Genomic DNA, 57,671 nt, shown 5'->3' on the forward strand with positions numbered 1-57,671 from the left:
TGGTTGCACAGGAGCCTTCCAAGCTCTTAGGGCGGGTTCGATTCCCGTCGCCCGCTCCATCGAAACGACGAGGGCCGCGACTGATGTCGCGGCCCTCGCTGCTTCCCTCGTGATTCGTCCCGTGTGGAGGTGCCCGCGTCCGCCCGGTTGCTGCGGACGCGGGGGTCTTGGCGGTTCCATCAGCCGTGACGGCGGACGGAAGCGATGGGGGTGGGGTCGATCATGCGGGTCTCCGATCAGGTCGGGTGATCAAGCGATGAACCGATCGTCGCATCAGTTCCTTGGGCGGAGCACGGGCGTACCTCTCGGGCTCCTAAGCATTCGCGAGCAACTGACTAATCCGGGTCTGGGAGTCACCGGAGCGGCCGACCGGCCGGAGTCGAGATGCCGAGCGGGAAGGGAGCACCCGTCCGCGGCCTCGCTCCGGTACTCTTCTCGGTCCTCGGGGAGTGGCGCAGTCTGGTAGCGCACCCGGCTGGGGGCCGGGCGGTCGCAGGTTCAAATCCTGTCTCCCCGATCGAGGACTGAAAGGCCCGCATTTGCGGGCCTTTCTCGTTCTCTAGGCCCGCTCGGATACCCGTCCAACGGCGTTTCTCGCGCAGTAGGGTCTTGCGTCTATGACGTCCTTCTCGCGAGCACTCGCTCGTCTAAGCGTGGTGGGTCTCGCTGCTGCCGTTCCCGCCGTCGCCTCCGCGCCAACCGACGCCGCTATCACCCGGTTGGGTCACGGACAGTGCTACTGCCAGGGCCTCGGGCTCGACGCCGCCGGCAACCTGTTGGTCTCCGACCCCAATTCCAACCGGCTGCTGAAGCTCGACCCGTCGGGAGGCCTCATGCAGGCCTTCTACGGCGGCAGCGGCTGGAGCTTCAACCTGCCGCACGACTCGGCGGCGCTGCCCGACGGCAACATCGTCGTGACGGACCGGTCCGACCGAACGCTCGTGATGACCCCCAGCGGCGGGCTCGTTCGCCGCTATGACTTCGGGTGGTACGCCGGCGGGGTCGCGGTCACGCCCCAGGGGCGCGTGTTCCTCGCGAACGAGGTCAACGTGGAGAACGCCGACCCGGACGGGTCGAACGCGACGACCTGGTTCGCGGACGACTACGGCTGGAAGAACGCCGGCGGGGTGGCGTACAACCCGGTCAACGACCACATCTACGTGGTCGACTCGCAGACCGCTCGCGTATTCGAGCTCACCCAGGCCGGCACGGTCGTCCGCACGTTCGGCAGCTTCGGCAACGGCTTCGGGGAGCTCAACCGTCCCAGCGGGATCGCGGCGGACGCCAACGGCGCCCTGTATGTCACGCAGCCCAACTTGTCCGGCACCAACGCGCGCACGCTGATCAAGAAGTTCTCGCCGCAGGGGATCGAGCTCGGCGTCTGGGACGCCCCTGCGTTCCAGCCCTACCGCCTGGCGATCCGGGGCAGCAAGCTCTACGCCACCGTCTTCGAAGGCGTCGTGGCGATCGACCTCGACCGTCCGATCGCGTCGTTGAAGGGTGACAAGCCGGTGAAGACCAGCCAGGAGCTGACCTTCGACGCCAGCGGCTCCTCGCAGCCGTTCGGGGCGGTCTCCCGCTACGAGTGGGACCTCGACGGCGACGGCAACTTCGAGACCGACACCGGCAGTTCGCCGCAGGCGTCGCGGCGGTTCGTCTCCGCGGGCACGCAGACGGTCCGGGTGCGCGTCTCCGGGTCGCTCGGCGGTACCGATACGGCGGAGGTGCAGGTCCCCGTGTCGCCGTCCGCGGCCGTGATCGCGGCGCCGGCCACGGCGTTGACCGGGACCCCCGTGACGTTGAACGCGGCCGCCTCCGCGCTGCCCGCCAGCGAGATCACGAACGTCGCCTGGGACCTCGACGGCAACGGGAGCTTCGAGGTCGATACCGGCACCACGACCTCGGCCGCGACGTCGTTCGCGGCCCTGGGCACGTTCGCGGTGGGGGTCCGCATCTCGCGCAGCGGCGGCGTGGTCGACGAGGCCCGGGCGAACGTCGCGACCCGCCCGGCGCCGCCGGCCGGCCGTGTCGGCGTCAGCATCAACGGGGGCGCGCTGTACACGAACACGCCGAAGGTGACGCTGGACGTCATCTGGCCCGCGTTCACGAGCTCCACGGTGATCGCCAACGACGGCGGGTTCCGGGGGGCGAGCGCGGTTCCGGTCGTCGAGCGGATCGCCTGGACGCTTAACAGCTCCGGCCCCGAGCGCCTGCCGAAGACGGTCTACCTCCGCTTCGACGGCGAGACGAAGACCTTCCAGGACGACATCATCCTCGACGAGACGCCGCCGACCCTGAACTCCGCCCAGCTGGTGCCGACCGGTGGCGTGGCCACGCCACGCGCGAAGAAGGCGACGAAGAAGCGCTCGTTCCGGGTCAAGGTCGCCGCGAAGGACAAGACCAGCGGCGTTGCGAAGGTCCAGCTGGCGGTCAAGAAGGGCAAGCCGCTGGCGGCCGTCAAGTACAAGAAGACGGTCTCGGTCAAGAGCGCCACGGCACCGAAGTACGTGCGCGTCCAGGACGGTGCCGGCAACTTCAGCACGTGGAGGACTCTCAAGGCGGGGAAGAAGCGCCGCCGCTAGCGGCGGCGCGTTGCTGCAGCCGCCGAAGGTGTCGGCGGTTGCAGCGGCACGAGGGACACCTGGACGCCTAGGTAAATATGTCGCATCGACTCTGGACGTTCAGGCAGTGCCGGCGTGCGAACGGCGTATGTGTCAGTAGGGTTCGGCGTCGTCTCGGGGTCCGGCGTGTGCTGCCAACGACCCGACCGCCCTTCGATCGAGTTGGCCTCCGTATGCACCGTCTAGCTTCGCGTCCCGCGCGCCGCCTCCCCGCCCTGCTCGCCTCCGTCGCCGCGATCTCCGCGTCGGCGATCATGCTCGGGGCCGCCGCTCCGGCCGCGCAGGCGACCGTGCCTCCAGCGACCTGCACCGCCCAACCAGCACTCGGCGCCGCCCAGGGCTGGACCGAGTTCGTGGCCGGGGACGGGCAGCGCGGATCGGAGTCCGAGGGCTCGATCGCCTACGGCGGATCGCTCGCCGCCTCCGGGATGACGGTCGGCACGCGGCTGACCGCGCCGACCACCACGACGGACACACCGACGCTCGTGGTCGCGGGCACGGCGCACTCGTTCAACCTCCAGCGCGGCAGCGCCTACGTCGGCAACCTGACCGGCTACATCAACTACAACGGCGGCGGCCGGCGCCTGACCACGTCGCCGCTCGACGTGGCCGGGGCGTTCCCGGACCTGCGCGCCCGCTCGACGGCGTGGGCGGCGGCGCCGGCCACGGCCACCGCGCGGGTGATCGAGTCCGGTACCGAGGGCACGATCGCGCTCGGGGGCCAGGTGCTGCTGCTGCGCGGGACCAACGCCCAGCGCAACGTCTTCAGCGTCACCCCGGCGCAGCTGCGCAACATCCGCGCGACGCTGATCGACGTGCCGGCCGGCTCGACGACCCTGATCAACGTCTCCGGTCGCGCCGTCCAGATCGACGGCGAGACCCGCTACCGGGTCGGCAACGACTACCGCCAGGCCGACGACGCGCCGGTCAACGACGCCGTCCGCCGGACGGTCTGGAACCTCTCGCTCGCCGAGACCGTGACTCTGAACTCGGGCTCGGCCTTCGGCGGCACCGTCTTCGCTCCGAGCGCCGCCGTCGGCGCGCTCAGCATCGGGCACTCCAACGGGCAGATCGTCGCGGCCTCGTTCCGCTCGAACTTCGAGACCCACCAGTACCTGCTGCCGGGCGACGCCTGCCTGCCGCCGGTCACCCCGCCGACCCCCGATCCGGAGCCGACCGGCACGGCCGAGCTGCACGTCGGCAAGAGCGTCGATCGGGCCGAGGTGCTCGGCGGCGAGCAGGTCAGCTTCACGCTGACCGCCGAGAACCGCGGCACCGCGGTAGCCGAGGACGTCGTCCTCAGCGACCTGCTGCCGGTCGGCCTGAGCTTCGTGTCCGCCGATCCCGGCTGCACCGTCACCGGCCAGGTCGTCCGCTGCGTCGTCGGCGCGATCCCGGCGGGCACCACGCGCAGCGTGCGGATCGTGGCCCGCGCCGCCGTCCTGCTCGCTCCGGCCGGTGGCAACGACCAGCTGCAGGTGGGCAAGGTCGAGGAGCAGCTGACCCTCCAGAAGGGCGAGATCGTCGCCAAGCGCCTGGTCTGCGCGAACGGCGGCATCCTGACCGACGGGGCGGTTCGCGTCGACCACGTCGACCAGGGCGAGGGCACGCTCGAGGACGTCGAGGTGCTGCGCCTGAACACGCTCGTGGACGGGAGCTACGAAGCGGTCGTCGCCAACCACTCGACCGGCCAGGCCCAGGCCAAGCTGTTCGGGACCTGCCTCTCGCCCGTGACGACCGAGGGCCACCCGCTGCTCGTCGGCGACCCGGTCACGAAGACCGTCACGCTCGGCCTCGGCCGGCATACGGCGAGCTTCGACTGCGGGGTCGGGCGGACGCCGATCGCGCCGAGCCTCGACGTGGCCCGCGGGCGCGCCCGCGTCGTGGGGTCGGTGCCGGTCGGTGACGGCGGTCGCCGGATCGTGCTCCAGGTCGACGTGGCCGACAGCGAGGTGACCGTCGGCGTGCGGTGCCTCTCGCAGCTGACCGGCGACGCCAATGGCACCACCACCGCGCTGCGCTGGAACACGATCTCGAAGCCGATCACGGTCGCGGCCGGCCAGATCGTCACCGAGTCGCTGATCTGCGGCGACCAGCAGAAGGGGATCGTCGCCGGCTACGAGCTCGACGGCGGCCTCGTCTCGCTCGGCAACGACCCGCAGCCGAAGAGCCGCGTCTTCCGGATCCACAACCCGACCGGCGCTCCGCTGAGCGGGACCCTCTACCTGCTCTGCATCGATGAGCGGACGACCAACCCGCAGGGCGTCTCCTCCGTCACCAACACCGTCACCGGCAGCTCGGCGAGCCCGCAGGCGACCGGAGCCGTGCTCTCGGCCAGCGCCGGCGTGCGGATCCAGGGCGCGGCCCCGCCGAGCGGCACGCCGTCGGTGCAGATCGACCCCCCGGCGATCGCTCCGCCGTCGCTCGCTCCGACGGTCGGGCCCGCTCCGACGGTCGCTCGCACCGCCACGGCCCGCACCGCGACCCTTCGCTCGTCGACCGTCGCCGTCGCCGTCCGTTGCGCCAGCGCAGCCTGCTCCGGCACCGTCGAGGTCCGGACGACCAAGCGTCTGCGGGTCGGCGGTCGCACGATCAAGGCCAAGGGCCTGCTCGCCCAGCGTCGCTTCCGGGTCACGCGGGGCCGGGACGGCACCGTCCGGGTCGTCCTGCCCAAGCGGGTCGCCGCCGCGCTGCGGGCCCAGAAGGTCCGGAGCGTGCGGGTGACCGTGCGCGACGGGGCCGGGCGCCGCACCAGCACCGTCCTGCGGCTCGGGCGCGGCTAGCCAGGCCGGACCCCGCCCGGTGCTCTAGCGAGTACCGGCGGGCTCGCCGGCAGCGGGCTCGGTCGGCGTCTCGGGCGCTGGGCGCTGGAGGTCCCGGTGGGGGCGGTGACCGGACCGCAGGATCGGGTCGTCACCGCTGCGACCGGAGAGCGGAACCCGGTGCGGACGTCGGTGGCGGTCACGGTGACCGCGCCGCGGACGAGGATGGCCGGCGTCGAGGACCGTGAGGTCGCGCAGCGATGGGCGTTTCATGAGAGCTCCTGGTGTCGGGACGGACGGGGCTGTCGACTGCTGTTGTCGATGTGCGCGAGCCTAACCGTGCCGGGGACCTCCATCCAGAGCCGATCGGACCGGCGACGCGGTCGGATCGCGGTTCTGTCAACGTAAGCGGGTCTGCGAGCGGCCGGAGCACCCACCGAGTGGGGCTCCTCCCGAGAGGCGCCCGAACGGGCGGGCCTCTCCGCAGGGGCTGTCCGCCGGCCCGTCCGTCGGCGCAGGCAGCCCGTGACATCACCCGCCGGGAAGCGTGACGTCGAGGCTGATCCGGTCCATCCGTGGATGCGGTCTGGTTCTGGAAGCGCGCCGCCGGTCAGGAGAGCCCCCGACGTACGACGTCGGGGACCGGACGCACCACGCACGCCGCCGGAACGGCTGCCGTTCCAGAACGAGGACCTGAGCATGAGCATGACCCCGACCGACGACGCCACTCCGCAGGCCGAGTCGCACCCGAGCGACGACACGGCGGCGCCCGAGGCGCCCGCCCCGACCGACGACGCGGCCCCGAGCGAGACGCCCGCCGTGGCCGACGAGCCGCAGGCGAACGACGAGTCGCAGGCCAGCGACGAGCCCAAGGCCGGCGACGAGCCCAAGGCCAAGGATGAGCCGAAGGCCAGCGACGAGCCCAAGGCCAAGGACGAACCCGTGCCCGCCGACGAGCCGGTGGCGGACGACGCCGGCCCCAGCTTCGCCGACCTCGAGCTGCGACCCGAGCTGCTGAAGACCCTGGTCGGGCTCGGGTACGAGGAGCCGACCCCGATCCAGCGCGAGACGATCCCGTCGCTGATCGCCGGCCGCGACCTGCTCGGCCAGGCGGCGACCGGGACCGGCAAGACCGCGGCGTTCGCGCTGCCGATGCTCCAGCGGCTGCCCAAGGGCGGGGACCGCACCGAGCCGTTCGCGCTGGTGCTGGTGCCGACCCGCGAGCTGGCCGTCCAGGTCTCCGAGGCCTCTCACCGCTTCGGCAGCGAGATGGGCGCCCGCGTGCTGCCGATCTACGGTGGCCAGCCGATGAGCCGGCAGCTGCGCGCGCTCCACCGCGGCGTCGACGTCGTGGTCGCCACCCCGGGCCGCGCGCTCGACCACATCCGTCGCGGCTCCCTGCGGCTCGCCAGCCTCGAGATGGTGATCCTCGACGAGGCCGACGAGATGCTCGACATGGGCTTCGCGGAGGACATCGAGGAGATCCTCAACGAGACCCCGGAGAACCGCCAGACGATCCTGTTCTCGGCGACGATGCCGCCGCGGATGGACAAGATGGCGCGCCGCCATCTGAAGAACCCCGTCCGGATCCAGATCGAACGGCCGACGGTCGCCGCCGGCGAGGCGCCGCGCGTCCGCCAGACGGCCTACATCGTCCCGCGCGCCCACAAGCCGGCCGCACTCGGTCGCGTGCTCGACGTCGAGATGCCGACCGCGGCGATCGTCTTCTGCCGCACCCGTGACCAGGTCGACGAGCTGACCGTCACGCTCAACGGCCGTGGGTTCCGGGCCGAGGCGCTCCACGGCGGCCTCAACCAGGAGCAGCGCGACCGCGTCATGGGTCGCCTGCGCAACGGCACCACCGAGCTGCTGATCGCCACCGACGTCGCCGCCCGTGGGCTCGACATCGACCAGCTGACGCACGTCGTCAACTACGACGTGCCGTCGGCGGCCGCCTCCTACGTCCACCGGATCGGCCGCGTCGGTCGTGCCGGCCGCGAGGGCGTGGCGATCACGCTCGCCGAGCCGCGCGAGCACCGGATGCTCAAGAACATCGAGCGCGTGACCGGCCAGACGATCAAGGTCGAGAAGGTCCCGACCGTCGCCGACATGCGCGCCCGTCGCCTGGAGCTGACGCGGGCCGCCGTCCACGAGCACCTGATCGCCGACGACCTCGATCACTTCCGGGTCGTCGTCGATGCGCTCTCCGACGAGTTCGACGTGATGCAGATCGCGCTGGCCGCGGTCAAGCTCGCCCACGAGGCCGGCGGCGACGCCTCCGACGAGCAGGACATCCCCGAGGTCGTCTCGCGCTCGGCCGGTCCGAACGGCAAGCGCGGCCAGGGTGGCGCGGGCCACGGCAAGCGCCCCGACCGCGGGCCCGCCGCCGACATGACCCGGATCTTCGTCGGCGCCGGTCGCAGCGGCGGCGTCCGCCCGCAGGACCTGGTCGGCGCGATCGCCGGCGAGTCCTCGCTCAGCGGCAAGGAGATCGGCGCGATCCAGATCACCGATCGCTTCGCGCTGGTCGAGGTGCCCAACCACGCTGCGGAAGAGGTCGTCCAGGCCCTGCGCGGCACCCGGATCAAGGGCAAGAAGGCCACGATCCGCCTCGATCGCGACCAGGCCTAGTCTGACGCCGCGGAGACGGGTGCCGGTGCGCCCGTCTCCGCGGCGAGACACCGGCCTCGTTCGCCGCCGCCGAGCAGCACGCGACCCCGGAGCAGATCAAGGCGCTGACCGAGTGCCTGTTCCACCCGATGGCCGATGACGCCGAGTTCGACGCGGTCTGGTCCGACGTCTTCCCGGTCTACTTCGCCGATCCCGAGCGGATCGACTTCTCGTCGCTCGACGCGGGTGGGGGCAACGCGGCGGCGTTCAACGCCTCGCTGCGGATCCTGCCCAACGTGAACGTGCTCGAGCGGCTCGGGGAGCTGACGATGCCGACGCTGGTGCTCGGGGCGACGAAGGACTGGACGTTCCCGCCGCCGGTCGGCGCCCGCCGGATCCACTCGCGGATCCCCGGGGGCGGAGTACGTCGAGTTCGCCGACTCCGGCCACTACCCGTTCATCGAGGAGTCCGAGGCCTTCGTGGGAGCGGTCGGCGACTGGCTGGCCCGAACCCCGTCGGGGTCGGCCGTCGTGCGCTGAGCGGCGGGGCGGCGGCGACCGCGGCGGTTCGGACGGCCCGCCGCCGTCCGGGCTCAGCCGCTGGTCGAGTCGCTCAGGTGGCGGCCGACCGGGCCGACGTAGATCCCGCGGGGGAGGCCGGCCAGATCGGCCTCGCCGCCCTTGACGAGGGCGAGGTAGACGCGGCAGGTCCGCTGGAGGCCGCGGCCGGTGGCCACGCGGACGTGCGGCCCGGCCCAGAGCTGCCGGCCCTGGTGGGTGAAGAGGTACTCGCGGGCGTTCTGGCCGCGGGCGCTGACGCTGACGTCGTCGGCCCAGTCGAGCTGCTCGGAGAGGGCGACGTCGCGGATCGGCCGTCCGATCCCCTCCGGGACCGCCCAGGCCGCCGCGACCCGGTCGAGCGCGACGAGGTCGCGCAGCAGCTTGCGCGGCTCGTCGTAGGGGGCGGTGCGCGCGGTCTCGAAGGCCCGGTCGGTGTAGACCAGGTGCTCGGCGTGGGCGGCGGCCAGCTCGACCGCTTCGAGCACGGTCCGGACCTCGGGCAGGTCGTCGACGTGGAGCGGCGCACCGTCCTCCGGGTCGACGAGGTCGACCGTCGCGGCGCCGGCCTCGACCGCCAGCCGTCGCAGCCGGCGGGCGCTCGCGCGCAGTCGGTCGCGGTCGGCCTCGGCCGCCTCCCGCAGATCGGTCAGCTCCTCGAGCGCCTGGCCCCGCGCCTCGAGCTGGGCCTCGAGGTCGGTGACCCGGGCGACGAGGCCAGTCACCTCGGCGTCGCTGCGGTCGGCGGAGGGGCCGTCGCCGCCGGGACCGGTGCTCGCCCGGTCGTACAGCTCGCGCAGGTGGTCGCGTTCGGCGACGGCCTGGGCCAGCCGCGCGTGGGCCCGCTCCAACTCGCCGGCGAGCAGCTGCCGCTCGCCCTGCTCGCGGCCGGCCTTCGCCCGCTGTCGGGTCTCGCGCTCCTGCGCCCGGGCGACCTGGCTGGCGGCCCGCTGGGCGTCGAGGCTCCGACGCTTGGCCGCCGTCTCGGCGGCCCGGCGAGCGTCGGCGGTCTGCTCACGCGCCCGCTGGAGCAGGCGAGCGGCGGTCGCGAACGAGGCCGGGAGGACGTTCGGCGCGCCCGGCGCGGGCAGCTGGTGGTCCGTGAGCGTCGCGGCTTCGTCGGCATCGAGCCGGAGCAGTCCGCTGATCGCAGCCGCGGTCGTGCCGGGAGCCGGACCGTCGTTCGAATCCGGGGGCGTGTCCTTGGCGCTCTTGCGGGCCTTGGCGTGGCGCCCGCTGCGGCTGCCCGTGCCCTTGGGCGCCCGCCATCCACGTCGTGACCCGTAGCCTCGGGGTTCGTCGTCGGGGTTGGCGGACATGCTCCCCGATCATCGCACTGCTCTACGGCGTATGTTGCGGTGGGCGCCGGTTCCCAGCCGGCGAACGGGCCTGGAAACGCTCATGCTCGGCGTTGTGGCGCTTGGTGGAGCCCAGATCGGCCAAACCGCTTGCGTAGCGACGTCTGCGTCAGTACGGTGATCCGCGTGAGCCGAGACCCCACCGGCGACGCCTCTGTTGCGGCGATTTCCGTCCCCCTCGCCGACGAGATGCTCGTCGCCGTGCGTGCCGAGCTTCAACGGCGTGAACAGGCGCTAGCCGAGGCTGAGGCCGGGCTGATGCCGCTCCGTCATGAGGTGGCGCGACTACGCCAGGCGATCGACGTGCTCGAGGGCCGTGTGCCCGCGACGCCGTCCAACGGAAACGGGGACGGCAGCGGAAGACAACGACCGCGGGTCCGGCGCAACCGGGTCGCGCGGATCGCCACGATCCGGCAGCTGCTCGACAGTGGCGAGCGGATCACCGGGATGGTCGTCGCCGATCGCCTCGGCGTCTCCGCCGGCTACGCCCAGGAGCTGCTGGCGGTGGCCCGGCGGGAGGCGGCGGCCGAGGCGTCCGTGGAGCGCCCCGACTAGCATGCGTCACGTCGACGCGGAACGGACGATCGTGTTCGGCGCGGAGGCGCTGGGCACGATCGGCGAGTTCGCGGCCGACGGATTCACGTTGCTGACCACCGCCCGCGCGGCGTGGTCGGCGCCGGCGGTGGCCGATCGAGCGGGCACGGTGGTCGAGGTGCCCGCGGGCCTGGTCGAGGACGTCGCCGGAGACCTCCGCGGTCGGGTTGGCGGTTCGCTGCTCGTGGCACTGGGCGGCGGGCGGGTGATCGACGTCGCCAAGGCCCTCGCCGCGGCCGATCCTCCCTGCACCGTGGTGGCGATCCCGACCACGCTCTCCGGGGCGGAGATGACCCAGGGGCACCGGCACGCGCGGGGCGTCGAGCCGAAGACCCCACGGGTGCGACCGCGGGTCGTCCTGAACGACCCGGCGCTGAGCGCGTCGCAGCCCGTCGACCGGCTCGCCGCCAGCAGCGCCAACGCGCTCGCTCACGCCCTGGCCGGGCTGCTCGGGGACCGGGCGACCCCGATCAGCGCCTCGATCGCCCGCGAGGGGAGCGTCCGGCTCGTGGCGGGTTGGCGTGGGGTGGGGCCCGATCGCCCGACGGTGGCGCTCGGCGCGCTGCTCGCCGGCTGGGCGCTGGACCACAGCGGCCTCGGCCTGCACCACGTGCTCGCCCAGACCGCGGTCCGGACCGGGGCGATCGGCCACGCCCAAGCCAACGCGGCGCTGCTGCCGGCGACGATCGCGGCCCTGCGGCGGCGTCGACCGGACGAGCTGGGTCGCCTCGACGCGGAGCTGGGCGTCGCGCTCGAGACCTTCGCGCAACGGCTCCGCGAGCGCGCCGGAGCGGACCTCGGGGTGCTGGCCCACGACGAGGAGCTGCGCGACCGCGCGGTCGAGGCGGCGGTCGCCCGGCCGGAGATCGGTCGCGTCCCACCGGCCCCCGATCGTGCCGAGCTGCGGGCGATCTACCGGGCGGCGGCTACGGGCTGACCGGCGGTTCGCGTGCCCTGGACGGCAGTTGGCGTCCCCAGACGGCAGTTCGCGTGCCCCGGAAACGACAGAACCCCCGCGGTCCTTGCGGAGCGCGGGGGTTCTGGGTGCTGCGTATGGTGCGGATGAGAGGACTCGAACCTCCACGGGGTTGCCCCCACGGCGACCTGAACGCCGCGCGTCTACCAATTCCGCCACATCCGCGTGGCGATCACGGCTGTGCCGCGAGCGGAGACAATAGCGCACGCTGGGAAAAGACGGCGGCCCGTGGCGGGGCGGGGTTCGCGGGGCCGAGCGGGGAGCGGGGGCGGGCGACGCGCGCCGCGTCGGGAGTGCTATAAATCCCGCTCCGCAGCGCGGCCAACGCCTTCACCGGCGCGACGTGCACCGCGGCAGAAGTGCTATAAATCGCCTCCGCGCCGCTATCGTCCAGGGGACTAGGACGCCGCCCTCTCACGGCGGAAACCCGGGTTCGAATCCCGGTAGCGGTACCTCTCGAAGCCCTCGCGAAAGCGGGGGCTTCGTCGTTGGCGGGGTCCGGTCTCGGGTTTCGTAACGGCCAGGCTCGACCGTTCGTCTGTTTGCTTGGCGGGCGGGGGCGCGGTCGTCAGAGTGCGCGGCTCCGTCGTCGACTCTCCTGGAGCCCCGTCCGTGCCCCCTTCCCTTGGGCTCGCTCGCCCCTTTGCGCTGCTGATCGCGGTGCTGTCCCTCGCCATGCTCTCCGTCGCTCCGGCGAACGCGAGCGACAAGTCGCTGCGCTCGACGGTGATCTCGGCCGGCAAGCAGCTCGAGCGGGCCGGGGAGTCTCTGGAGATGCCGGAGGACGAGGAGAGCCCGAGCTTCGCGGCCGAGTACCAGACCGGGATGCGGAAGCTCGACGGCGCGTTCGCACGCTACGGCCGGCGGATCGCCGCGCAGCGCGGGTCGACGGGCAAGGGCCGGCAGGCCCGCAAGCTGCTGCTCAAGAGCACCGACGCGATGCGCAAGAGCTATGCGCTGGTCACGAAGATGACGCTCGACGAGGATGAGCCGTCGCAGCACGACCTGGACAAGGCCGCGCGGCTCTCCGACGCCTCGGCGCGAGACCGCCGGCGCGCCTACAGGCTGCTGAAGATCAAGCTCCCGGCTCCGCTCGGCGAGGGGGCGGTGGTCGTGACCCCCGACGAGGGCAGCTCCGACGACGAGAGCTCCGACGACGAGAGCTCCGACGACGCGGGCGGCGACTCCGACGAAGACGGCGGCGAGGCTGCCGCCGAGTGAGGTCGGCCGGCGGGGCGACGCGTTCGCCCGGCGGCCCCGCCAGGACCACCGCAACAACCGGGCTGCCGCCGCGCCTCCGCGCGCGCACGGCCCTGTTCGTCGATCGTTCGTCTGTTTGCTTGGCGGCATGGGGACGGGGTCGTCAGAGTGCGCGGCTCCCTCAACGACTCCCCTGGAGCCATTTCGTGTCCCGTCCCCTTGGGCTGACCCGCCCGCTGGCACTGCTGATCGCTGTGCTGTCCCTGACCATGCTCTCCGTCGCGCCCGCGAGCGCGAGCGACAAGACGCTGCGCTCGGCGGTGATCTCGCTCGACAAGAAGGCGAGCAAGCAGATCGATGCGATCGACGGGCCGGAGGACGAGAAGAGCCCGACGTTCGCGGCCGACTACACGGCGGCGATGGAGCAGGTCGACGGGATTCTCGTCGAGTACGGCGAGCAGATCGCCAAGCAGCGCGGGTCGACCAGCGCCGGTCGCACGGCACGCAAGCTGCTGCTGAAGTCGGTCGACGGATCGCGGAAGCTGTTCCGGCTGACGACGAAGGTCATGCTGGATAGCGCGGCCGGAAAGGAACCGTCGAAGAGCGACATGGCTGGCCTCACGAAGGTTGGCAAGGCGGTCGAACGCGACAGTCGACGGGCCTACAAGCTGCTGAAGATCAAGTACGACGACAGCGCTGTCAGCGGGTAGCGTTCCGCCACCCGCTGAGGTCGGGTCCCGCAACGGGGCCGCCGGCCGAACCTCGCCGTCGAACCGTTCGGGCGCTGCCTCGTGCGGCCGAGCCCGCGCCGTAGAAGCGCCCGATTCCCGTCACCGACTCCCCGGAGCCTTTCGTGTCCCGTCCCCTTGGGCTTGTTCGCCCGCTCGTACTGCTGATCGCGGTGCTGTCCCTGACCATGCTCTCCGTCGCTCCCGCGAGCGCCAGCGACACGTCGCTGCGCTCGGTGGTGGGCTCCGGCGTCAAGCAGTGGCAGCGGGAGAGCGATGCGATCTTCGCCACGTTGCCCGACGAGAAGGATCTCGGGAGCAGGGCCTACTCCGCCCGCTACGCCGCTGCGGTCGAGCGGCTGGACGCGCCCCTGGTGCGGTACAGCAGGAAGGTCGCGGCCGAGCGCGGGTCGACCAAGGCCGGGCGGAGGGGGCGCAAGCTGATCCTGCTGAGCATCGACGAGATGCGCAGGCACTACCGGCTCACCGCCAAGCTCTCGCGGGCCTACGCCAAGGGGCACCACCCCTCGAAGCGCGACACGGCCGAGGTCGACCGGCTCGCCCGGAGCTCGGAGAAGCACCAGAGCCAGGGCGTCAAGCTGATCTGGTAGCGCGAGGAGACCGAGACGCCCCGGGCCCGGCGCCGAAGCGCAGGGCCCGGAGCCCCCGGCGTCGCCTCGCCGCTCAGGCGGTGCTGCCCGGCTTCCAGAGCGGCTCCTCGCCGCTGTTGGCCGCGCGGGAGAGGATGAACAGCAGGTCGGAGAGCCGGTTCAGGTACCGGATGACCTCCGGGTTCGCCCCTTCGACCAGCAGCGCGCGCCGCTCCGATCGGCGCGCGACCGTGCGGGCCACGTGCAGGTGGGCGGCGGCGGGGCTGCCGCCCGGGAGCAGGAACGACCGCAGCGGCGTCAGCTCGGCGTTGACCTCGTCGCAGCGATGCTCCAGCCAGGTGACCTGCTCCGAGGTCGCACGGAGCCGGTCCTTGCGGGCGTGCTCGGTGTCGTACGGGACCGAGAGGTCGGCGCCGAGGTCGAAGAGGTCGTTCTGGATCTGCCGGATCCAGGGACCGAAGCGCTCCGGCAGGTCATCGAGGGTCAGGACGACGCCGAGCTGGCTGTTGAGCTCGTCGATGTCGCCGTAGGCCTCGATCCGGGGATGGGTCTTCGGTACCCGGCTCATGTCGCCCAGGTGGGTTTCTCCGGCGTCACCGGTTCGCGTGTAGATGCGCGTCAGGTTGACGGTCATGCGTTGCTCCTCTGTCGGGGACCGGGACCGCTCCCGCCGACCCTAGCGTTCCGGGGTGATCTCTCGAGGCCGACGGACGGCCCGTGGGAGCGGGGGCGAACGGCGGCGGATCCCTAGAATCCGTCGCCGTGCTGACGTCGTCGCCCCGTTCGTCCCGCGTCCGCCGAGCGCTGTTGCTGCTGGCCGTCGCGGGCGGCCTGGCCGCCGTCAGCGGCTGCGGCAAGGTCGGCGATCCCTCGGCCGGGGTGCGGGTCCTCGTCACCACCGACGACGGCGCCAAGGTCCTGCTCGACGAGACCAAGGTCGAGGTCAAGGACGAGGAGTCGGTCCTGGCCGTCCTCCGGCGCACCGCCGACGGGGTCGAGACCAACGCCGCCGGCTCGGCCGTGACGACGATCGACGGCCGCACGGCCAAGGGCGGTGCCGCCTGGAGCTTCTGGGTCAACGGCGTCTCGCTCCGCAGCGGCGGCCTGCTCAAGGGCCAGGACGTCAACCTCCAGCAGCCGCCGGTCGTCGAGACGCCGCGTACGGCCAAGGTCTTCAACGGCGACACGATCTGGTTCGACCTCCGTCCGAACGCCAAGGTCGGCACCCCGCGCGGCGTCGTCGGGACCTTCCCCGAGCCGTTCCTGCACGGGGCCGAGGGCATGCGCTGGCCGCTCCGGGTCGAGTGCGCCGAGCCGCGTCAGCAGGCCTGCCGTCAGGTCCGCGACGCGCTGACCCGCTACGAGATCCCCGTCTCGACGAACCTGCTGCGGACCTCCTACAACCCCGAGAGCGCGCGGGTCGCGGTCGGCACCTGGGACAAGATGCGCGAGGACCCGGCCGCCCAGCTGGCCGAGCGGGGCCCCGGGGCCTCCGGCGTCTGGGCCGTGCCCGCCAAGAACGGCCGCACGATCGAGCTGCTCGACGGACCCGGCAACGTCGTCGACACGCTCGGCCCGGGCACCGGCCTGATCTTCGCCTCGCGGTACCGCGACGAGCCGCCGAGCTGGATCGTCACCGGCACCGACCAGGCCGGGCTGCTCCAGGCCGCGGGCGCGCTCGACGAGGAGACGCTCCAGCGACACTTCGCGGTCGCCGTCCGCGGCGGCACGGTGACGCCGCTGCCGGTCGCGAAGGCCGCCGGCCGCTAGCGCCTCCCGGCCGGGCGCGCGGGACCGGCCCGCGGCCCGCGAAGGTCCCGGCCCGCTGACCTTCGCGGGCCGCGGACGATCCTGCTCAGGCCCCGGAGATCCGGACCGGTCCGCCGGTCGGATCGACCCCGTCGACCCAGCCGGCCGGCAGGGTCGAGCAGCGCGCCGGACCGGCGTGGCTCAGGCGGCCCCGCCACAGCTCGCGGTCACCCTGCGTGACCCGGACCAGCAGCCGTCGACCCTGGACCAGCGTGCGGACGGCGAAGCGGTTGCGCGGCGGCCGTCCGCCGCCGGGCACGACGACGTTCGGGGCGACCCACTTCAGCGGCGCGTCGACCTCGACCGGCACGCTCGTCCCGGGCGTCCAGGCGCGGACGTCGGCCGGGGCGGTCAGCCAGCGAGCGATCGTTCCCGCGACGTGGCGGCCGTCGAGCGCGGCGACATCGCCGGTCTCGGTCGGGTGCAGCAGGTTGCCGGCGGCGAAGACCCCAGGACGGTCGGTCCGGAGCGCCTGGTCTACTCGCGGGCCGCCGGTGCCGGCGTCGCGGGGCACGTCGGCGGCGACGGCCAGCTCGTAGTCGGCGATCCAGTCCCCGGTCAGCAGCACCCGGTCGCAGGCGAGCTGCTCGAGGCGACCGCTGTCGAGGTCCTCCAGCTCGATCCCCGTCACCCGGTCGACGCCGAGGATCCGGCGGACGCGGACACGGGTCCGCAGCGGGACCCCGAAGCCGAAGCGACCGCCGAGCGCGACCGGCGCCCAGGTCTCGTGGCGGGCCTGCTCGGTGACCATCGCGATCGGCGATGCCCCGCCGTGGCGGAGCGTCGCCAGCGCCGAGTACGAGACGTGCTCGGCCCCGACGATCACGGTCCGGCCGGGCACGCGGTGGTGCTCGAGGTAGACCTGCTGCTGGAGCGTGCCGGTGGTGAGGACGCCACCGGTCGCGCGGACCCCGGCGATCAGACGGGCGCTGCGCGGACGCTCACGGACGCCGGTCGCCAGCAGCACGGCACGGGGCGCGATCCGGGTGCGACCGTGACGGCTGGTGGTCCACGCGGCCGGCGCGGCGTCGGGGCCGGAGTCGCCCGGCGCGTCCCAGCCGGTCACCATCGTGCTCGTGCGCACGTCGATCCCGGCGCGGGCCGCGGCGTCGCGGAGCCGGGCCGCGTACGCGGGACCGGTCAGGCTGCGGTGGAGGTCGCGGAGGCCGAAGCCCTGGTGATCGCAGTGGCGGGGTACGCCACCGGCCTCCGGCTCGCGCTCGACCACGGTGATCCCGCGGACGCCCTGGCGTCGCAGGGCGACCGCGGCGGTCAGGCCGGCGGGGCCACCGCCGACGATCAGGACGTTGGGGGTCTCGGTGACGCTCATCGGACCGGCTCCGACGCGCGCGCGGTCAGCGCCTCGCCCAGCAGCGAGTCGACCCGACCGCCGCAGTAGAAGCTCTGGCAGCGGCCCATGGTGGCGCGTGTTCGGCGGCGGAGCCCGTCGACGTCGACCGCCGGGACCGGCGAGTGGAGGGCGTCGTGGATCTCGCCGCGGGTGACCCGCTCGCAGAAGCAGACGAGCTCGCCGCAGTCGGGATCGGCGGCGATCCGCTGCTCCTGCTCGTACGGGCGGGGGAAGGCCTCGCCGATGTTCGGCATCCGCAGCTCCGGCAGGTCGTCGCGCGGCTCCAGCTCGAGCCCGGCGCCGACCAACAGCTCGCAGACCGCCTCGCCGATCGCCAGCGACGACGTCAGGCCGGTCGAGCGGATCCCACCGACCGAGACGTAGCCCTCGGGCGCGAACAGCGCCAGCTGGTAGTCCTTGTGCTCGGTCGCGGCCCGCAGGCCGGTGTAGGTGGCCGTGACCTCCTGGTCCAGCAGCGCGGGCAGGATCCGGCCGCCGGCGTCGAGCAGCCGGGCGAGCCCGTCCGGGGTCGTGGCGCGGTCGTCACGGTCGTCGATGTCGTCGGCGGTCGGCCCGAGCAGGACGTTGCCGAAGGTCGTAGGGGAGACGAGCACGCCCTTCGTCGTCGCGGTCGGGACCGGCAGCAGCACGTGGTTGACCAGCGGACGCGAGAGCTTGTCGAACACGATCAGCTCGCCGCGGCGAGGGCTGATCGTGTAGCCGTCGTGCCCGGCGAGCCGGTGGACCACGTCGGAGGCGAGCCCGGCCGCGTTGACCAGCCAGCGGCAGGTCAGGGCGCCCTGGCTGGTGTGGACGCGGAAGCCGTCGCCGCCGAAGCCGTCGGCGGGGCGGAGCCGGTCGATCGCGGTGACCGCGCACGAGCGGCGCAGGTCGAGTCCGGCCTGGACGGCGTCGTAGGCGTAGGCCAGCGGCGTGGTGAAGGGGCAGACGATGTGCTCGTCGGGGACCTCGAGCGCACCGAGCGCGCCCGGGCCGAGGTGCGGCTCACGGCGGCGCAGCTCCTCGACGGGGATCTCGCGGACCTGGTCGTAGCCGTTGCGGCGGGCCTGGTCGATGATCTGCGGGAAGCGGGCCTGCTGCTCCTCGTTCCACGCGACCAGCAGCGCGCCGAGCGGCTCGATCGGGATCCCGACCTGCGCCGCGTACTCGTGCAGCAGCGCGTGGCCGCGGGCGACCAGCCGCGACTCGATCGTGCCCGGCGTCGCGTCGAAGCCGGTGTGGAGGATCGCGGTGTTGGCCTTGCTGGTGCCGGCGGCGATGTCGGGCCGGGCCTCCAGCAGAGTCACGTCGAGGTGGTGGCGGGTCAGCTGGCGGGCGATGCCGAGGCCGACGACGCCGCCGCCGACGATCACGACGTCGCGGTCGAACGAGGGAGTGGTCACTGGGCCTCCGGGGGAGAGGGCGGGAGCGGGGGAAGGGCGGCGAGCGCCTCGGCGGCGATCCGCCAGCGAGCGACACGGGCGCTCGCGGTTGCGGCGTCGATCCGGGGCTCGTAGGTCGCGGACGGGCGCCAGGCCGGGACGGCCTCCTCGGCGTCGGCGGCGAGGCCCGCGCCGAGCCGGGCGAAGGCGGCGACGCCGAGGCCGGTCGCGTCGGGCGACGGGTAGACCTCGACCGGCACCTGCAGCAGGTCGGCCTGGGTCTGGAGCAGGACGGCGGAGCGGGTCAGTCCGCCGTCGACGCGCAACGTCCGCAGCGGGGCGCCGAGGTCGCCGACGACGGCATCGGCGAGGTAGGCGACCTGGGCGGCGATCCCGTCGACCACGGCCCGGACGAGCTCGGAACGGCCGGTCGAGAGGGTCAGGCCGACCCAGCCGCCGCGGGCGTTGGGGGCCCAGAACGGGGCGCCGAGCCCGGCCAGGGCAGGCACGAACAGGGCCTCGCTGTCGGCGGCGGCGTCACCGGCGAGCGCGTCGACCTCGGCCGCGGAGCCGGTCAGGCCGAGCCCGGCCAGCCAGTCGATCGCGGCCGCCGCGGTGTAGACCTGGCCGTCGAAGCAGTAGCTGGGCGTGCCGTCCAGTCGCCAGGCGACGCAGGCGGCCAGCCGTGCCTGCGAGCGGACCGGCGTCGTCCCGGCCTGGGCGAGCAGGAAGGCGCCGGTCCCGTAGGTGCACTTCGCCTCGCCTGGGACGAGGCAGCGCTCGGCGAAGAGGGCGGCCTGCTGGTCGACGCAGAGGCCGGTCAGCGGCAGGCGCGGGCCGAAGGCGTCGGTGGTGCCGAAGTCGCCGGCGCAGTCGACGACCGTCGGCAGGCTCGCGGGGTCGAGGCCGAAGATCCCGCAGGCCTCGGGCGACCAGTCGCCGGCGTCGAGATCGAGCAGCAGCGAGCGCGAGGCGGTCGCCGCGTCGGTCACGAACGCGCCGGTCAGCTCGCGGACGAGCCAGGCGTCGATCGTGGTCACGACCGCGCCGGGGTGTTGCCGGGCCAGCCAGGTCAGCTTGGGGGCGGAGAAGTAGGGGTCGAGCGGCAGGCCGGAGATCGCCGTCAGGCGATCGCCGTGCTCGGCCAGCTCGTCGGCGATCGTGCTCGCCCGGCGGTCCTGCCAGCTCAGCGCGGGGCCGAGCGGGCGGCCACTCGCGGCGTCGAGCGCGAGGACCGTCTCGCCCTGGTTGCCGAGGCCGACCGCGACCACCGGCACGCCCGCCGCCGCCAGCGCCTCACGGCCGGCGGCGACGATCGAGTCGAGCAGCTCCTGCGGATCCTGCTCGACGTGTCCGGGGGCCGGCGACCGGGGGCGGACCGGTGCGCGGCCCTCCCCGAGGACGGTCCCGTCGGGCGCGACGACGAGCGCCTTCGTCGACGAGGTCCCCTGGTCGACGGCCAGGACGTTCATGCGTTGCTGGTCGGAACCGGGTCGACGGTGCCGGCGGGGACCTCGCCGGTCTCTGCCTCCCGCGCCGCGATCGCGGCCTCGTCGGCGGCCAGTCCGGGACCGATCGGCCCCTGCTCGCCGGCGGTCGGCCGCAGCGCGTCGCGGTTGAACAGCATCATCAGCGCGAACACGACGACGCCGATCGCGAACATCACGCCGACCAGCTTGACCGGGTCGCGGAACTGCTCGGGCAGCGTCAGCGCGGAGAGCGCGAACAGGCACCAGGCGACGGCGCCGACGACGACCGGCCAGGTCCAACGGCCGAGGTTCCAACGCGACTCGACGTTGGGCAGCTTGTGCTTGGTGAACGCGAACAGCAGCACGGTGATCAGGTAGATCGTCGTCGGCAGGATCGTCGCGGCGGCGAACAGGTTCGCCAGCGCGTTCTCCCCGAACAGCATCGTGAAGACGATGCCGCCCGCGAGGATCAGCAGGATCGCCGGGATCGGGGTCCCGGTCTTGGGGGAGACCTTGCCGAAGACCTGGAAGGCGGGGAACCGGCGATCGCGGGACATCGCGTAGACCAGCCGCGAGCCCGAGGTCATGATCGTCAGGCCGCAGACGAACTGCGCGATCGAGATGAACGCGTAGGTGATCCGGGTGAAGACCTCGCCGAAGTGCGAGCTCATGATGTCGGCGCCCGGGGTCGAGGACGCGGTGATCGCGGCGACGTTCGGGATCGCGACGGTCAGCGCGACGAGGAACAGGAAGCCGGCGCCGGTCGAGACGAGCACGCCCTGGAGCATCGCCTTCGGAACGACCTTGCTCGGGTTGTGGGTCTCCTCGGCCAGGTTCGCCGCCGACTCGAAGCCGACGATCGTGTAGGCGCCGAGCAGGACCGCGACCATGAAGGCGCCGTTGAAGCCCCAGTAGTTGCCGTCACCGGCGTGGGTGCCCTTGGAGAAGAGGTTCGAGGCCGATCCGCCGGAGTCGCCGAAGAGCACGGCGCCGATCAGCAGCACGCTGAGGACGAGGATGCCGACGATCTCGATCCCGACGCCGATGTTGTTGATCAGGCTGACGAGCTTCTGGCTGAAGACGATCAGGAGGGCCTGCAGGCAGAGGGCGCCGATCGTCAGCAGCCGGACGTTCTCGACGGTGTGGTCGAGTCCGGTCAGCGGGATCAGCGACTGGTCGGCCATGCCGTAGGTGACGGCGACGATCACGATCGCCAGGAACGAGTACGAGATCCAGCCGAAGCCCCAGCCGACCTTCGGTCCCACCAATCGTGAGGCCCATTGGTACGAGTAGCCCGCGATCGGCATCCGCAGCGCGAGCTGGATGAAGACCAGCGCGACGAGCGTCTGGCCTGCGCCGGCCAGCAGCCACATCCAGATCCCGACCGGCCCCGAGTTGCCCAGCAGCAGGCCGTAGCCGGTGAAGATGCCGGTCGCGATCGAGACGAACGAGAACGCCATCGCGAACGAGCCGAACGGGCTGATCGTCCGCTTGACCTCTTGTTCGTAGCCGAACCGGCCGACGTCCTCGTCGGTGGTGGTCGCCTGGGGGCTGGTGCTCATCGGTGATCGTCCTCGCTGGGATGGGGGGAGTGAGCCGCCGGGGCCGCGGGCGGCAGTCGGCCGTCCTCGGTCTCCGGGGCCGCGACGGCCGGAAGGACGTTGCTCGGCCGCTCGGGGATCCGCGCGTGGGCGACGAACGTCGAGCGGTGGGGCAGGTAGAGGTCGCGGGCGTACTCGACGGGTACGCCGCTGAGGGTCTGTGCGGTCCGGGTGACGCGCATCAACGGCGCGCCGGGATCGCAGCCGAGGTCGTCGGCGTCCTCGGGCTCGGCCGCGACCGCGTCGAGCTGTTGGAAGGCGTGGTCGGGGAGCAGGCCGTACTCCTCGACGAGCAGCGCGTAGATCGAACGCTGCTCGAGGTCGTGGGCGTCGAGGTCGGGCGTCAGCGCGAGCGGGAACCACGAGCGCTCGAGCGCGACGGGCACGCCGTTGGCCGTCCGCACCCGCACGACCCGCCAGACCTCGTCGTCGGGCTCCAGCCGCAGTGCGGTTGCGGCGAGCGCGCCGAAGCGGTCGAGCCGGACCGGAGCGCGGTCGCAGTCGATCAGCTGGGCGGCGGGGCGGCGGCCCTTGCCGAGCACGCCCTCGGTGAAGGAGATCAGGACCGAGGTGTCGATCGTGATTCGCGGCTCGCAGGCGTAGGTGCCCGAGCCGTGGCGACGGTCGACGAGGCCGTCGGCCTCGAGCAGGTCGAGCGCCGCCCGCAGGGTCGCCCGGGAGACGCCGAGCTCCTCGCAGAGTCGGCGCTCGGCGGGGAACCGCTGCCCGGGCTTGATGGTCCCGTCGTGCATCCGGGCGACGAGGTCGTCCCGGACTGATGCGAAGCGCTGTGTAGCCATAGATCCAAGTGGTCCGCTCGGTTGCGTGCACCGTAGGGAGCATTCGCACGATATGCAAACCACTTTCCCGCAAATTGCGGGAAAATTAGTTCAAGTGGTTCAGACCACTGCTCGATACGGGACGACGTCGGGTCGATCCCGAGCGACAGCGACCCCGCCACGGGCGGGGTCGACGAGACGGCGTACGGACCCCGCCCGCCCACCCACCTGCCGGAGCGGCGGCGGGCGGGTGTCGCCCGGCTAGCGCCGGGCGACCGGCAGCCAGGTCTGGGCGGCGCCGTTCATCTGCAGGATCTCGCAGCCGCGGGCACTCGGCAGCGCCGGATGCTTGCAGCTCCAGCGCCCGTCGCTGGCGAGTCGGCGGAGGACGACCAGCACGTCGTCGCTGGGGCGCGCGACCGCCGTCAGCGCCGAGCCGTAGCGCTCGGTCTGGGCGGCACTGAAGCCGCCCTGCAGCGCGGCCTTCCTGCCGCCGGCGTACGTCATGCGGAGGACCTCGGAGCGGCTGTCGCCCCCGGTCCGCAGGACCGGCACCACGACGTCGGACGCGCTCAGCACGGGCCGGCCGAGCGCGGCGATCGTCCGCCGCGTGGTGGTCGTGGTCAGCACGGTCCGTGCGACGCGGCCGGCCTTCTTGCGCTGGTTGACGATCAGCTGCCAGCGCTTGCCCGGGCCGGTCGTGTGCCACGAGTAGGCGAGCGTGCTGCCCCGCAGATCGATGTCGGACGGGCCGTAGGCGACGATCGGGAGCGTCCGCTTGCCGCGCCGCACGCGCCGCGGGCCGAAGAGGCTGGCCTTCTTCGGCGCCGCCCCGTCGAGAGCCGCGATCGCGATCCCGTACCGCTCGCGGCGTCCGGGGACGACCTCGCGCGAGAACGCGATCTGGTTGCCCCAGACCGCCGGATGGCGCTCGTTGAGATCGGCGCGTGAGGCGGAGGGGACCGGGCCACCCGCTCCGGTCCGGGGATCGATGCGGTAGATGTCGCAGCCGACCGGGCTCGCCTCGACCGCCGAGACGCAACGGCTGTAGACGATCAGTGGACCGCCGTCGGGACCGAGGCCGATGCTCGCGTCGATCGGGGAGTCCTGGGTCGGGACCGGCAACGTCACGCCGGCGCCGGCCGGCGTGCGGGCGATCAGCTGGTAGCGCCCGGTCAGGTCGCGTCGGCTCCAGACGAGCCAGCCGTTCCAGCCATCGATCGGCGTCTCGTTCTGCTCGACCGAGAGGACCAGCGGCCCGGGGGCGGTCGGCGCGGGCGGGGTGGGCGCCGCGGTGGCCGCGGCCGGCGGCACGACGACGCCATCCGCGGTCGGCACCTCGGTGGTCGGGGTCGTGGTCGTTCCGGTCGCCGGGGCCTCGGTGGTGGTGACCGTGGGCGGGGTGCCGGCGGAGGCCCCCGCGTCCTGGGCGAGGGCGGAGGGCGGTAGCGCGAGCACGGCGGCAGCCGCGAACGCGACCGTCGCCGAGGAAGCGAGGCGGAACGTCACGGAGACTGAAACCCCGAGAACCCGAAGAAGTTCCGCTCGCAACGACGAATCGTCGCCTCAGCGGGCGGCCGCGAAGGCCGGATCGTCCTCGTGCTCTCGGAAGAAGCGGACCATCGGAGCGACGTAGCTGGCGACCGGGGGACAGCGGACGCCGTGGCGGCCGAGCAGCTCGGTCGCGCGGGTCGCGTCGTAGCGGACCTTGTGGTTCAGGTAGATCAGCGACTCGCGCGGGGTGCCGCCCAGCAGCGAGCGCAGCACGCCGAGCCGCAGCGACTGGTCGACCAGCGCCCACGGCAGCCGCAGCGCGGCGGCCTTGCCGGCGTACTCCTGGGTCAGCAGCCCGTAGAAGTCGGCGGCGCTGATCGGCTCGGGATCGACCAGGTGCAGCGTCTCTCCGGCGAACTCGGGGTTGCCGGCCCCGGCCACGATCGCGTCGATGATGAAGTCGATCGGGACGACGTTGAACGGCGCGGCCATCTCCCCGGGCTGGACGATCGGGCCGAACGAGGCGGCGATCGAGCGCAGCAGGTAGTAGGGCCCGTCGAACTTCTGGGTGACGCCGGTCTGCGAGTCGCCGACGACGATCCCCGGCCGGTAGATGGTGGTCGGGACCTCGTCCATCGACGCCCGGACGAGGACCTCGGCGGCGAACTTGGTCGACTCGTAGTGGTTCTTGAAGGTCTGGCCGGCGGCGAGGTCGGACTCGAGCACGAGCCCGCGCCGGAGCCCGGCCACGTACGAGGTCGACACGTAGTTGTGGCGCTCGAGGCGGTCGCAGGCCTTGCAGAACTCGATGACGTTCTGGGTGCCCTCGACGTTGACCCGCTCGGCGATCCCGCGCGGCACCGCCAGGTCGTAGATCGCGGCCAGGTGGTGGACCGCGACGGTCTCGGAGGCGAGCCGGCGGTAGGTCGGCTCGTCGAGGCCGAGCCGCGGGGCCGTGATGTCGCCGGCCTGGATCTGCAGGCGCTCGCCGTGGCCCATCTCGGCGGCGACGGCGTGGGCCCGCTCGACCATCCGTGGTTCGACCAGGGCGACGATCGTGGCCTCGGGATCCTGCTTCAGCAGCAGCGGGATCAGGCGAGCGCCGATGAAGCCGGGGAAGCCCGTGAAGAGGATCGTGCGAGAGGCCATGAGGCGAGAGCCTACTGACGCGTAGGAACGACGTGTGCCCAGGTTCGAGCGGCGGCTCGGTGCGTCGGCCGGGACCGGTGCCCGGTGGGTCGGGGCACCGTCGCCGGAGCGGCGGCTAGTCGACGAGCCGCCGCTCGGTCGCCCAACGCGTCAGCTCGTGGCGGTTGGAGAGCTGGAGCTTGCGGAGCACGGCGCTGACGTGGTGCTCGACGGTCTTCGGGCTGATCGTCAACCGCCGGGCGATCTCCTTGTACATGTAGCCGCGGGCGATCAGCCGCAGGACCTCGCGCTCGCGGTCGGTCAGCTGGTCCAGCTCGGGGTCGGCGACCAGCGAGACGCCCTCGACCCGACCGGAGAAGGCGTCGAGCACGAACCCGGCGAGCCGCGGCGAGAAGACCGCGTCGCCGGCCCGGATCTGGCCGATCGCCGCGACCAGGTCGTCGCCGGAGATCGTCTTGGTCACGTAGCCGCGGGCCCCGAGCCGGATCAGGCTGATCACGTCCTCCGGCTCGTCGGAGACCGACAGCGCGAGGAACCGCTGCCCGGGACGCTGCTCGTGGACCCGGCGGATCACCTCGGCGCCGCCGCCCCCGGGCATGTGGACGTCGAGCAGGACTACGTCCGGCTCGCGGTCGAGGATCAGGCGGATCGCCTCGTCGACGTCACCGGCCTCGCCGATCACGGAGGCGCCGGCGGTCCCGGAGCGGTTCTCGAGCTCGGCGCGGACACCGGCCCGGAAGAGGGCGTGGTCGTCGACGAGGACGACGGTGGGGAGGCTGGTCACGAGCGGTTCTCCAGGAGCAGTTCGACTTCGGTCCCCTCGCCGGGGGACGTATGGATGGTGGCGCGACCGCCGGCCCGGCGCATCCGGCCGACGATCGATTCGCGGACGCCGCGGCGGTCGCCGGGCACGCTGTCGGGATCGAAGCCGCGGCCGCGGTCGCGAACGAATACGGCGATCGTCCCGTCCTCGACCTCGGCGAAGACCGAGATCGGGTGGCCGCCGTCGCCGTCCTCGGCGACCCCGCTGTGGCGGGCGGCGTTGGCCATTGCCTCGCGGGCTGCCGCGAGCAGGGCGACCGCGCGGTCGTCGAGCGGCGACTCGCCGCTGGTGACGACCTCGATCTCGACGCCCTGCTCGAGCTCGACGGCGGCCGCGGCGGCGCGGAGGCCGGCCATCAGCTCGTCCTCGGGACGTTCGCTGCGCCCGGACAGCCACAGCCGCAACTCGCGCTCCTGACGCCGGGCGAGGCTGGCGACCTCGCGCGGGTCGTTGTTGCGCCGTTGGATCAGCGCGAGCGTCTGGAGCACCGAGTCGTGCAGGTGGGCGGCGACCTCGGCCCGCTCGTCGCCGCGGATCCGCTCCGAGCGCTCGGCCTGGGCGCGACGCGACATCCGCCGCCAGAACGGCGCGACGACGACGAGGATCGCGGCCAGCGCGACGATCAGCTGGACGGCACCCGTCCGCGAGGTCTGGAGCGCGCCGAGCGACGAGAGCGCGACCAGGGCCCCGAGCACGACGATCGCGACGCCGCTGGCCAGCAGCAGCCGGTCGGACTCGGAGCGCGTGCCGTCCCGGCGGCCGACCAGCCGCTGCCAACCGGTCAGCGGCCGCTCGTCGGTCGCCTCGGGGACGTCGGCGGTCTGCGACCAGATCACGAACCCGCCGACCGCGAGCAGGAGCAGCGCCCAGAAGCTGAGACCGAGGAGCCCCTGGACGGCCAGCAGACCGACGATCACGCCGATCAGGGCGACGACGATGCCGACCATCGAGCGGCGATCGCTGACGGCGTCGGCGGTCAGGAGACCACCCGGGTTCGCCCGCCGTCGAGCGCGGAACGCGGCCCGTGCCGCGCGGCGTTGGCGGATCCGGTCGCGGGCCAGCGTCACCCGGGCCAGCAACGCGACGACGGTGAGGACCACGCAGAGGCCGACGAGGAGCCGGTGGTTGGTCCGGTCGGGCGCGCCCTCGACGACGACGAGCCCGACCGCGACCAGCGCGGCCAGGACTCCCGTGAGGCGGACGAGCCCGGTCTGGTTCACCGCGAGCCGCTCCCTGCGTGGGGACGGCAGGCGTCGGTCCGGATCACCTGGGAGCCGTTGCTGAGGAAGCTCGCCTGACGGTCGAAGCGGCGGAGCTCGGCCCGGCTGCGGGCGACGCGGATCTCCCCGACGCCGACGCGGAGGTCGAGCGTGACGCGCGGCCGGGTGCCGGAGTCGCTCGCGTCGATCGTGTAGGTCCGGTGGTCGTTGCCCGTGATCCACTCGGTCTGGGAACGGCCGTTCAGGACGCGCACGTCGCCGACGCGGGTGCGGGTCTCGACGGTCCAGGCCGTGCAGCGCTTCGGCGGGATGATCACCGTGAGACGGCCGACGTCGACGCGGGCGGGGATCGTGACCCGCTCACCGGCGCGGACCTCGACGTCGCGCAGGTCGACGGTCATCTCTCCGAGACCGAGGCGGTAGCCGGCGGTCGCCTGGTCGACGGTCGCCGGCCGCTCGAGGCGGTCGCCGGCCGAGCGGTCGACCGACACGTCGGCGATCACCGCGGCGGCGGCCGGCAGCGCGAGCGCCAGCACGAGCACCAGCAGCGAGCCCACCGTCCGACGGCTGCGGGCGTTCAGGATCAGCAGGACGCCGAGCACCGCGAGCACGATCGAGACCGGCCAGGCCCCGAAGAAGACCGTCGCGCCGAAGCTGATCCCGGCGACGATGCAGAGGGCGACGAAGAGGCCGACGATCGCGGCCAGCCCGAACAGGATCCGGAGCGCGCCGTCGGCGGCGTTGACGGCGGGGCCGCTGCCGGCGGTTACCGGGACGCCCTCGGCCGGATCGACCGGGGCCCGCGGGATCAGGATCGCCGCGGCGAGGTAGAAGAGCAGCCCGGCGCCGCCCAGCAGCAGGGTCGCGAGGAACGCGAGCCGGACGAGCACGGGCTCGATGTCGTAGCGCTGGCCGATCCCGCCGCAGACGCCGAACAGGAGCCGGTCGCTGGACGAGCGGTAGAGCCCGGGTGCGGGGGTGGGCGGGTCGACCGGCGGCGGTGTCGTTCCGGCGGCGGGCGGGGGATCCAGCGGCGGCGGGGTCGCGCCGCCGGCCGTCCCGGCGGCGTCGGGGCGCACGGCCTCGGGCTGCTCGCGGGTCGCGTCGGGCGTCTCGGTGGGGTCCGTGGCTGCGTCGGCGGAACCCGCGGCGTGGTCGAGTCCCGGCTGCTCGCGGGTCGCGTCGTCCGGTCCCGCGGGACGTTGGTCGGCGCCGGCCGCGGCTTCGCGGTCGGCTGACGCGGCGACGTCGTCGCGGTCGTCCGGGCGGTCCGGGTCGGGGATGGGGGAGTCGGGGCTCATGGGCAGATGTCCTGGATCGCGTTGATGTATCCAGGGTGCCGCCGCGGGCCGGCTTCCACCATGGGGGATGGCCCGGGGACGACCCGGATCATTCCCTAAGAACCTGTTTCAGGGTCAGTGGTCGTCTGGGGTGGTCGTTGACCGAGGCGGGCACGACACGGTTCCCGCCCGCCCCTCCGAGAGTCAGACTGGTGGTCTGACTGAGAGACCAGATCCCGCCCACCCCGATCCGGCGATGCGTCAACGGCCGCCCCAGGCGGCCGATCATCCTGAAACAGGTTCTCAGCGCGGGCCCCGGGCGAGCAGGGGGCGGGGAGGTGGTCGTCGGGGCCGCTGGCACCGGGTACGTGTCCGGGCGGCTGGATGAGTGATTCCACGACCTCGCGGCGTGGGGTGCGCCCGGGACGGCACCTGGCGCCACCCGGCACCTCGGTCAGGCTTCTCAGCCTGGCTCTCGGCACCGGGCGACGTCAGGGACACCGCCCCGAACGCACCCCACCTCCACGACTCCGCGGAATCACTCATCTATGCGTCGGGCGCGCGGACTGCCATGCTGGACGGGTGCTCGAGCGCTCCGACGCCATCAGCGCCCTGACCGAGGAGACCTTCGACGTCGTCGTGGTCGGCGGCGGGGTCACCGGAGCGGGGGTCGCCCTCGACGCGGCCTCACGCGGGTACTCCGTCGCGTTGGTCGAACGCTTCGACTACGCCTCGGGGACCTCCAGCCGCAGCTCCAAGCTGGTCCACGGCGGTCTCCGGTACCTGGCGAGCTTCGACATCGGACTCGTCCGCGAGGCGCTGCTCGAACGCCAGATCAACGCCCGCCTGGCGCCGCACCTGGTCACGCCGTTGCCGCTCGTCGTCGCCACCGCCGGCGAGCATCGGCCCGACCGGATGACCGGCGTCGGCCTCAACCTCTACGACGCGCTGGCCGTCGACACCCGTCGCGGTGGCCGCCGTCGCCGGGGCCAGGAGGGCACCGAGGCCGGCTGGACGCCGGGCCGCCACCGCTCGCTGGACGCCCGCGAGGTGATCGAGCACCTGCCGGCGCTGGCCGACCAGGACCCGACCGGCGGCTGGCTGTTCTACGACTGCCAGACCGACGACAGCCGGCTCGTGCTCACGATCCTCCAGGAGGCCGAGCGGTTCGGGGCCGTCTGCCTCAACCGGGTCGAGGTCCTCGAGCTGGTCGAGCGCGACGGCGGGGCGACCGGGGTCCGGGTCCGCGACGGCGAGTCGGGCGAGGTCTTCCCGATCCGGGCGACCAACGTCGTCAACGCGACCGGCGTCTGGGCCGATCGCCTGCGGCCGGCGGAGCTGCGCGACGAGGCCGAGGTCCCGATCATCCGGCCCTCGCGGGGGACCCACGTGACGCTGCCGGCGGAGAAGCTGCCGCTGCGCTCCGGGGCGATCGTGCCCTCGGGCGGCGGCCGCTTCATGTTCGCGCTGCCGTGGCTGGGACGGACGCTGGTCGGGACGACCGACAACGACTACGACGTGCGCGACCTCGACCACGTCGCCGCGCCGGACGAGGACGTCGCCTACATCCTCGACGGGCTCAACGCCTTCTTCGGCACGTCGCTGGTGCCCGAGGACGTCAGCGGCGCCTACGCCGGCGTCCGCCCGCTGATCTCGTCCGGCGACCCGAAGCGGTCGGTCGACATCTCGCGCCGGGCCGAGCTCTACGAGACGTCGTCGGGCATGCTGACGATCACCGGCGGCAAGCTGACGACCTGGCGGCGGATGGCGAAGCAGACCGTCGACCGCCTGACCGAGCGCGACGGCCGCGAGGTGCCCTGCCGGACGGACCAGCTGCCGCTCGGGCAGCCGGTCGACCCGCTGCGGCTGCCGCACGTCCGCGGAACCGGCGACGCCGCCCGCGCCCAGCTGGCCGCCCGCTACGGGAGCGTCGCGCGCGACGTGCTCCAGCTGGCCGCGGATCGTCCGGAGCTGGCGGCGCCGATCGTCGACGACGGTCCCGTCGACCTGCTCGCCGAAGCCGTGCACGCCGTCCGCAACGAGCACGCGCGGTCGCTCGGCGACGTGCTGCTGCGCCGGACCCGGCTCGGGCTGACCGCCGCACGGACGCTGGTCGCCGACGACGCCGCGGCGGCCCGCAGGGTCGCCGAGACGATCGCTCCGGAGCTGGGTTGGGACGCCGACGGCATCGAGCGCGGGCTCGCCGACTTCCTCGAGGAGGCCCGGCTCGAGGGCCTGGTTCCGGGCTGGTCGGGGAACGTCGCCGTGGGAGGATCAGCGAACGCTGACCGCCCGAGCACCTACGATCCCCTCTAGATCGATGACGAGTGAGTCCGAGAGCCATCCGAACGCCGTGCCGGCCGTGACCGCGTCGCGGTTCGACCGCAACGGCGAGACCGTCTTCAACCTCGCGCTGCGGGTGACCGGCAGTCCGGGTGCCGCGTGGCACGCCGCGGTCGCCGCCTTCGCCGCCGTCGCGGAGCGGGTCCCACCGGACGCGCCGGAGGGGACCGACGATCGCGACCTGCTGTTGATGGGCTGCTGGCACGCCCGGCAGATGCTCGGCCAGCTCGAGGCGAACCCCGAGTACGCAGCGCAGCTCCACGCTCACGACGAGGCGCAGCCGCCGCTCACCGGGCTCCAGGGGGCCGTCTCCCGCGCCAACCGGCTGCTGCCGGTCGACCAGCGCGAGGTGCTCGCGCTGCGGGGGCTGAGCAGCCTCGACCACGCTGATCTGGCCGTGCTGCTGCGCGCCGATCCCGGCCTGCTGGCGGCGATGCTCGCCCAGGCCCGGCTGATGCTCCACGACGCGATGCACGGCAGCCAGATCACCGGCCCGGCGCTCGAGGATCCGGAGGACCGCCAGCCGATCGCGCTCGCGGCGCTCCGCCAGGACGGTCAGCTGCGCGGTGCCGAGGCACGCCTGATGCTGGCGACCTGGCTGGAGGGCGGCGACGCCCGCCAGGTCGTGATCGACGCGCTCGAGGAAGCGGGCCTCGCGTACCGCGCCTGGGAGCCGGTCCCGGTGCCCGACGGTCTCGGCGACGCCGTGATCGTCGGCGTCGGTGGGGTCGCGCCCGTGGCCCCGGCCGACGCCGGTACCCACACCCCGCAGGCGAGCACCCCCGCCGCTGGCGCCGCCGCCGCGGCGGCGGCGGGCCACGACGACGAGGAGGGGATCCCCGCCGGCGAGCACGACCGTCCGGTCGCGCCGGCCGACCCCAACGCGACCGTCGAGTGGTCGAGCAGCGACATCGCCGCGCTCGGTCTCGACGGCGGACCGGCCGCCCCGGGCGCCGGGTCCGGCGTCTCGCCCGTCGGCGGTGCGCCGTCGACCGGTGCCCCGTCCGCCGGTGCCCCGTCCGCCGGTGCCCCGTCGGCCCCGCGTCGGGCCGCCGCGGCCGCCGCCACGGGCGGAGGGGCGGTGCCGCCGGCTGGCGGTGACGACCAGTGGGACGAGGGCTGGGAGAACGACACCCCCGGAGAGGGCTTCCGGAGCCCGGTGGCCTCGGAGCGCCGCAGCGCGCCCCGCTGGCAGATCGCGCTCGTCGGGATCCTGCTGGTCGCGGTGATCGTGGTCCTCGTCCTGACCTTCACCAAGGGCGACGATCCGACCCCGGCGCGGACGACGCCGACGCCGACGACCACGACGACGAAGAAGAAGTCGACGAAGACCTCGAAGACCACGACGACCGGCGCGGTCCCGACCGGCACCACGCGGGTCTCCTACCGCGTGCGGGCGACCGCCGGCCCCGTCGTCTAGGTGCCCGGCCAGGTGTTCCGGTCGCTGGAGGGGCGGGACGTCCCCACGGAGGCCACCCAGGTGCTCGACGCGATCGTCGCCGATGCCGCACCGTCGGTTGCGGGTCGTCCGCGGACGATCGGCGTGATGGTCGCGAGCGTCGACGGCCACGCGACCGTCGAGGGCCGTTCCGGCGGCCTCGGCGGCCCCGAGGACCGGGCGATCTTCCGTGGCCTCCGCGAGCGCGCCGACGCGCTGCTGGTGGGTCCGGGAACGCTCAACCGCGAGCGCTACTCGACGACGCTCGACCCGCCGCAGCGGGAGGTCCGGGTTGCGGCCGGGCTCCCGCCCGAGCCGCTGCTGGCGACGATCTCGCGCTCGTTCTCGCTCGATCCCGACGTGCCGCTGTTGCACGAGCCGCTGACCCGGGTCGCGATCTACACCGAGGTCGAGCCGCCCTACGCGGTCGATGCCGACCGGGTCGACGTCGTGCGGCTGCCGCAGGCGACGCCGGGCGCGGCGCTGACCGACCTGCACGAGCGGGGCATGCGGATCGTCAACTGCGAGGGCGGCCCGCACCTGCTGGCGGCGCTCGCCGGCCACGGGCTGCTCGACGAGCTGGTGCTGACCGTCTCGCCGCTGCTCGTCGGCGGCGCGCACCCGCTCACGATCATGACCGGCGAGATCGGCCCGGAGCCCCTGCCGCTACGGCTGCGGGGGACCTGGCGGGCCGGCGACGTCCTCTTCGTCCACTACCACCTGATCCACGGGAGCCCCGCGTGACCGACGAGCTCATCCTCCGCCTACGCGACCAGACCCTGACGCTGCGGTCCGGCCGACCGGCGCTGATGGGGATCGTGAACTGCACCCCCGACTCGTTCAGCGACCGCACGCGTCTGCAGACGGTCGAGGCGCAGGTCGCCCACGGCATCGCGCTGGCCGAGGCCGGCGCCGAGATCATCGACGTCGGCGGCGAGTCCGGGGTCACCCACACGCCGATCGTCGGCGCCCCGGACGAGATCGCCCGCGTCGTGCCCGTCGTGCGGCGCCTCGTCGACCACGGCCTGATCGTCTCCGTCGACACCTGGAAGCCGGAGGTCGCCGAGGCCGTGCTCGACGCCGGCGCCCACCTGATCAACGACGTCAGCGGGCTCTACCACGCGCGCCTGGCCAGCGTGGTCGCCGCGCGTGGGGCCGGGATCGTGCTGATGCACACCCGTGCCGATCCGAAGACCGAGTACTTCCCCGACTACGGCGGACGCGTCGTCGACGACGTCCGGGCGTTCCTGGCGAACCTGCGCGAGCGGGCGCTCCAGGCCGGGGTCCGGGCCGATTCGATCGTGCTCGACCCGGGGCCGGACTTCGCCAAGATGCCGAGCGAGACGGTCGAGGTGATGCGCGACCTGCCGGCGCTCGCCGTCCACGGGCACCCGCTGCTGCTGGCCGTCTCCCGCAAGTACTTCGTCGGCACGATCATCCACCGCGAGCCCGACGAGCGGCTGGCGGGAACGCTCGCCGCGCTCGGCTGGTGCGCCGAGCGGGCCCGCTTCTCGATCGCGCGCCTGCACGACATCCGCGAGGCGGTCGACTACCTGCGGGTCCGCTCGGTGCTCGACGGCCGGGCCGAGATGCCCGAGGTCGACCGGGCCGACGTTCGGCTCCAGTGGCTGCACGACGAAGATGACGATGACGACGACGAGCGGGGGGACGGCGGGGGCTCGCGCGAACCCGCGGTACGCTGAGTTGACGCTCGTGAATCCCGTGCTCGTCACGCGGAACGCGTTTCACCGCCCGTCTCCTGGGAGTTACCCCGCATGAAGCTGTTCATCGACACCGGATCCGTCGCCGAGGTCGAGGAGATCGCCCGTTGGGGCGTGCTCGCCGGCGCGACCACCAATCCGTCGCTCCTGGCCAAGGAGGACGGGAAGCCGGAGGACATCATCCGCCGGATCGCCGACCTGGTCGACGGCCCGACCTCGGCCGAGGTCGTCAGCGAGGACGCCGACGGGATGGTCGCCGAGGGCATCGCGCTCGCAGGGCTCGACGAGCGGATCGTCGTCAAGGTCCCGTTCAGCGCCGCCGGCCTCGAGGCGACCGCCCGTCTCCATGAGCTCGGGCACCCCGTCAACATGACGCTGGTCTTCAGCGCCCCGCAGGCGATCCTCGCCGCCGAGGCGGGGGCGACCTACATCTCGAGCTTCCTCGGACGGCTCGACGACATCGGGATCGACTCGGCCGAGACGACCCGCGAGATCATCGAGGCGGTCGCGACCAACTCGACCGGTGCGCAGGTGCTCGCCGCGTCGATCCGCAACCCGATCCACGTGACGGTCGCCGCCGCCCTCGGGGCCGACGTCGCCACGGTCCCGGGCAAGATCCTCAGGCAGATGCTCAAGCACCCGCTGACCGACGCCGGGATCGCCCAGTTCACGAAGGACTGGCAGTCGCGTCCCGAGTTCGCCACCTGGCTCAAGGGCCTCGTGGAGCGCTCGCAGGCCTAGCGCCGCCGCAACCGGTCCGATCGCCGCGCGGCCGCTCGCCGCGCCCCGATCGGACCGCCGCGCGTCCTTCGGCATCGCCGGTTCGGTCGCCGCCGCCGGGCACCGTCCGGTCAGGTTCTTCCCGCTCCTCGCGGGAAACGCCGGTGGCTCGCGGCCGGCGGGGGGTGACGCGTCATGCCCGGAGCTTCGTCTAGGGTGGGGCCAGTCGCCGATCGCTGCGCACAACGCGGTCGGGGCCTACCGACGAAGCACCAGAAGGAGAACACCGATGACCGTCCTCACCCGTGAGGTCCTGGAGTCCAGCAGTCTGGCCGACCTGCACGCGCTGGCCGGCGAGCTCGCCATCGACGGCTTCCGCCGCCTGCGCCGCGAAGAGCTGGCCGACACCATTCTCGAGCGCCGCGGCGGCTCCGCCGCCCGCGCCACCGATGACGACACCGGCGAGCGCCCCGCCCGCCGACGCCGTGGCGGCCGCCGCGAGGAGTCGACCGACGTCGACCACACCACCACGATCAGCGACGAGGAGCGTCCCTCGCGCCGCCGTCGGCGTGGCGGCGACGAGGGCCCGTCCGAGTCCGGCCGTGACCGTCGTGACAGCGGCCGCGAGTCCGGCCGTGAGCGTGGCGACCGCGACCGTGGCGAGCGCTACCCGCGCGAGGCCGGCCGCAACGAGGCCGAGGAGGGCCAGACCGTCGAGGGCGTCCTCGTCGTCGGCCCGAGCGGCTCGGCGATGCTGAAGGCGGCCGACGGCAGCGAGGTCTACGTCTCGGCCGGCCAGGTCCGCCGCTGCGAGCTCGTCGACGGCGACCGGATCGCCGGCCCGACCCGTCCGGCCCGCAACAGCGAGCGGTACCCGTCGCTGGTCCGCGTCGAGACGATCAACGGCGCATCGGCCGACGAGACGTCGACCGGCACCCGCTTCGAGGAGCTCGTCGCCGTTCGGCCGACCGAGCTGTTCGCGATCGAGAGCGACGACCCGACGGTCGCCGCGATCGCCTGGCTGACGCCGCTCGGCCGCGGCTCGCGCGCCGTGATCGCCGGTCCCCACGCGGCCGGCAAGACCGAGGCGCTGCGTCGTCTCGGCGTCGCGCTCGGCAAGGTCGACGGCGTCGAGCTGCTGCCGGTGCTCGTGGGCGTCCGCCCCGAGGAGATCGGCGAGTGGCGCGAGGCCGGCCTGGCGCCGACCGTCGCCCTCGATCTCTCGGCCGGGCCCGAGCAGCGCGCGAAGGCGATCGACGAGGTCGTCGACCGTGGACGCCGGATCGCGGCCCGCGGTGGCCACGCCGTGCTGCTGATCGACACCCTCGACGGTCTCGGCGAGGGCGCCGCACGACGGATCCTGGCCGCGGCCCGCAAGCTCGCCGACGGCGGCTCGCTGACGATCATCGCCACCCGTGAGTCCCCGGCCGGCGGCGAGAGCACCGTCGTCCGCCTCGACGCCGCGCTGACGACCACGGCTCGCTTCCCCGCCCTCGACCTGGCCAGCTCCGGCACGCTCCGCCCCGACCTGCTGGTCGGCGACGAAGGCGCCGCTGCGATCGCGGCGGCCCGCGCCGAGCTCTCCTAGGCGGGCACCTCACAGCACCCCGCGCGTGGTCAGCCGATGGGCTGGTCGCGCGGGGGTGTGGAACGAGAAAGGCCCCGCAGTCGCGGGGCCTTCTTCACATCTGGTGGGACCTTGCGGTCCTGGGTGCCGGTGCTCGGGCCGGCGGTGGGTTAGCGGCGGTCGTCGACCGGGAGGTAGGAGACCTGGAACCACGATGGCGCGGGAGCCAGCTCGACGGGCTCGTTGTTGCGGGCCGGCTGCACGTAGCTGAACCGCTGGGTGGCCTCGTCGAAGAGGATGTCCAGCTCGCCCTCCTTGACGCGCTGGTCCATCCACGCGCCGCGGAACACCAGCCGGCGCATCCAGTGCACGATCGAGCGCTCGGCGGGGCCGGACAGCTCCGTCCAGCACTCGTTGATGTGCTCGCCGAGGCGGGAGACGGGTTCGATCACCTCGCCGCTGACGGTCAGCTCGACGAGATCGTCGACCTCGTCCGGACCGAGGCGGTCGTGGACGAAGCCGAGCTTCGCGGCAGCTTGCTCACAACGTTCAGCGAAATCTCGCTCGTTGAACGTGAAGCGCAGGTCTCCGTATTCGAGGACAAAGTCCTCGCCGGAGTCGTAGTTCCCTCGACAGGTGGAATCCATGGAGCTCGTTCGACGCGGTGGGGCGGAGGCGGCAACGAAGCCGACCCACACGACAGTTGGATGTACCTCGGAGCGCACGGCGGCAACCGCGTTCCAAGACGTGCTCGGCATCCTAGCCAGGGCATGACCGCCCGGACGAGGCTTGGGTTCGATGTTGCACCCGTCCGGATGCGCTATGGGGGCCGTGGCCACCGCACCGGCGATCCTGAAGATCGCGGGTCAGCCGCTCCAGGGCGTACCGTTGGAGGTCGCGAATGACCCCCGTCGAGAGCCCCACCACGACACCGATCGGCGTCGCCGACTACGCGGCTCGGATCGGCCGCGCCCTGCGTGAGGCCGGACCGGCCCTGGTCGAGGGCGAGGTCCAGCGACCGAAGCAGGGCGGGCGCGGGGTCTGGTGGTTCGACCTCACCGACGGCGAGCAGGTCCTGCCCTGCTCCTACCTCCCGTGGTTGACCCGCTCGAAGGCCCCGAGCCACGCGCCGAAGCACGGCGATCGCGTCCGGATCCGGATCCGCCACTGCGAGTACTGGGCGGCCGGCGGCCGGCTGCGGGTCGTCGTCGAGGACGTCGAGGCCGCGGGCGAGGGCGAGATGCTCCGGCGACGCGCCGAGCTGGTCGCGCGGCTCGCGGCCGAAGGGCTCTGCGATCCGGCGAGGTTCCCGTCGCTGCCGCGGTTCCCGCGCGGCGTCGGGCTGATCTCGGGCGCCGACTCCGACGCGCTCAAGGACGTGATCCGGGGTCTCGGCGACCGCTTCCCGGCGGTGCCGGTCGTGACCGCCTGCTGCCGCGTTCAGGGCGCGGCGGCCCCGGCGGAGATCGTCGACCGCCTGGCGCGGCTCGACGCCGACCCGCGGGTCGACGTGATCGTGGTCGCGCGCGGCGGCGGATCGGTCCAGGACCTCGTCTGCTTCGACGACGAGCGGCTCTGCCGGGCGATCCGTGCGCTGCGGACCCCGGTCGTGACCGCGATCGGCCACACCGACAACAACCCCGTCTGCAACCACGTCACCCACGCCGCGTTCGTGCCCCGTCACGCCGCCGAGCGGGTGGTGCCCGACCGGCGTGAGCTCCAGCGTGAGGTCGTCCACCTCGGCGACGCGCTCTCGCGGGCGACCCGGCGTCCGGCGGCCCTCCGCCGCGAGCTCGAGGCGGTCGCGACCGTCGTCGCTCACCGCGGCCGGCTCGACGGGCACCGCGCGGCGATCCTGGCCGGGGGACGGGCGGTCGAGGCCCACGCCGCTCGCTTCCTGCGCGCGATCGACGCCGAGCTGGTGGCGGTCCGCTCGTTGCTGGACCGCGGGCCGGATCGGATCCGCGCCCGCACCGCCGCCGTCCGGCAGGCGCTCGACGCGCGCCCGATCATCACGCTCGCGGATCGCGCGACGGCCGAGCTGCGGCGGGCCGTCGCCGAGCACGGCCGCCTGCTCGATGCCGCCGATCCCCGCCGTCGGGGCTGGATCGCCGCGCTCGACGCGGACGGCCGCGTCGTCCGCCGGGTCGACGACCTTCGCCCCGGCGCGACGGTCCGGCTGTCGCTGGAGGACGGAACCGCGTCCGCGACCGTGACCGAGCTGTCCCCCGATCGTCCGCCGGCCGCGGACGCCCTGCCCCCGAACACCGACGAGAAGTCCGCATGAGCTCCGATCCCCAGACCCCCGTCGAGCTCTCGTTCGGCACCGCCTACGACCGCCTGCACCAGATCGCGGCCGAGCTCGGCGCGGACGACGCGCTGCCGCCGGAGCAGCTGATCGCGCTGCTGCGCGAGGGCAAGGGCCTGGAGCGGGCGTTGCGCGAGCACCTCGACCGGGTCGAGCAGGAGGTCCGCGAGATCGACGAGGGCGACGGCGCGGCGAGCTTCCGGATCAGCGACGGGACCCGGCAGCCGTCGTCCCCTGAGCCCCTGCGCGAGGCCGTCCCCGAGCCCGCTCGGCCGCCGGCTGTCCCGGAGTCCCAGCAGCTGCCGGCTGTCCAACGGCCCCCGCGGCGGCCGGTCGTCCCGGAGTCCCCGCAGCCGCCGGCGGCCGTGGAGGCCGCCGCACCGCAACCGCCCGTCCCGGCCCAGTCGGGTCTGCCGTCGGCCGGAGACCACGCCCCGGCGCCGGCCGCTCCCTCGTTCTTCGACGCCGACATCCTGGCTGCGCCGCCGGCGGCCTCCGGCTCGCCCTCGACGGAGGACGGGTCGCGGTACGACGACGACCTGCCGTTCTGACCAGGGCGGCGAAGCCGGGCCTGCGGGCGTGGCGGGGGATCTTCGACGCGTCCTACGCGCGGCGATGGACCGCGCTGCGGATCGGGCTGAGCTTCGTCATCCCGCTCTCGATCCTGGCCGCCTTCGGGCACGTCACGTGGGGCGCACTGGCGACGCAGGGCGCGTTCGTCGCGATGTACGCGCGCGACGAGCCCTACCGTCGGCGGCTGCGGGTGATGGCCGGGGTCGCGGTCGCCTTGACGCTGGCCGTGGTGCTGGGCAGCTTGGCGTCGGTCTCGCCGTGGACGATCGCGATCGGCGCTGGCGTGGTCGCTGGCGTCGCGACGCTGGGCTGCCTCGCCTGGAGCGTCGGCAAGCCACGCGAGTTCGTGATCGTGCTCGCGTTCCTGGCCGCGGCGGCCTACCCGGGCGAGGCCAGCGAGCTGCCGAAGCGGGCGGCCCTGGTCCTGGTCGGCGCGGCGATCGTGACCGCGATCGCGATGGCCGGCCGCCTGCGGCGGCCCCGCGGACCGGAGGAGCGGGCGTTGGCGCGGGCCTACACGGTGCTGGCCCGGCTGCTCGATGCGGTCGGCCACGACTCCGTCGAGACCGCTCGTCACGAGGCGCTGGTCGCGTTCGAGCAGGCACGCAACGTGCTGACGGCCGCGACCCGGGGACGCAGCGACGGGGACCGCCTGGTCGAGCTGGCGCTGGCGGGGGAGGCGGTGATCGACGCCGCGCTCGGGCTGGTCCTGCGCGATTGCGGGCCGCTCGATCCGGGCTGGGGCACGGCGACCCGCCGGATCGCCGCGAGCGTCGCCGACCCGCAGTCGGGACGCGGGATCGAGCTGCCGGACGAGGTCCCCGACTCGCCCCACGGGCAGCGCTTCGTCGCGGCGATGGAACGCGCCCAGGCGGCCGCGGACCCGACCATGGCGATGCAGCAGACGCTGGTGCCGTTCGGGCGCCGCAAGAGCCGTCGGGGGATCGCCGCGCTGCGGCGGGCACTGCGGCCCGGGTCGCTGGTGGTGCCGACGGCCGCACGGGTCGGGCTCGCGACCGGGCTCGGGACCGGGCTCGGGATGTTCCTCGGGCTCGAGCACGGCGTCTGGGTCGGCCTGACGACCGTCGCCGTCCTCCAGGCGAGCAACGTGACGCTGACCGCGCGCAGGACGTTCCAGCGGGCGGGCGGCACGATCGTCGGCGCCGGTCTCGCCGCCGCGATCCTCAGCGGGCACCCCGGGGTGCTGGTGATCATCCTCGCGCTGGCGGTCTGCCAGACGATCATGCAGGCGACGCTGGTGGCCTCCTACGGGATCGCGTCGGTCTTCGCGACCCCGATCGCGCTGCTGATCGTCGACCTCGGGCAGCCGGGCGAACCGGCCGGCTCGTTGCTGGGGGCGCGGATCATCGACACGCTCCTGGGCTGCGCGGTCGGCCTGCTCGCCCGCAGGCTGTTCTGGCCGCGGACGGCGGCGACCCGGCTACCGGCCGCACAGGCCGCGGTGATCGAGGCCGTCCAGCAGGTCCTGCACGCCTCGCTGACTCGTGCGGACGCGCCGTCGAGCGGGATCGTCCGTCGGTCGCGCCGTGCCCTCCACACGGCCCTGCTCAACCTGCGGGAGACCCACACCGACGCGGTCGGGGATCTGGTCTGGAAGAGCGCCGCCGACGACGCCCGCTGGACCACGACCCTGGCCGTGCAGCGAATGGCCTACGCGGCGATGGCCTTCCCGGCCCCGCGGGACTCCGACCCGCCGGACCGGGAGCTGGTCTCGCGGCTCGACGCGGCGCTCGAGGCGCTGGCGGCGATCGCGGTCGGCCACCGGACCCCGGTGGTCGTGTCGCTGCCGCCGCTGGAGGGCCATCCGGCCACGCGGCGGGCGCTGATCGAGCTGCGGGACGTGCTCCGCCCCGAGGCGGCGGCGGATCAGGTGCATCCCGCGGTCGGCTGACGTCGCGCGTGACGAACTGCGGGGGCGAATCGCCGCGGGCTGCCGGGTCATCCGGGCACCATGCGCCATTCGCACCCCACGCTGCTGGTCGTCGAGGACGACGACCTGACCCGTGCCTTCCTGCTCGAGCACCTGGCCGCCGACGGCTACGACCCGCTCGCCGCCGCCACGCTGGCCGACGCCTTCGGCCTGCTCGAGGCCCGTCCGCCGGACCTGGTCCTCTGCGACCTCTCGCTGCCGGACGGCTCGGGCCTCGAGCTCGCGGAGCGGGTCCGGCGGGCCGACGGGATCGTCTCGCGGGTCGACCCGACCACGCCGCTGCTGTTCCTGACGGGACGGGGTGGGGAGCTGGACCGCATCCGCGGGCTCGAGCGTGGGGGCGACGACTACCTGACCAAGCCGTTCAGCTATCCGGAGCTGCGCCTGCGGATCGGGGGTCTGCTGCGGCGGTCGTGGCGACGCCCGGGCACCGGGATGGTCCGGGTCGGCGAGCTGGTCGTCGACCCTGCGCGACGCTCCGTGACGGTGCGCGAGCGACCGGTCACGCTGACGCAGAAGGAGTACGCGCTGCTGCTCGCATTGGTTCGCGAGCCGACGAGCGTGCGGACCAAGCAGGAGCTGCTGCGGTCGGTCTGGGGCTATCGGGCGGCGGGTGTCACGCGCACGATCGATTCCCACGCCTGTCGTCTGCGACGGAAGCTCGGCGCGCACGGCGACGAGTTCGTCGTGAACGTCTGGGGCGTGGGGTATCGGCTGGTGGACGCGAACTCGCCCGGGGACGACGGCGAGCCGGCGGAGGCCGAACGGGCCTCCAACGGGACCGCGCTGGTGGCCAGCGAGGCGGACCCGGAGGCGGACCCTGATCCGGACCGGGAGCCTGATCCGGACCCGGGAGCGGTCACGGCCGACGCGAACGGCGACGGAGCCGCGGTCGGCGACCGGGAGGTCACGCCCGAGGCGCCCGAGACCGCCTCGGGTCCCGAGTCGGCGCGCCCTGCCGACGTGCGGCCCGGCCTGCTTCCGGTTCTGGTCGGTGGCCGTGCGGAGGCCACCTCATGAGCCTGTTGCTGGTCACCGGATGGCCGCTCGCGATCGCCGCGACGGGCCTGCTGGTGCTTGCCCGGCGGGCAGCCGGCCGTCGGCGCGAGTTGGTGCTCCGGGCCTGCCACGAGCTGCGCGGGCCGCTCACCAACGCCCTGCTCGCCCTCGACCGCCCGACGCCGGGGGCGCGCGCCGGGGTCGTTCCTGGTCGTGCCGAGGTGCTTCCGGTCGTGGCGTTGGAGCTGGCCCGCGCCCGGCGCGAGGTCGAGGAGCTGAGCGCGGCCGCGATCGGTCGGCGCCGGCCGGACGAGCGGCGACCGGTCGACCTCGACGCGCTCGTCCGCGACGTGGCTGCGGTCCAGGACGCCACCGCACGCGGGCGTGGGCGCCGGGTCGTCGTCGGAGGACGACCGTCGGGGGCGGTCGTCGTCGGGGACCGGGCACGCTTGACGCAGGCGATCGGCAACCTGACCCAGAACGCCCTCGACCACGGCGCCGGCACGGTCCGCGTCGGCGTCCAGTGGGGCGCCGGCACGGTCGAGGTGCTGGTCGCTGATGAGGGACAGGGACTCGCCGTGCCGATCGAACGGCTGCTGCGGCGACCGGTGAGAGGACAGCGCGGGCGTGGGCTGCGGATCGTCACCGACGCGCTCGCCGGCCACGGCGGGCGGCTGCGGGCGCTGCCGTCGAGCGGCGGCACGCGTCTGGTCGCGGAGCTGCCGGCGGCTGGTTCGGTTGCGGGAACGGTGACGCGGTGAGCCGCCGTCGCCGGGCGATCCTGCTGCTCGGGCTGGCCGTCGTGCTCGGTGCGCTCGCGGCGGGGGACATGAGCCGCCGGGAGCGGGCGCTCGACGCGCTGGTGGGTCCGACGGTCGCGGTCGTGGTGGCGCGCCGACCGCTGGCCGTCGGCGCGCCGATCAGCGCCGCGCAGCTCGCGGTCCGGCTGGTGCCGCAGCGGTACGCGCCGGCCGATCGGGTCGCGGCGCCGGACGAGCTGGTCGGGTTGCGGTTGCGGGTGCCGTTGGTGGCGGGGGCCGACGTGTCGCGAGCGGCTCTCGACAGCGGGGTCGGGCCGCGTTTGCGGCCCGGTGAACGGGTGGCGTCGATCGTGGCCACCGGCGACGCCGAGGCGATCCGTCCTGGCAGCCGGATCGACCTCCTGGTGACCCGCGAGCAGGACGGGAAGGGCGGCTCGACCAAGCTGGCGCTGGAGGACGCCGAGGTGGTGGAGTCCGGTCCCGCGCCGGAGCCCGACGGGACCGAGGCGGCGGCCGGGCGGGTCGCGGTGTCGCTGCGGGTGACGGTCCGCCAGGCCGTCTACCTGGCCGCAGCCCAGAACTTCGCCAGCGAGCTGCGGGTGCTTCCTCGCGGGCCGGGGGACGATCGTCGGGGGGCGGCGGGGACCGCGGCGGCGGCGAACCTGGACGGGCTTGGATGAACGCGCACCGCGATCTCGTCGACGAGTTGCATCGCGAGCTGGTGGCGCTCGCTGCGGCTCCGGCGGAGGGTGGGACGAGCCCGTCGTCGGACGCGCTGCTCGAGGCGGTCCTGCGCCGGGACGCGCCGCTGCTGCCGCCGGAGGACCGCGCCGAGGTGCGGCGGCTGCTGGCGGAACGGACGGTCGGGCTCGGGCCGCTGGAGTCCCTGTTCGACGACCCCGAGATCGACGAGATCATGGTCTCCGGCACCCGTCCCGTCTGGGTCGAGCGCCGGGGCAGGATCGAGCGTACCGGGGTCCGCTTCGGCGACGAGCAGGAGCTGTTGCACGCGATCGAGCGGATGCTGGCCGGCGCCGGTCGTCGCGTCGATCGGGCCGATCCGCTCTGCGACGCGCGCCTGCCCGACGGGTCACGCGTCCACGTCGTGCTGCCGCCGCTGGCGGTCGACGGACCGACCGTGACGATCCGCCGGTTCCGGGCCCGACGCTGGACCCCGGACGAGCTGATCCAGCGGGGCACCTGGTCCCGGCCGGTGGCAGAGCTGGTCGCCGAGGCGGTCGGGGAACGGCGTTCGATCCTCGTCAGCGGCGGGACCGGGGCGGGCAAGACGACGACGCTCGGAGCGATCGCGACCCTGCTCGACCCGGCGGAGCGGATCGTCACCGTCGAGGACACCGCGGAGCTGCGGCTCGGCCAGCCGCACGTGGTCCGGCTCGAGGCACGTCCGGCCCGCAGCGACGGACGGGGAGCGGTCGACATCCGGGAGCTGGTGCGCAACGCCCTGCGGATGCGTCCCGACCGGATCGTCGTCGGCGAGGTCCGTGGGGCCGAGGCCCTCGACATGGTGCTGCGATGACGAGCGGTCACGACGGTTCGCTGTCGACCATCCACGCCCGCTCACCCGAGGCGGCGCTGCGGCGGCTCGAGACGCTCTGCCTGATGGCCGACGTCGGCCTGCCGCACGTCGCGGTCTCGCGGATGATCGGCGATGCGGTCGGGCTCGTCCTCCAGCAGCAGCGGTCGGCCGGGGGCCGGCGGTCCGTCACGGCCGCAGGTCGTGTGGAGGTGAGCGCCGAGGGCTGGTCGATCGTGCCGATCGCGGTCGAGGAGCCCTCCCCGTGAGCGGCGTGGTCGCGGTCTCGGCCGTGGCGGGCGCGCTCGGCGGGCTCGGGGTCGCGGGACTCGCTCCCGAGCTGCGCGACGGGGCGGGACGCGGGTGGACCCGTCTGCGGCGGCTGCTCGTCCTCGGGGGTCGGGGGCTGGACCGGGTCGTGCCGATCGCGCTTGGCTGCGGCCTGCTCCTGCTCGTCCTCGGCGCGCCGACCGCCGGTGCCGTCGTCGGGACCGGACCGATGGCGTTGCGGGCCATCGAGCGGACGTACGGCTCCCGGCGGCGGCGGGTGATCGCCGCTGGTGCGCCGATCGTGGCGCGGTCGCTGGCCGACGCGCTCGACGCCGGGCACGCTGTCGGCCCGGCGATCGGTGACGCGTCGCGGACGACGGGCCTCCACGGTCCCGCGCTCGAAGAGCTGCGGCGGGTCGCAGCTCGCCTGGCGGCTGGTGAGCCACTCGCCGCGTCGCTCGATGCCTGGCGGGACCGCGCCGACGAGCCGGCGCACACCGCGATCGTCGCCACCCTCTTGCTGCACGGCGAATCCGGGGGCGAGCTCGCCGACGTGCTGCGGGATCAGGCCGGCGCGCTGGAGCGCGCGCGGCGGTCCGCGGCCGAGGCCGAGAGCGCGATCGTCCAGGCCCGGGCCGCCGCACGGATCGTCGGGGGGATTCCCGCGGGGATCATGCTCGTCGCCGTCGTCCTCGCGCCCGGCAGCGTCGGGGCGATCACGGCCACGGCGCTCGGTGCGGCGCTCGTCGTGGCGGCGATCCTGCTCCAGCTGGTGGCGATCGTCGCCGTCCGCCGGCTCACGTCGGGGCTGGTCGGATGATCGCGGTGATCGTTGCCACGGTCGCGGGGGCGACGGGTGGGGTCGCGCTTGGAGAGCTCCTGATCGCGCGGGCCGGCCGACGGGCGTCCGAGGCGGCGGAGCTCTCGCGGGCGGTGCCCGGATCGGGAGCCCGGACCCGGGGCGACCTGGGATGGCTGGGATCGTTGCTGGGCCTCGGCCGGCGCATCGGCTACACCGTCGGTGGTCGTCTGCCCGCCGGGACCGATGCCGCTGAGCGGCTCGAGGCAGCCGGGCTGACGCCGGCGATCAGCACGGCGGATCTCGGCGCAGCTCGCGGCGCGGGGGTCATCGTTGGTGCGGGGGCCGCGATCGTGTTGGCGCCCGTGGTGGGCGCGGGAGTGCTGCTGCTCGTGGGGGCGGCCCCGCTGGCGTTCCTGTTGCTGCCGGACCTCCTGATCGGGCGCCGGATCCGCGGTCGGGCGGAGACGATGCTGATCGAGCTGCCGGACACGATCGATCTCGTGCGGATCGTGTTGCGTGGCGGCTGGTCCGTGCCCGAGGCGCTCGCGCGCGTGGGCGCCCACCGGCCGGGTCTGCTCGGAGCCGAGCTGCGCCGGACGGCGGCGGAGATGCGCCTGGGCGTCGAGACCGAGCGTGCGTTGGTGCAGCTGCGACGGAGATGCCCGGCCGCGGGTGCTCCGGAACTGGTCGCGCAGCTGGTGCGGTGCCATCGGCACGGAGCGGACGCGGGGGACGGGCTGCGGGCGTTGGCCGACGACCTCCGGGCCCGCCGGTCACGGGCGGCGATCGACCGCGCGGCGCGGGCGGCGCCGAAGATCCAGCTGGTGGTCGCGCTGCTGCTGGTGCCCGCCGCGATGCTGCTGATCGCCGCGGCGCTCCTGCAGATGCGCGAGCAGGGTCCGCGCGACGACGGCCCCGGAAGGGCGGCGGTGCCGGCGCCTGGATCGGTTCCGGCGCGACTGCTCGGCGCGCGCCACGGATCCCCGTGGCGCGCGCGGCGACCGGGTCTAGCGGCCCGGCTTGGTGTCGTTGATCGGCCGACCGTCGAAGTCGACGGCGACCGTGCTGCGCCAGGTGGTCGGGCCGGTGTCGACGCTGGAGGCCGTGATCAGCTTGATCCGCTTGACCACGTCGATGATCTGGGTGAGGGTCGGATCCTCGTCGACGGGAAGGCTCTGCAGCAGCAGCGACAGCGGCTGCGGGTCGATCAACAGGATCGGCGCGTCACCATCGAGCGCGGCCTTCGCCGACGCGTAGATCGGATCGGTGGAGAGCTTCGCCGTCGGGTCGAAGGCACCGGTCACCGAGGTGGTGCCGGGCCCGATCGCCACCCGTGCGCCCTTGATCCCGGCCGCGATCTCGAGCGGCAGCGGGCCCCCACTGATGGTGATGGCACGGTCGGTGCCGGAGATCTTCCGCGGCGCCACGTCCATGCCGCCCTGGTCCTTGGCGAGGCTGCCCAGGTCGTCGAGCAGCTGCCCGGCTGCCGCGGCGTCCTGCATGTCGAGGACGATCGCGCCACCGGCCGACGTCAGCGAGTCACCGTGGACGGAGAGCGCGACGGTCCGGACCTTCTCCAGCGTCGTGGCCAGGTCCTTCGGCAGCTTCTCCCCGAGGGCGTCCTCGAACTGCTTCAGCGCGTCCTGGGGGCTGGCACCGTCGGCACCGGCCAGGAACGACTGGTCCGCGACGCCGAGGCCGAGCGCGATCCAGGAGTTGGACGGCAGCGCGGCGAGCGTGTCCGCGCTGTCCTTGCCGGACGTCGAGGTCTTGCCGTCGGCGGTCTTCGGCCGGGTGCCGCCGATCTTCAAGCGCACCTGTCCGGGCTTGGCCTCGAGGGCCAGCGCCATCGTCATGTCGACGTTCGGGATGTTCCCGCCGGGCAGCGAGTCCTGCAGCTTCTCGCTCTGCTCACGCAGGCGATCGAGCTGCTCGCGGTCCGACGAGGAGAGCCCCTGGTTCTGGGCGACCCCGTCCGCGCTCTCGTTCAGCGAGGACAGGGCGGCTTCGAGGCCCTCCGCCTGCTGGAGGTCGAGCCACGCGGCGGCGAGCGGATCGGTCGAGTGGACCTGGCCGATCGCGGCCTTGAAGCGCGGGTTGTCGGCCAACGAGTCGCCCTTGGCGGCGGCGATGGTCGCCTTGACCGCGGCTGCGGTCCCGACCGCGAAGGTCTTGTCGCCGATCCAGGCCAGCGTGTCGTCGCCCTTGTCGCGGTAGACCTGCTGGCCGTCGACGGTCTGCTTGGACGCACCCTTGCTCAGCGCGGCATCGAGGGCCTTGCGCAGCGCCGAGGCGTCGCGCACCTCGGTGACGAGGGCCGCTTCCGGGTCGCCGGCCGTCTTGCCGGCCTGGTCGCCGCTCTTCCCGGCGGTCACCGGCAGCGCGAAGGTGCCGATGTGGTCGCCGAGGTAGGGGAGGACGTCCTTCTCGAAGCTCTTGCCGCCGCCGAGCTCGTCGTCGAGGTCGAGGCCGTCGATGATCGCCTTCTCGGGATCGGCGACGCCGAACAGGCCGGTGAGCTGCTCGATTGCGGCCTTGCCGTCGCCGGTCGGGCGGATCGTCGCCTCGGCGAACGCAGCTGCGCGCGCGGGGACGTCGTCGGCGAGGGCGAGCTGGAGCGGCGCTCCCGTCGCAGCAGCGTCCTTCTTGGGGGCGTCGTCGCCGCCGCAGCCGCCCAGGGCTAGCGCTCCGGCGAGGAGCGCGGCGACGGGCACGGCGCGGCGCACATGGGGAAGACGAGAGATCGCGGTCATGGGTCCGGTCATGGGTCCTTTCGGCCGGAGCGGCCATCGAGTTGGCCGATCGGCGATCGAGCTGGGCCGATCGTACGGGCTCGCGGCCGTACTTGAGCCTCCACCGTGCCCCACCAGGTGCCCCACGATGCCCCACCGGGGGCCTCCGCCTCCGCAGGGAGCGGGTCTTTTGGACCCCAATGTTCCTGATTTGAGCGAACTTGCGACCGAACATGCGTTCTAATTTTCTCTGCAACGGTTCCTGCAGGAAGCGGCGATCTGGACCTCAGGTTGCCGTAATCCTGCTCCGCCATTGCGGTTATGGACAGCGAACGTATGTTCCGCCGGAAGCGGAGGTACGCTCGAGTGGGGCGGAGCCCCAGATTCGTGGTGCAAGGTGGGTCGCAGTGGGGTATCTTCCTCGCAGCGAGTCGGGCCGGGGGCGGTTCCTCCCACCGCCCTCCGGCCCGGCTCGCACCGGTCAATCCGCCGGTGTCGCTCGTGTCGGACCTCCAGCTCCAGTCCCAGTTCGAGCTCACCCTCGACGCCAAGAACCGCCTTACGATTCCGGCGCGGTTCCGCGATCCCTTCAAGGCTGGCCTGGTCCTCGTCCGCTCGCATGACGTGCCCGCCGTCGGCGTCGAGCCGGTCGCCGACTACCGCTCGTTCGTGCAGCAGTCGCTCGCCGGTCGTCATCCGCTCGATCCGAGCACCCGCCAGATCGAGCGCTTCCTCAACTCCGCCGCGACGCCGGCCGAGCTCGACGGGCAGGGACGCGTGACGATCTCGCCGCTGCTGCTCGAGCACGCGAAGATCACCGGCAAGGACGTCCTGCTCGTCGGCAGCGGCCGCCGCTTCGAGCTGTGGGACCGCGACGGCTGGGCGGCATACCAGCCGCAGCTCCAGGATGCGATGCTCGACATCGCCAACGCGATCGGCGGGCAGGCGTTCCCGCCGCCCGCGACCGACGGCTCCTGACCGATGGAAGACTCCGCCGAATCCCGCGACGACGCCGTCGTCGACCCGCACGACGAGACCCCCACCGCGCCCCACCTGCCGGTGCTCGCGACCGAGCTGCTCGACCTGCTCGACCCGCAGCCGGGCCAGCGGATCGTCGACGGCACCTTCGGGGCCGGCGGACACGCGGCCCTGGTCGCCGCTCGGCTCGGAGCCGAGGGCGAGCTGGTCGTCGTCGACCGTGACCCGGTCGCGCTCGAGATCGCCGCCCGCTTCGCGGCCGACGCGCCGTGCAAGGTCCGGATCGTCGCGGCACCGTTCGCCGACGCGCTCGAGGGGCTGGCCGAGGAAGGGTTCACGGCCGACGGGGCGTATTTCGATCTCGGCATGTCCTCGATGCAGATCGACCAGGCGGACCGTGGGTTCGCCTACACCCAGAACGCCCCGCTCGACATGCGGATGGGCGTCGGTGCCGACGACACGCCGCTCGCGAGCGCGGCCGAGATCGTCGCCACCTGGGATGAGCGCGATCTGGTGCGGATCCTGCGCGAGTACGGCGAGGAGCGTTACGCCCCCAAGATCGTGCGCGCGATCGTGCGCGAGCGTGCGCGTCAGCCGATCGCCACCACCGGGCAGCTGGTCGAGCTGATCACCAACGCGATCCCGACCCCGGCGCGGTTCGTCGGCGGTCACCCCGCGAAGCGGACCTTCCAGGCGCTGCGGATCGCCGTCAATGACGAGCTGGGGCAGATCGACCGCGCGCTGCCCGCGGCTTGGAGCCTGCTCGGCGTCGGGGGACGGCTGGTCGCGATCAGCTTCCACTCGCTCGAGGACCGTCGCGTCAAGCGCTTCTTCGCGGACCTGCTGCGCGGTTGCATCTGCCCGCCCGATCTTCCGGTCTGCGTCTGCGGCAACACCCCGAAGGCCGAGCTGCTGAGCAAGCGCTCGATCGTGGCGACCGAGCAGGAGCAGGAGCAGAACCCGCGCTCGCGCTCGGCCCGGCTGCGTGGTGCCCGTCGGATCGAGCAGCCCGCATGAGCGCGGCCCCCGCCCCGCACTCCCGTCAGCGGGCCCGGGATCGCCCCGGTCCGCGAGGACTCGTCTCGGCCCCGGAGCCGGCCCCGGCTCCCCGGCCGTCGCGCGGCCCGGGTCGTGCTGCGCCCGCCCGCCCGGCCCCGAAGAAGCGTCCGGGACCGGCGCCGCGCAAGCCGCGCCCGGGAGGCCCCGCGACCACGCCGCTCGGCATCCGGATCGCCCTGCTGCCGATCCGCCTGGCGCTGGTGCCGGTGCGGCTGGCGCTGGTCCTGCTCGGGCGGCTGACCGGCGGCCGTCCGTGGCTGATGCTGGTGCTGCTGCTCGGCTGCGGCGTGATCGCGCTGCACGCCGCGACCCTGAAGACGAACCAGACGATCGCCAACCGCGAGGTCCAGATCGGTGCGCTGGAGCGCGGCAACGCGACCCTCCGCAAGGACGTCGCCGAGCTCGGCTCGCCCGAGCGGGTCAGCCGGATCGGTCGCGAGAGCGGCATGGTCGTGCCCGACCCCGAGGGGATCGGCTACCTCGACGCGCGCAGCATCGACGCGGCGCGTGCGGCCAGCCTGATCGGCGCACCCGTCGCGAGCTGGCTACCGGCCCCGAACGCGTCCGCCCAGAACGGCAACGCGCCGGCCGCCGACGACGGCACCATGGCCGACGGCACGACGCCGCCGTCCGGGACGGCCACGCCGGGGACGACGCCGGCACCGACCGGCCAAGCGACGTCGCCCCCGAGCGGTGCCGCGACCGGCCAGGCGCCGAGCGGGGCCACCGCCGGAGCGCCGACGGCGAACCAAGGTGGGGCCGTCGCGGGCGGCGCCACCACCGGAACGGGCACCGCGGCCCCGACCACCGGCACGACGGGGACCGGTACGGGCACGACCGGGACCGGCGCCGACACCACCGCCAGCGGAAGCGGCACGACCGGCACCGGCAGCGGCAGCGCGACGGGCACCGGGACCACCGGTACCAGCGGCACGGCGGGAGCCGCCGCGGGCACCGGCGGCGCGACGCCCGGCGGCTGAGCCTCCGCCCCACCGCGTTCGGCGCCCCTCCGGGTGACCGACGCCACACCCGCCCCGGGGGCGTCCGCGCAGGAGACCGCGGCCCGGTGGCGAACGGGCAGGCATGTACGCAGATCGCCGCCTGCGCGTGCTCTTCTCGATCGCGATGCTGCTGGTCGCCCTCGCCGGTCTCCGCTCCGTCTGGTTCGCGCTCGCTCGCGCCGACTCGCTGAGCGGGATGGCCCGGGGCCAGCAGGTCAGCACCCGCGACATCCTCGCGCTGCGGGGGGAGATCGCCGACCGTCACGGCACGCCGCTGGCGGTCAGCGAGCCCGCGGCCGACGTCTCGGTCAGCTCCAAGCAGGTGCTTGAGCTGCGGCAGCAGACGCCGCCGCAGGAGCCCGCGCAGATGGCGGCGCTGATCGCCGAGGCCTTCAAGATGCCGGAGGCCGAGGTCCTGGCGAAGCTCAACAGCGGCAAGGGCTTCGAGTACATCGGGCGCAGCGTCCCCGACAACCAGATCCAGGCGCTCAAGGACCGTGCGAAGAAGCTCCAGGTGCGTCTGGTCGGCCTGACCTTCGAGCCGCGCAACCGGCGGATCTACCCCGGCGGGCCGCTCGCCGGCCAGCTGCTCGGGGCCTACGGGACCGACGACAAGGCCCTCTCCGGCCTCGAGTACGCGCTCGACGGGCAGCTCAGCGGCACCTACGGCAAGGACCGGCAGACCAGCGCCGGATCCGGCAGCGCGCTGCGGACCCAGGTCGAGAAGCAGATGGTGCCCGGCAAGAACGTCGAGCTGACGATCGACAGCCGGGTCCAGGAGATGACCGAGACCGCGCTCAAGGACATGGGCGAGAGGTTCCGGCCCAAGAACGCGACCGCGATCGTGATGCGGCCCGACGGCGAGGTCCTCTCGATGGCCAACTGGCCGCGGGTCGACCCGAACAACCCGGCCGGCTCGCCGCCCTACGCGAAGACGAACTTCGCCACCAGCCTGACCTACGAGCCCGGTTCGACGTTCAAGGCCGTGCCGGTCGGGGGTGCGCTCCAGGACCACGTCGTCACCCCCACGAGCCAGTTCGTCGTCCCGTACACGCTGCAGGTCGCCGACCGCCCGATCAGCGATTCCCACGAGCACCCGACCGAGGTCATGACCCCGGGCGAGATCCTCGCCCAGTCGTCGAACGTCGGCGCGATCAAGGTCGGGATGGCGATCAACAAGAAGCTCGGACCGGACGCCTTCGACGGCTGGATGCGCAAGTTCGGCTTCGGCTCCAAGACCGGGATCGGGCTGGGCGAGGAGCAGGGGATGCTGCTGCCGGTCAAGGACTACTCCGGGTCGACGATGGGCAACCTGCCGATCGGTCAGGGGCAGCTCGTCACGCCGATCCAGATCGCCAACCTCTACGCGACGATCGCCAACGGCGGAATGCGCCGCCGGCCGACGATCGTGCGGAAGGTCGACGGGAAGCCGAGCGCCCGTCCGGCCGGCACCAGGATCCTGCGGCCGGCCGTGGCCAAGGAGCTGCAGGGGATGCTCAACGGCGTCTTCGAGCCCGGCGGCACCGCCTCCAACGTCCAGGTCCCGGGCTACACGCTGGCCGGCAAGACGGGCACCTCGAACGTCTTCGACGAGAAGCTCCAGGAGTACGCCGAGTTCCGCAACGTCGCCTCGGTGGCCGGCTTCGCCCCGGCCAAGAACCCGCAGGTCGTGATCGTGGTCGTCGCCAACGAGCCGGCCGGGGGTGGCTTCGGCGCGACCGTGGCCGGCCCCGCGTTCGGGGAGATCGCCCAGCAGGTGCTGCCGTACCTGAAGGTCCCGACGACCAGGTGAGCAGGGCGGGCGGCGGGCGTCGGAGCCGCACTGCGCGGTCGATCGCGGACTCTTCGGGTCTCCCGAACGATCCGCGATCGACCCCCCGTAAGGGGTGGCGACCGAGCACACGCTCTAGGCTCCACGGGCGATGAGGCTCGGAGATCTGTTCGACCACGCACCGCGCGAGAGCGCGGACGTCGGGGTCACCTCACTGGCCTACGACGACCGCCGCGTGGACGCGGGGACGGTCTTCTTCTGCGTGCGCGGATTCAGCCGCGACGGCCACGACTTCGCCGACCAGGCGGTTGAGCGCGGGGCGGCGGCGCTGGTCGTCGACCACCCGCTCGACCGCGGCGTGCCCGAGATCCTGGTCGACGACGTGCGCGCGGCGATGGCCCCGGCCGCGGCGCGGCTGGCGGGCGACCCGACCGCGCGTCTGCGGACCGTCGGGATCACCGGCACCAACGGCAAGACGACCACGGCCTTCCTGGTCCGCGCGCTGCTCGAGGCGGGCGGGATCCAGACCGGCATCCTCGGGACAGTGACCCAGATCGTCGGCGGCCACGAGCGCGACGCCGGACGGACCACGCCGGAGGCGATCGACCTCCAGCCGACCTTCGCCGAGATGCTGGCCGGCGGCGACGACGCCTGCGTGATGGAGGTCTCCTCCCACGCGCTCGCGCTCGGCCGCGCCGACGCGATCCACTGGGCGGCGGCGATCTTCACCAACCTGACCCAGGACCACCTCGACTTCCACGCCGACATGGAGGACTACTTCGTGGCCAAGACCCGTCTGTTCTCCGCCGCCGGCGCGGTCCCCAAGGTGATCGACATCGACGACGACCACGGTCGCCGGCTCGCCGCGATGCACCCCGACGCGATCACGGTCGCGCTCGACGCCGAGGACGCGCAGGTCCGCGCGCTCGACGTCGAGAGTGGCCTCCGCGGCAGCAGCTTCGTGCTCGACGGCCGCCGGCTCTCGACGCCGCTGGCCGGGCGCTTCAACGTCCGCAACGCGCTTCAGGCCTACGTCGTCGCGACCGCGCTCGGGGTCCCCGCCGAGACCGCCGCTGCGGCCCTGGCCGAGGCGGGCCGGGTTCCCGGGCGGCTGGAGCCGGTCGACGTCGGCCAGCCGTTCGCGCTGCTCGTCGACTACGCCCACACCCCGGACTCGCTGCACAACGTCCTGACCGCCGCTCGCGGCGTCATCGGCGCCGGCAACGGCCGCGTGATCTGCGTGTTCGGCTGCGGGGGCGACCGCGACCGCGGCAAGCGCCCGCAGATGGGGGAGATCGCCGGCCGTGAGGCCGACGTGGCGATCGTCACCTCCGACAACCCCCGCAGCGAGGATCCCGAGGCGATCCTCGACCAGATCCTGGCCGGGATGGGAGACGCGTCGGCGACCGTCGAGCGGATCGGCGACCGCCACCAGGCGATCGTGCGGGCGGTGACGCTGGCCGTTCCCGGCGACATCGTCCTGATCGCTGGCAAGGGCCATGAGCAGGGCCAGGAGCTGGCCGACCGGACCGTGCCGTTCGACGACCGCGTCGTCGCCCGCGAGGCGCTGACCGCCGCCGGCTGGCCCACCGCCGGCCGCGAACAGGAGGACGCGCATGCGTGAGCAGGACGCCCACTGGATCGCCGAGGCCGCCGGAGCAACGCTCCATCGCGCCGAGCCAGCCGCCGCTGCGCCGTCGAGCCCGGCGCCGGCGGACGCGAGCGCCAACGCGGCCGACCCGACCGATGCGACGCCGGCCGTCGGCCCGACCTCGGTGGCGATCGACAGCCGTGCCGTCCCGCCGGGAGCGCTCTTCGTGGGGATCCCCGGGGCCCGCGCCGACGGGGGCGCCTACGCCGCCGACGTGCTCCGGGCCGGCGCCTGGGGCGTCCTGGTCCGCCCCGAGCACGCCGAGGCGGCCGCAGCGGTCAGCGGCGGGACGATCCTGCTCCACGACGATCCGGTCGCCGCGCTCGCCGCGCTCGCCCGCGCCTGGCGCCGGCACCTCGGCGCGACCGTCGTCGGGATCACCGGATCGGTCGGCAAGACGTCGACCAAGGACCTGCTCGCCGCGATCGTCGGTCCGCACCGCCGGACGGTCGCCACCGACGCCAACTTCAACACCGAGATCGGGCTGCCGCTGACGATCCTCGGCGCCCCCGCCGGGACCGAGGTCCTGATCCTCGAGATGGCGATGCGCGGCGCCGGCCAGATCGCCGAGCTGGCGCGGATCGCCGAGCCGGACGTCGGCGTGATCACCAACGTCGCTCCGGTCCACGTCGAGCTGCTCGGCTCGCTGCAGGCGATCGCCGACGCCAAGGCCGAGCTGCTGCACGGCATCGTCCCCGGCGGGACCGTGGTGATCCCGGCCGCCGAGCGGCTGCTGGACGCGCACCGACCCCACGGGGTCAGCGTCGTGACCGTCGGACCGGGCGGCGACGTCGAGGACGCTCCCGCCGGCCTCCGGCTCGCCGACGACGTACCGTTGACGGTCCGCCGCAACCTGCCCGCCGCGGTCGCCGCCGCCCGCGCGATCGGGATCGAGCCCGAGGGCACCGTCAACCCGACGATCTCGGCGATGCGTGGCCAGCGCCTGCACCTGCCCGGCGACGTCGTCGTGATCGTGGACTGCTACAACGCCAACCCGATGTCGATGACCGCCGCCCTCGACGACCTCGAGGCGTCCGCGACCGGGCGCCGCGTCGCGGTGCTCGGCGACATGCTCGAGCTGGGGCCGGACGAGCTGCGCTTCCACGCCGAGATCGGTGCCCACGCCCGCAGCGTCGGCGTCGAGCTGCTGATCGTCGTCGGGCCGCTCAGCCGGCACACCGGCACCGGCTTCGGCCGGGGCGTCCAGTGGGTCGAGGACGCCGCCGCGGCGGCCACGCTCGTGCCGCAGCTGCTGGAGCCCGGTGACACCGTCCTCCTGAAGGCCTCACGGGGCGTCGGGCTGGAGCGGGTCGCCGACGCGCTGCGGGCCGGGGGGAACTGACCGCCGTGCTGCAGATCTTGATCGGCGGGACCGCCTCGATGCTGATGTGCGTCTTCCTGGCGCCGCGCTTCATCGAGTGGCTCCGCCAGAAGTCGTTCGGCCAGTACATCCGCGAGGAGGGCCCGGCCGGCCACCAGAAGAAGGCGGGCACGCCCACGATGGGCGGCCTGATCATCTTCATCGCGATCTCGGTCCCGTTCCTGCTCCTGACCGACTGGGACTGGCGGGCGGTCGGCGTCTGGCTGGCCGCGGTCGGCCTGGCCGCGATCGGCTTCGTCGACGACTGGACCAAGGTCGTTCGCAAGCGCTCGCTCGGCCTCAGCGGCAAGGGCAAGCTGCTGGCGATGGTGGCGGTCTCGCTGCTGCTCTGGTGGGTGGCGACCCAGAAGGCCCACCTCGACCCGACCGTCCGCCTGCGGCTCTTCGACCTGACGATCGACCTCGGGCCGCTCTACCCGGTCTGGATCTACCTGGTGGTCGCGTTCATGTCGAACGCGGTCAACCTGACCGACGGCCTCGACGGGCTTGCGGCCGGCGTCTCGGCGATCGTCCTGACCGCCTACATCGGGATCACCTACCGCGCGACGGGGGCCAGCGACCTGGCGCTGCTGGCCGCCTGCTCGGTCGGTGGCTGCGTCGGATTCCTCTGGTACAACGCGCACCCAGCGACGGTCTTCATGGGCGACACCGGGTCGCTGGGCCTCGGCGGCCTGGTGGCCGGGATCGCGATCATGACCAAGACCGAGGAGCTGCTGCTCGTGATCGGCGGCGTCTTCGTGGTCGAGGCCGTCTCGGTGATCGTGCAGGTGTTCTCGTTCAAGACCTTCCGCAAGCGGGTCTTCCTGATGGCGCCACTGCACCACCACTTCGAGATGAAGGCGTGGTCGGAGACGAAGATCATCCTGCGGTTCTGGATCGTCGCGATCGCGTTCTCCGCGATCGGCTTCACGCTCTTCCAGCAGTCGCTGAAGTAGCCGCGGCGCCGGGCCGTTGCGGGCTCCCGCTCCGGTCCGACCGACGGGCCCGCGGCTGCGCTTCGGCCCGGACCGGCGGCACGCTCGCCGCCGGCGCGGCGGACGCCGTGGCGGTCTCCGGGACGAACCGGCGCGATCGGGGAGGGTTCCCATAATCGGGGGCGAACACGCACCTGATGAAGCGTGCCGCCCGAGCCCCCGAACTCCGTCGCGAGTACGAGCGCCTGCTCGGGATCGTGCTCGTCCTGGTCGTGCTCGGGGCGATCTGGGTCTACAGCGCGTCGAGCTCGGAGCAGATCCTCCAGAACGGCAGCAACGGCACCAACTACCTGATCCGCTACATCATGTTCGGGGCGCTCGGGTTCGCCGCGCTCGCGGCCGCCTCGCGCTACGGCGTGGGGGCGATCCGCAAGGCGACCGGGCCGGTCCTGGCGATCTCGCTCGTGCTCTGCCTCGCGGTCGTCCTGCCGGGCCTCGGCCGCCAGGTCAACGGTGCCTACCGCTGGCTCGGTCCGGGCGCGATCGGCTTCCAGCCGTCGGAGCTGGCGAAGTTCGCGATGGTCGCGTTCCTGGCGATGCGCCTCTCCCACCGGCGGACGCCGATGCGGCAGATCCCCGACATCAAGATCGAGCTGATCGCGCTGGCGATCCTGATCGGGATCGTCGCCGGGATCCAGCGCGACCTCGGCACCGCGATCGTGATCACCGGGGCCAGCATCTGCGTGCTCGTCGCCGGCGGGATGCCGTTGCGGTTCTTCCTGCCGCTCGGGGCGGTCGCCGGCGTCGGCCTGCTGATCCTGA

At 73.5% G+C, this 57,671-nt stretch carries 46 protein-coding genes, 3 tRNA genes and 1 pseudogene (1 of these 50 running past the window's edge); 35 read left to right on the forward strand and 15 right to left on the reverse strand.

Going from position 1 to position 57,671, the window contains the following annotated elements:
* The first annotated feature begins 443 nt into the window (after positions 1–443).
* The 4 genes from ACVUH9_RS03470 to ACVUH9_RS03485 all read left to right on the forward strand — a co-directional run bounded on the left by ACVUH9_RS03470 (position 444) and on the right by ACVUH9_RS03485 (position 8,014).
* Positions 444–517, forward strand: a tRNA-Pro gene (locus ACVUH9_RS03470).
* Positions 518–719: 202 nt separating this feature from the next.
* Positions 720–2,582, forward strand: a complete 1,863-nt coding sequence (locus ACVUH9_RS03475; protein ID WP_475753992.1) for a PKD domain-containing protein — start codon at positions 720–722, stop codon at positions 2,580–2,582.
* A gap of 212 nt (positions 2,583–2,794) precedes the next feature.
* Positions 2,795–5,404, forward strand: a complete 2,610-nt coding sequence (locus tag ACVUH9_RS03480) for a collagen-binding domain-containing protein (RefSeq protein ID WP_475753993.1) — start codon at positions 2,795–2,797, stop codon at positions 5,402–5,404.
* Positions 5,405–6,082: 678 nt separating this feature from the next.
* Positions 6,083–8,014, forward strand: coding sequence for a DEAD/DEAH box helicase (locus tag ACVUH9_RS03485; RefSeq protein ID WP_475753994.1), 1,932 nt, complete (start codon positions 6,083–6,085; stop codon positions 8,012–8,014).
* 572 nt (positions 8,015–8,586) lie between these two features.
* Here the strand turns inward: ACVUH9_RS03485 and ACVUH9_RS03490 are convergent.
* Positions 8,587–9,870 (reverse strand): hypothetical protein, encoded by a 1,284-nt coding sequence (locus ACVUH9_RS03490; protein ID WP_475753995.1) that lies wholly within the window; start codon positions 9,868–9,870, stop codon positions 8,587–8,589.
* A 297-nt stretch (positions 9,871–10,167) separates the two neighbouring features.
* Here ACVUH9_RS03490 and ACVUH9_RS03495 point away from each other — a divergent pair, with 297 nt between their 5' ends.
* Positions 10,168–10,464: a hypothetical protein gene (locus ACVUH9_RS03495; protein ID WP_475753996.1), complete on the forward strand. Its 297-nt coding sequence runs from the start codon at positions 10,168–10,170 to the stop codon at positions 10,462–10,464.
* 1 nt (position 10,465) lies between these two features.
* Positions 10,466–11,440, forward strand: a complete 975-nt coding sequence (locus ACVUH9_RS03500; protein WP_475753997.1) for a hypothetical protein — start codon at positions 10,466–10,468, stop codon at positions 11,438–11,440.
* A gap of 117 nt (positions 11,441–11,557) precedes the next feature.
* Here ACVUH9_RS03500 and ACVUH9_RS03505 read toward each other — a convergent pair.
* Positions 11,558–11,644, reverse strand: a tRNA-Leu gene (locus ACVUH9_RS03505).
* A gap of 214 nt (positions 11,645–11,858) precedes the next feature.
* Between ACVUH9_RS03505 and ACVUH9_RS03510 the strand changes: the two genes are divergently transcribed.
* From ACVUH9_RS03510 to ACVUH9_RS03525, 4 genes are all read left to right on the forward strand, one after another.
* Positions 11,859–11,931, forward strand: a tRNA-Glu gene (locus ACVUH9_RS03510).
* A gap of 208 nt (positions 11,932–12,139) precedes the next feature.
* Positions 12,140–12,700: a hypothetical protein gene (locus tag ACVUH9_RS03515; RefSeq protein ID WP_475753998.1), complete on the forward strand. Its 561-nt coding sequence runs from the start codon at positions 12,140–12,142 to the stop codon at positions 12,698–12,700.
* Positions 12,701–12,885: 185 nt separating this feature from the next.
* Positions 12,886–13,389, forward strand: coding sequence for a hypothetical protein (locus ACVUH9_RS03520; protein ID WP_475753999.1), 504 nt, complete (start codon positions 12,886–12,888; stop codon positions 13,387–13,389).
* A gap of 191 nt (positions 13,390–13,580) precedes the next feature.
* Positions 13,581–14,018 (forward strand): hypothetical protein, encoded by a 438-nt coding sequence (locus ACVUH9_RS03525; RefSeq protein WP_475754000.1) that lies wholly within the window; start codon positions 13,581–13,583, stop codon positions 14,016–14,018.
* A gap of 73 nt (positions 14,019–14,091) precedes the next feature.
* Here ACVUH9_RS03525 and ACVUH9_RS03530 read toward each other — a convergent pair whose 3' ends face one another.
* Positions 14,092–14,652 carry a cob(I)yrinic acid a,c-diamide adenosyltransferase gene (locus ACVUH9_RS03530; RefSeq protein WP_475754001.1) on the reverse strand — a complete coding sequence of 187 codons (561 nt, stop codon included), beginning with the start codon at positions 14,650–14,652 and terminating at the stop codon, positions 14,092–14,094.
* Between the two features lie 128 nt (positions 14,653–14,780).
* Here ACVUH9_RS03530 and ACVUH9_RS03535 point away from each other — a divergent pair, with 128 nt between their 5' ends.
* The gene (locus ACVUH9_RS03535; protein ID WP_475754003.1) at positions 14,781–15,788 is read left to right on the forward strand and encodes a hypothetical protein; all 1,008 of its coding nucleotides are present in this window, start codon (positions 14,781–14,783) and stop codon (positions 15,786–15,788) included.
* Positions 15,789–15,873: 85 nt separating this feature from the next.
* Here the strand turns inward: ACVUH9_RS03535 and ACVUH9_RS03540 are convergent, their stop codons facing one another.
* The 10 genes from ACVUH9_RS03540 to ACVUH9_RS03585 form a co-directional block, all read right to left on the reverse strand.
* Positions 15,874–17,157, reverse strand: a complete 1,284-nt coding sequence (locus ACVUH9_RS03540) for an NAD(P)/FAD-dependent oxidoreductase (RefSeq protein ID WP_475754005.1) — start codon at positions 17,155–17,157, stop codon at positions 15,874–15,876.
* Entirely contained in the window at positions 17,154–18,581 is a 1,428-nt protein-coding gene (locus tag ACVUH9_RS03545; RefSeq protein ID WP_475754006.1) for an FAD-dependent oxidoreductase, read from the reverse strand. Before ACVUH9_RS03545 ends, ACVUH9_RS03540 begins: the two co-directional genes overlap by 4 nt.
* The gene (locus ACVUH9_RS03550) at positions 18,578–20,032 is read right to left on the reverse strand and encodes an FGGY family carbohydrate kinase (RefSeq protein ID WP_475754008.1); all 1,455 of its coding nucleotides are present in this window, start codon (positions 20,030–20,032) and stop codon (positions 18,578–18,580) included. The genes ACVUH9_RS03545 and ACVUH9_RS03550 overlap by 4 nt, the downstream gene beginning before the upstream one ends.
* A complete protein-coding gene (locus tag ACVUH9_RS03555) occupies positions 20,029–21,591 on the reverse strand; it encodes an APC family permease (RefSeq protein WP_475754010.1) in 1,563 nt (520 codons plus the stop codon). Before ACVUH9_RS03555 ends, ACVUH9_RS03550 begins: the two co-directional genes overlap by 4 nt.
* Positions 21,588–22,430, reverse strand: coding sequence for a GntR family transcriptional regulator (locus tag ACVUH9_RS03560; RefSeq protein WP_475754012.1), 843 nt, complete (start codon positions 22,428–22,430; stop codon positions 21,588–21,590). The genes ACVUH9_RS03555 and ACVUH9_RS03560 overlap by 4 nt, the downstream gene beginning before the upstream one ends.
* A 240-nt stretch (positions 22,431–22,670) precedes the next feature.
* Positions 22,671–23,918: a hypothetical protein gene (locus ACVUH9_RS03565; RefSeq protein ID WP_475754013.1), complete on the reverse strand. Its 1,248-nt coding sequence runs from the start codon at positions 23,916–23,918 to the stop codon at positions 22,671–22,673.
* Positions 23,919–23,975: 57 nt separating this feature from the next.
* Positions 23,976–25,052, reverse strand: coding sequence for an SDR family oxidoreductase (locus ACVUH9_RS03570; protein ID WP_475754015.1), 1,077 nt, complete (start codon positions 25,050–25,052; stop codon positions 23,976–23,978).
* Positions 25,053–25,167: 115 nt separating this feature from the next.
* Positions 25,168–25,836 (reverse strand): response regulator, encoded by a 669-nt coding sequence (locus tag ACVUH9_RS03575; protein ID WP_475754017.1) that lies wholly within the window; start codon positions 25,834–25,836, stop codon positions 25,168–25,170.
* Positions 25,833–27,095, reverse strand: a complete 1,263-nt coding sequence (locus ACVUH9_RS03580; RefSeq protein WP_475754019.1) for a sensor histidine kinase — start codon at positions 27,093–27,095, stop codon at positions 25,833–25,835. Before ACVUH9_RS03580 ends, ACVUH9_RS03575 begins: the two co-directional genes overlap by 4 nt.
* Positions 27,092–28,396 (reverse strand): PspC domain-containing protein, encoded by a 1,305-nt coding sequence (locus ACVUH9_RS03585; RefSeq protein WP_475754021.1) that lies wholly within the window; start codon positions 28,394–28,396, stop codon positions 27,092–27,094. Before ACVUH9_RS03585 ends, ACVUH9_RS03580 begins: the two co-directional genes overlap by 4 nt.
* Before the next feature lie 561 nt (positions 28,397–28,957).
* On the opposite strand from ACVUH9_RS03585, the gene ACVUH9_RS03590 reads away from it, so the two are divergent.
* The 6 genes from ACVUH9_RS03590 (at position 28,958) to ACVUH9_RS03615 (ending at position 36,185) form a co-directional block, all read left to right on the forward strand.
* On the forward strand, positions 28,958–30,691 hold the full coding sequence (locus ACVUH9_RS03590) for a glycerol-3-phosphate dehydrogenase/oxidase (protein WP_475754023.1): 1,734 nt from the start codon (positions 28,958–28,960) through the stop codon (positions 30,689–30,691).
* A gap of 4 nt (positions 30,692–30,695) precedes the next feature.
* Positions 30,696–32,138 carry a hypothetical protein gene (locus ACVUH9_RS03595; RefSeq protein WP_475754024.1) on the forward strand — a complete coding sequence of 481 codons (1,443 nt, stop codon included), beginning with the start codon at positions 30,696–30,698 and terminating at the stop codon, positions 32,136–32,138.
* Between the two features lie 12 nt (positions 32,139–32,150).
* Entirely contained in the window at positions 32,151–32,900 is a 750-nt protein-coding gene (locus ACVUH9_RS03600) for a dihydrofolate reductase family protein (RefSeq protein WP_475754026.1), read from the forward strand.
* Positions 32,897–33,859, forward strand: coding sequence for a dihydropteroate synthase (gene folP / locus ACVUH9_RS03605; protein ID WP_475754028.1), 963 nt, complete (start codon positions 32,897–32,899; stop codon positions 33,857–33,859). The genes ACVUH9_RS03600 and folP overlap by 4 nt, the downstream gene beginning before the upstream one ends.
* A gap of 72 nt (positions 33,860–33,931) precedes the next feature.
* Positions 33,932–34,618, forward strand: coding sequence for a transaldolase family protein (locus ACVUH9_RS03610; RefSeq protein WP_475754030.1), 687 nt, complete (start codon positions 33,932–33,934; stop codon positions 34,616–34,618).
* Between the two features lie 268 nt (positions 34,619–34,886).
* Positions 34,887–36,185, forward strand: a complete 1,299-nt coding sequence (locus ACVUH9_RS03615; protein WP_475754032.1) for a Rho termination factor N-terminal domain-containing protein — start codon at positions 34,887–34,889, stop codon at positions 36,183–36,185.
* A 149-nt stretch (positions 36,186–36,334) separates the two neighbouring features.
* Here ACVUH9_RS03615 and ACVUH9_RS03620 read toward each other — a convergent pair whose 3' ends face one another.
* Positions 36,335–36,811 (reverse strand): hypothetical protein, encoded by a 477-nt coding sequence (locus tag ACVUH9_RS03620; protein WP_475754034.1) that lies wholly within the window; start codon positions 36,809–36,811, stop codon positions 36,335–36,337.
* 254 nt (positions 36,812–37,065) lie between these two features.
* Between ACVUH9_RS03620 and xseA the strand changes: the two genes are divergently transcribed.
* From xseA to ACVUH9_RS03670, 10 genes and pseudogenes are all read left to right on the forward strand, one after another.
* Positions 37,066–38,451 carry an exodeoxyribonuclease VII large subunit gene (gene xseA / locus ACVUH9_RS03625; RefSeq protein ID WP_475754036.1) on the forward strand — a complete coding sequence of 462 codons (1,386 nt, stop codon included), beginning with the start codon at positions 37,066–37,068 and terminating at the stop codon, positions 38,449–38,451.
* Positions 38,448–39,023 carry an exodeoxyribonuclease VII small subunit gene (locus tag ACVUH9_RS03630; RefSeq protein WP_475754038.1) on the forward strand — a complete coding sequence of 192 codons (576 nt, stop codon included), beginning with the start codon at positions 38,448–38,450 and terminating at the stop codon, positions 39,021–39,023. The genes xseA and ACVUH9_RS03630 overlap by 4 nt, the downstream gene beginning before the upstream one ends.
* A 173-nt stretch (positions 39,024–39,196) precedes the next feature.
* Positions 39,197–40,957 carry an FUSC family protein gene (locus tag ACVUH9_RS03635; protein WP_475754040.1) on the forward strand — a complete coding sequence of 587 codons (1,761 nt, stop codon included), beginning with the start codon at positions 39,197–39,199 and terminating at the stop codon, positions 40,955–40,957.
* Between the two features lie 60 nt (positions 40,958–41,017).
* Positions 41,018–42,016, forward strand: a complete 999-nt coding sequence (locus ACVUH9_RS03640) for a response regulator transcription factor (RefSeq protein ID WP_475754042.1) — start codon at positions 41,018–41,020, stop codon at positions 42,014–42,016.
* Complete coding sequence (locus ACVUH9_RS03645; protein ID WP_475754044.1) at positions 42,013–42,756, forward strand: sensor histidine kinase; 744 nt, start codon at positions 42,013–42,015, stop codon at positions 42,754–42,756. The genes ACVUH9_RS03640 and ACVUH9_RS03645 overlap by 4 nt, the downstream gene beginning before the upstream one ends.
* Positions 42,753–43,436, forward strand: coding sequence for a Flp pilus assembly protein CpaB (gene cpaB, locus ACVUH9_RS03650; protein WP_475754046.1), 684 nt, complete (start codon positions 42,753–42,755; stop codon positions 43,434–43,436). The genes ACVUH9_RS03645 and cpaB overlap by 4 nt, the downstream gene beginning before the upstream one ends.
* Positions 43,433–44,293 (forward strand): CpaF family protein, encoded by an 861-nt coding sequence (locus ACVUH9_RS03655; RefSeq protein WP_475754048.1) that lies wholly within the window; start codon positions 43,433–43,435, stop codon positions 44,291–44,293. Before cpaB ends, ACVUH9_RS03655 begins: the two co-directional genes overlap by 4 nt.
* A complete protein-coding gene (locus ACVUH9_RS03660; RefSeq protein WP_475754050.1) occupies positions 44,290–44,559 on the forward strand; it encodes a hypothetical protein in 270 nt (89 codons plus the stop codon). Before ACVUH9_RS03655 ends, ACVUH9_RS03660 begins: the two co-directional genes overlap by 4 nt.
* Entirely contained in the window at positions 44,556–45,380 is an 825-nt protein-coding gene (locus ACVUH9_RS03665; protein WP_475754051.1) for a type II secretion system F family protein, read from the forward strand. The genes ACVUH9_RS03660 and ACVUH9_RS03665 overlap by 4 nt, the downstream gene beginning before the upstream one ends.
* Positions 45,381–45,829: 449 nt before the next feature.
* A pseudogene (locus tag ACVUH9_RS03670) lies at positions 45,830–46,216 on the forward strand (type II secretion system F family protein); the annotation flags it as partial.
* 153 nt (positions 46,217–46,369) lie between these two features.
* Here the strand turns inward: ACVUH9_RS03670 and ACVUH9_RS03675 are convergent.
* Positions 46,370–48,115 (reverse strand): DUF3352 domain-containing protein, encoded by a 1,746-nt coding sequence (locus ACVUH9_RS03675; protein WP_475754053.1) that lies wholly within the window; start codon positions 48,113–48,115, stop codon positions 46,370–46,372.
* A gap of 471 nt (positions 48,116–48,586) precedes the next feature.
* Between ACVUH9_RS03675 and ACVUH9_RS03680 the strand changes: the two genes are divergently transcribed.
* The 8 genes from ACVUH9_RS03680 to ftsW form a co-directional block, all read left to right on the forward strand.
* Positions 48,587–49,072: a division/cell wall cluster transcriptional repressor MraZ gene (locus tag ACVUH9_RS03680; RefSeq protein WP_475754055.1), complete on the forward strand. Its 486-nt coding sequence runs from the start codon at positions 48,587–48,589 to the stop codon at positions 49,070–49,072.
* Between the two features lie 3 nt (positions 49,073–49,075).
* Positions 49,076–50,089: a 16S rRNA (cytosine(1402)-N(4))-methyltransferase RsmH gene (gene rsmH / locus ACVUH9_RS03685; protein WP_475754057.1), complete on the forward strand. Its 1,014-nt coding sequence runs from the start codon at positions 49,076–49,078 to the stop codon at positions 50,087–50,089.
* Positions 50,086–51,111: a hypothetical protein gene (locus ACVUH9_RS03690; RefSeq protein WP_475754059.1), complete on the forward strand. Its 1,026-nt coding sequence runs from the start codon at positions 50,086–50,088 to the stop codon at positions 51,109–51,111. The genes rsmH and ACVUH9_RS03690 overlap by 4 nt, the downstream gene beginning before the upstream one ends.
* Before the next feature lie 103 nt (positions 51,112–51,214).
* Positions 51,215–52,924, forward strand: a complete 1,710-nt coding sequence (locus ACVUH9_RS03695) for a peptidoglycan D,D-transpeptidase FtsI family protein (protein WP_475754061.1) — start codon at positions 51,215–51,217, stop codon at positions 52,922–52,924.
* Positions 52,925–53,054: 130 nt separating this feature from the next.
* Positions 53,055–54,527, forward strand: a complete 1,473-nt coding sequence (locus ACVUH9_RS03700) for a UDP-N-acetylmuramoyl-L-alanyl-D-glutamate--2,6-diaminopimelate ligase (protein WP_475754063.1) — start codon at positions 53,055–53,057, stop codon at positions 54,525–54,527.
* Positions 54,520–55,896 (forward strand): UDP-N-acetylmuramoyl-tripeptide--D-alanyl-D-alanine ligase, encoded by a 1,377-nt coding sequence (locus ACVUH9_RS03705; RefSeq protein WP_475754065.1) that lies wholly within the window; start codon positions 54,520–54,522, stop codon positions 55,894–55,896. The genes ACVUH9_RS03700 and ACVUH9_RS03705 overlap by 8 nt, the downstream gene beginning before the upstream one ends.
* A 5-nt stretch (positions 55,897–55,901) precedes the next feature.
* On the forward strand, positions 55,902–56,870 hold the full coding sequence (gene mraY / locus ACVUH9_RS03710; protein WP_475754067.1) for a phospho-N-acetylmuramoyl-pentapeptide-transferase: 969 nt from the start codon (positions 55,902–55,904) through the stop codon (positions 56,868–56,870).
* Positions 56,871–57,046: 176 nt separating this feature from the next.
* Positions 57,047–57,671, forward strand: the start of a protein-coding gene (gene ftsW, locus ACVUH9_RS03715; protein WP_475754068.1) for a putative lipid II flippase FtsW. 761 nt of this gene lie beyond the right edge of the window; only the first 625 of its 1,386 coding nucleotides appear in the window; its start codon is at positions 57,047–57,049; the stop codon falls past the right edge of the window.

Source organism: Patulibacter ginsengiterrae, assembly GCF_056269115.1.

Excerpts from the sequence above, each read along its gene's own strand:
- ACVUH9_RS03550 (WP_475754008.1), bottom strand. The coding sequence starts at position 20,032 with ATGAACGTCCTGGCCGTCGACCAGGGGACCTCGTCGACGAAGGCGCTC.
- ACVUH9_RS03700 (WP_475754063.1), top strand. The coding sequence starts at position 53,055 with ATGAGGCTCGGAGATCTGTTCGACCACGCACCGCGCGAGAGCGCGGAC.
- ACVUH9_RS03490 (WP_475753995.1), bottom strand. The coding sequence starts at position 9,870 with ATGTCCGCCAACCCCGACGACGAACCCCGAGGCTACGGGTCACGACGT.
- ACVUH9_RS03530 (WP_475754001.1), bottom strand. The coding sequence starts at position 14,652 with ATGACCGTCAACCTGACGCGCATCTACACGCGAACCGGTGACGCCGGA.
- ACVUH9_RS03485 (WP_475753994.1), top strand. The coding sequence starts at position 6,083 with ATGAGCATGACCCCGACCGACGACGCCACTCCGCAGGCCGAGTCGCAC.
- ACVUH9_RS03560 (WP_475754012.1), bottom strand. The coding sequence starts at position 22,430 with ATGGCTACACAGCGCTTCGCATCAGTCCGGGACGACCTCGTCGCCCGG.
- ACVUH9_RS03640 (WP_475754042.1), top strand. The coding sequence starts at position 41,018 with ATGCGCCATTCGCACCCCACGCTGCTGGTCGTCGAGGACGACGACCTG.
- ACVUH9_RS03690 (WP_475754059.1), top strand. The coding sequence starts at position 50,086 with ATGAGCGCGGCCCCCGCCCCGCACTCCCGTCAGCGGGCCCGGGATCGC.
- ACVUH9_RS03675 (WP_475754053.1), bottom strand. The coding sequence starts at position 48,115 with ATGACCGCGATCTCTCGTCTTCCCCATGTGCGCCGCGCCGTGCCCGTC.
- xseA (WP_475754036.1), top strand. The coding sequence starts at position 37,066 with ATGACCCCCGTCGAGAGCCCCACCACGACACCGATCGGCGTCGCCGAC.
- ACVUH9_RS03555 (WP_475754010.1), bottom strand. The coding sequence starts at position 21,591 with ATGAGCACCAGCCCCCAGGCGACCACCACCGACGAGGACGTCGGCCGG.
- ACVUH9_RS03615 (WP_475754032.1), top strand. The coding sequence starts at position 34,887 with ATGACCGTCCTCACCCGTGAGGTCCTGGAGTCCAGCAGTCTGGCCGAC.
- ACVUH9_RS03595 (WP_475754024.1), top strand. The coding sequence starts at position 30,696 with ATGACGAGTGAGTCCGAGAGCCATCCGAACGCCGTGCCGGCCGTGACC.
- ACVUH9_RS03655 (WP_475754048.1), top strand. The coding sequence starts at position 43,433 with ATGAACGCGCACCGCGATCTCGTCGACGAGTTGCATCGCGAGCTGGTG.
- ACVUH9_RS03645 (WP_475754044.1), top strand. The coding sequence starts at position 42,013 with ATGAGCCTGTTGCTGGTCACCGGATGGCCGCTCGCGATCGCCGCGACG.
- ACVUH9_RS03635 (WP_475754040.1), top strand. The coding sequence starts at position 39,197 with ATGTACGCGCGCGACGAGCCCTACCGTCGGCGGCTGCGGGTGATGGCC.
- ACVUH9_RS03705 (WP_475754065.1), top strand. The coding sequence starts at position 54,520 with ATGCGTGAGCAGGACGCCCACTGGATCGCCGAGGCCGCCGGAGCAACG.
- ACVUH9_RS03620 (WP_475754034.1), bottom strand. The coding sequence starts at position 36,811 with ATGGATTCCACCTGTCGAGGGAACTACGACTCCGGCGAGGACTTTGTC.
- ACVUH9_RS03660 (WP_475754050.1), top strand. The coding sequence starts at position 44,290 with ATGACGAGCGGTCACGACGGTTCGCTGTCGACCATCCACGCCCGCTCA.
- ACVUH9_RS03495 (WP_475753996.1), top strand. The coding sequence starts at position 10,168 with ATGCCGCTCCGTCATGAGGTGGCGCGACTACGCCAGGCGATCGACGTG.
- rsmH (WP_475754057.1), top strand. The coding sequence starts at position 49,076 with ATGGAAGACTCCGCCGAATCCCGCGACGACGCCGTCGTCGACCCGCAC.
- ACVUH9_RS03610 (WP_475754030.1), top strand. The coding sequence starts at position 33,932 with ATGAAGCTGTTCATCGACACCGGATCCGTCGCCGAGGTCGAGGAGATC.
- ACVUH9_RS03480 (WP_475753993.1), top strand. The coding sequence starts at position 2,795 with ATGCACCGTCTAGCTTCGCGTCCCGCGCGCCGCCTCCCCGCCCTGCTC.
- ACVUH9_RS03630 (WP_475754038.1), top strand. The coding sequence starts at position 38,448 with ATGAGCTCCGATCCCCAGACCCCCGTCGAGCTCTCGTTCGGCACCGCC.
- ACVUH9_RS03570 (WP_475754015.1), bottom strand. The coding sequence starts at position 25,052 with ATGGCCTCTCGCACGATCCTCTTCACGGGCTTCCCCGGCTTCATCGGC.
- ACVUH9_RS03585 (WP_475754021.1), bottom strand. The coding sequence starts at position 28,396 with ATGAGCCCCGACTCCCCCATCCCCGACCCGGACCGCCCGGACGACCGC.
- ACVUH9_RS03540 (WP_475754005.1), bottom strand. The coding sequence starts at position 17,157 with ATGAGCGTCACCGAGACCCCCAACGTCCTGATCGTCGGCGGTGGCCCC.
- ACVUH9_RS03500 (WP_475753997.1), top strand. The coding sequence starts at position 10,466 with ATGCGTCACGTCGACGCGGAACGGACGATCGTGTTCGGCGCGGAGGCG.
- ACVUH9_RS03695 (WP_475754061.1), top strand. The coding sequence starts at position 51,215 with ATGTACGCAGATCGCCGCCTGCGCGTGCTCTTCTCGATCGCGATGCTG.